This is a genomic window from Pseudomonas sp. TE12234, assembly GCF_054061835.1.
Genome location: NZ_JBSSEP010000018.1, coordinates 56,022 through 110,366, shown reverse-complemented (window position 1 = coordinate 110,366; position 54,345 = coordinate 56,022). Strand labels below are relative to the sequence as shown.

Here is a 54,345-nt window from a genome sequence, read left to right as displayed (position 1 = left end):
GTAGATATCGACCGCATCGGCCAGGGTGATGATCGCCACGCGTGGGCCCTTGGCGTCGGCGAATTCCACCAGGCCTTCGGATTCAAGGTGACGCAGGGCTTCGCGCACGGAGGTACGACTGACGCCCAGGCGATCGCACAGATCGCGTTCGACCAGACGGTCTCCCGGCAGAAGCTGGAAGTTCATGATGGCGCTTCGCAATTTATCCAGCACGATTTCGCGCAGGGTAACGGGATTGCGATTGACCTTGAAGTTGTCGTCGAGTGGCAGGCGTTTCATGGGGTCCGCTCTGATTGTGGCTGTCCATGCAAAAAAAGCACTTCGATTGCAGCAATCTCCGTGCTCGGTCGGATCAAACAGCCAAGGGGTTAACTGGAGGCCTCGGCATCGGCTTCGGCGAAGGCTTCACGGGCGAGCCGGAAACTGTCGACGGCAGCGGGAACACCGCAATATATGCCGACCTGAAGCAGAATTTCGCGTATTTGCTCACGACTCAAGCCGTTACGCAAGGCGCCGCGCACATGCAGCTTGAGTTCGTGCGGCCGGTTGAGGGCCGAGATCATCGCCAGGTTGATCATGCTGCGCTCCTTGAGCGACAGACCCTCGCGACCCCAGACGTGACCCCAGCAGTATTCGGTGACCATTTCCTGCAGGGGGCGGGTGAAGTCGTCGGCGTTCTCGATTGAGCGATTGACATAGGCTTCGCCCAGCACCTGAGTGCGGATCTGCAGGCCTTTTTCGTACTTCTCGTTGTTCATCTCAATTCTCTCCCGAGAGGTTCTGTCCTGTAGGAGCCGGCTCCTACAGGTTGATCAACATGACCTACAGCCCACCCATCAGGGTGTACTTGAGTTCAAGGTAGTCCTCGATGCCGTACCTGGAGCCTTCGCGGCCCAGGCCTGAGGATTTTATTCCGCCAAAGGGCGCGACTTCGGTGGAAATCAGCCCTTCGTTGATCCCGACCATGCCGTACTCCAGCGCTTCGCTCATGCGCCAGGCGCGCCCCAGATCGCGGGTGTAGCAGTAGGCGGCGAGGCCGAATTCGGTGTCGTTGGCCATGTGCACGGCCTCGGCTTCGCTATCGAAGCGGAACACCGCCGCCAGCGGGCCGAAGGTTTCCTCCCTGGCGACTTTCATCTGCGGGGTGACGCCGGCCAGTACCGTTGGCTGGAAGAACCCGTTGCCCAGCGCATGACGCTCGCCGCCGCACAGCAGGCGGGCGCCCTGGGCGAGTGCGTCCTGCACATGGTCTTCGACCTTGGCCACGGCGCGTTCATTGATCAATGGACCTTGAGTGATGCCCGCCTCGAAACCGCTGCCGACCTTGAGCTGCGATACCCGCTCGGCCAGCCGCGCGACAAAGGCGTCATGAATGCCGTCCTGCACCAGGAAACGGTTGACGCAGACGCAGGTCTGCCCGGCATTGCGGAACTTGGCAATCAGCGCGCCTTCCACGGCACGCTCCAGGTCGGCATCGTCGAAGACGATGAACGGTGCATTACCGCCCAGTTCCAGCGAAACCTTTTTCAGCGTCGGCGCGCATTGCGCCATGAGCAATTTGCCGATCGCCGTGGAGCCGGTGAACGACAGTTTGCGCACCAGCGGGCTGGCGGTCAGTTCGCCACCGATGGCGATGGCGTCGCCGGTGATCACGTTGAAGATGCCCGCAGGAATGCCCGCCTGTTCGGCCAGCGCGGCCATGGCCAGGGCCGAGAACGGCGTTTCCGGCGCCGGTTTGACGATGCACGGGCAGCCAGCGGCCAGTGCCGGGCCGGCCTTGCGGGTGATCATCGCCGCCGGGAAGTTCCACGGCGTGATGGCCGCGACCACGCCAATCGGTTCTTTGCTGACGACGATGCGTGCATCGCCCTTGTGGCTGGGAATGGTGTCGCCATAGATGCGCTTGGCCTCTTCGGCGAACCACTCGATAAAACTGGCGGCGTAGAGGATTTCACCCTTGGCTTCGGCCAATGGCTTGCCTTGTTCGAGGGTGAGGATCTCGGCCAGGGCGTCGGCGTTCTCCAGCATCAGCGCGTGCCAGCGCTTGAGCGTGTTGCTGCGCTCCTTGGCGGTCAAGCCGCGCCAGGCCGGCCAGGCTTTATTGGCAGCCTCGATGGCCAGGCGCGCATGCTCGGCGCCAAGGTTCGGCACGCGGCCGATGAGTTCACCGGTGGCCGGGTTGAAGATGTCCTGTTGCGTGCCGTCGGGTGCATCCAGCCATTGGCCGTTGATGTACGCCTGCTGGCGGAACAGTGATGAGGCTGCTGGGCTCATGCCGGCTCCTGAGTAAAGTGGTGGACCCTGTGGGAGCGAGCCTGCTCGCGAAAAACCCGAGAACGCCAGGGGCTGTCAGGCAGCACGCGATATCGTTCACGACCATCGTCGAGCACCGCCCGGAGCAGGCTCGCTCCTACAGGGACTGTGTCAGGCCAGGGTGGGCAGTGGGCCCAGCTTGCCTTTGTGGTAGATCATCGGCGTCACCGGTTGCTCGGGCAGAATCAGGTTCTTCACCGCGCCGACGATGATGGCGTGATCGCCGCCGTCGTATTCGCGCCACAGTTCGCACTCGATGATCGCCGTGGCCTTGGCCAGCAGCGGGTTGCCGAGTTCGCTCAGGTGCCAGTCGATGCCTTTGGCCTTGTCCTTGCCTTTGCCGGCAAAGGCATAGGCTTCGGCGGTCTGGTCGGCGGACAGCAGGTGAATCGCGAATTGCTTGCTGTCGCGCAGCACCGGGTAGGTGTCCGAGGCATAGTTGGGGCAGAACAGCACCAGGGCCGGATCAATCGACAGCGCACTGAAGGCGCTGGCAGTGATGCCGACGATGCCGCCGTCGGGGTCCAGGGTGGTGACCACCGTGACGCCGGACGGAAACGAACTCATGACGTCTTTGTAAATGCCGGGCTCGATCATTTCTCTGGACTCCTAGCGCATCACGAATGGATCAGGCATTGGCGCCTGGGAAAGGTTGATCCACACCGTTTTCAGCTCGGTGTAGGCCAGCACCGAATCGATGCCGCTCTCGCGTCCATAGCCGCTGTTCTTGAACCCGCCGATCGGCGCCATGGCCGAAACCGCGCGGTAGGTGTTGACCCAGATGATCCCCGAACGCACGTCACGGGCCAGGCGATGGGCACGGCCCAGGTCGCGGGTCCAGATGCCGGCGGCGAGGCCGAACTGCGAGTCGTTGGCGATCGCCAGGGCTTCGGCTTCGTCCTTGAAACGGATGACCGAAGCCACCGGGCCAAAGACTTCTTCCTGCATGATCTTCATCGAGTTGCGGTCGCATTCGAACAAGGTCGGCTCATAGAACCAGCCCTCGCCCAGATGCTGCGGACGCTTGCCCCCCAGGCGCAGGCGCGCGCCTTCGGCAATCGCATCGGCGACCAGGCCTTCAACCACCGCCAGTTGCTGGGCGGTGGCCATCGGGCCCATTTCGCTGCTGTCTTCCTGTGGGTTGCCGATGCGGATGCGCTGGGCGCGTTCCACCAGGCGACCGACGAATTCGTCGTAGATTTCGTCCTGCACCAACAGGCGCGAACCCGATACGCAGCTCTGCCCGGAGGCGGCATAGATCCCGGCGATGGCGCCGTTGATCGCGCTGTCGAGGTCGGCGTCGGCGAAAATGATGTTCGGTGATTTGCCGCCCAATTCCAGGGACAGCTTGGCGAAGTTCTCGGCGCTGCTGCGCACCACATGTCGCGCCGTGGCCGCACCGCCGGTGAAGGCGATTTTACGGACCAGCGGATGGCGGGTGAGGGCGGCGCCGGTGCTTGGGCCATAACCGGTGACGACGTTGACCACGCCCGGCGGAATGCCGGCTTCCAAAGCCAAACGGGCCAGTTCGAGAATGGTCGCCGACGCGTGTTCGGACGGCTTGATCACGATGGTGTTGCCCGCCGCCAGCGCCGGGGCGAGCTTGATCGCGGTCAGGTACAGCGGGCTGTTCCACGGAATGATCGCGGCGACCACGCCCATGGCTTCGTGCACGGTGTAGGCAAACAGGTCTGGCTTGTCCAGCGGCAGGGTGCCGCCTTCGAGCTTGTCGGCCAGGCCTGCGGTGTAGTGGAAAAACTCCGGCAGATAGCCGACCTGGCCGCGGGTTTCGCGAATCAGCTTGCCGTTGTCGCGGCTTTCCAGCTGCGCCAGTTGTTCCTTGTTTTCGGCGATCAAGTCGCCCAGGCGCCGCAGCAGTTTGCCGCGCGCGGTGGCGGTCAGGCCACGCCAGGCCGGGCTGTCGAAAGCCGTCTGCGCAGCCTGCACGGCGCGCTCGACATCGGCTTCGTCGGCATCGGGCAGTTCGGCCCAGGGTTCGGCCAGGGCCGGGTTCAGGCTTTCGAAGGTCTTGCCGGACAGGGCATCGACCCATTCACCGCCGATGCACATCTGGAAGCGTGCGAGTGTCATGCAACGATCCCCTTTATATGGTTTTGTCGGGAGTGCGCTTTATCGAGAAATTCCAGCAACAGCTGGTTGACCAGGCGCGGCGATTCTACGGGCATCATATGCCGCTGTTCGGCGAGGACGGCAACGGTCGCGCCGGGAATGCGTTCGGCCAGTTGCCGGGCCATCTCCGGGGTCGAGCCGGGGTCCAGTTCGCCGGTGGCGATCAGGGTCGGCACCTGGATGCCGGGCAGATCATCGGCGCGGTACATGTCCTGGGTCGCGAACAATTCATAGGTGGTCAGGTAACCCTGGGGGTCGTTGCCTGCCAGTGTCTGGCGAATCGCGGCGATCTGCGCCGGATTGGCCGCCTGGTATTCGCGGCTGAACCAGCGCGACAACGCCGCTTCGGCGTTGGCGTCCGGTCCATGCTCGGCGGCCTGGCTGGTGCGGGCGATCACACCGGCGCGCTGTTCGGCGCTGCGGTTGAACACACTGTTAAGCACCACCAGGCTTTGCAAGCGTTGCGGGTAATGCAGGGCGAAGGCCCGCGCCACCAGCCCGCCCATGGAGAAACCGATCACCGCCGCCTTGGGCAGTTGCAGGTGATCGAGCAGCTCCAGCAACTGGTCGGCATAGCCGAGCAGGGGCGTGCCGCTTTCCGGGCGCGGGCTGGCGCCATGACCGAGCATGTCGTAGGCGATAACCCGGTACTGGGAGGCCAGGCCAACGATCTGGCCGCCCCACATTTCTTTATTCAGGCCCACGCCGTGGATCAAGACCACGGGCTGGCCTTGGCCGGTCGCCAGGTAACTGGTTCCAGCCGGGGTGGTTTCAGCGGTGAGCCGAATCATGGAGCGCTCCTGCATACCTTCTTGTTGTCGTTATGCCGGCCGTCTTACTGGGCTTTCTCGGCCGCCAGTTCTTCAAGATCGATGTAGCGGTTGCCGATGCGTGGGTGCAGGCGGCCGCCATCGGCGCAACCCAGGACCACGACTATTTCGTCGGCACGCGGTGCGTCTTCGATCTGCATTTCCAGGGTGATGTAGTGCGAACGCAGGCCTTCATCGTCCTTGTGCATCATCGGGATCTGGATCGAGGTGCCCGGGCCGCCGCGCTTGTTGGTGAAGCTCAGGTAGCTCTTGGCTTTTACGGCTTCGCGGTAATGGTTGCCGAAGCGCAGGGTGTGGATCACGGCCGAGGCGTGCTCGATTTCGCCGTCGGCGCCGACCACGGCCGCCTTGCCGTAGGCTTCGATCTTCTCGGCACCGCCGATCAGGCCCACCAGGCGTTCAACCATCATGGCGCCGAGGTGGGAGCAGTTGGCGCGGATCTGTGGTTTCAGGTCTTCGACAAAGCCGTTGCCCACCCAAGGGTTTTTCATCACCACGGCCAGCCCGACCATGGTCACAGGCGTATCGCTGGCCTTGCCGCCTTCGATAAAGGTTTCTTCGATGTAGCTGACGATCTTGCGGATTTCGAAACTCATGAGCGGCTCCATTTCAGAGTGAAAAAGTGTCTGTGCGTCTGATGGTATACCATAATACCGTTAGTGCAAGACCCTGAATCGAGTTTCTGGTCGGAAGGTGCGCAAACCCGCGAGCCATTGATCGGATGGCGGTGTTGAATAGTTGAAAAAGGGAACTGCCGAGCGCCGGACATGCCTTTACCGTAGGGATCCAGCCAATCGGGCTCGACAAGGCATACAGGCAAGGTGCGCAATTGAACGCTCAGCGGTTTTACGTGGGCTGCGCCGGCTGGAGTCTGGGCCGCGAGCATCTTTTGGCGTTTCCCACCCAGGGCACGCACTTGCAACGCTATGCAGCGATTCTGGGCAGCGTTGAAATCAACAGCTCGTTTTATCGCCCCCATCGTCGGCAAACCTATGCTCGCTGGGCAGATTCGGTGCCCGCCGACTTTCGCTTTTGCGTGAAGATGCCGAAGCTGATTTCCCACGTCTGGCGTTTGCAACACTGCGAGCAGGAGCTCGATGATTTTTTGGGCCAATGCTTGGGGTTGGGGGACCGTCTGGGTTGCCTGTTGCTGCAACTGCCGCCGTCACTGGCGTTTGCAGAACCGCTTGCCGAGGCATTTTTTGTCGCTTTGAGGCAGCGGTTTTTCGGGGAGGTGGTATTGGAACCGCGTCATGAATCCTGGACCGATGCCGAGCCACTGCTGGTGCGCCATCGCATTGCCCAGGCGGTGGTGGATCCGTCGCGTATCAGCACCGATTCAACGCCGCGAGGGTGGCAGGGGTTCAAGTACTGGCGGTTGCATGGTTCGCCACGTATTTACTACAGCGCCTATGAGCAACATTGGCTGGAAAACCTCGCTCACAGGTTTAAGGCCACCGCCGAGGGGCAAGCCACCTGGTGCATGTTTGACAATACCGCCAGCGGCGCTGCGCTGGGCAATGCCTTGACGCTGGCGGCGTCTTTACACGGCGAAGCCTGAGCGCGGCGTCGAATGAGCCCGCGCTCAGGCTTCAAGGTCGTGCCGGTCAGGAATCAGGCCGCCATGCCGTCGCCCAGTGACTTCTTGTAAGAAGCCTTCATTGCCTCCATTTGTGCCCCCAGTTCGTCCAGTTGCGCTTTGCCCAACAGCTTTTTGGCCTGAGGAAACATCTCCGTTTCTTCTTCTTCGATGTGATGCTCAAGCAACTCCTTGACCACCTTGGCGCGCCCGGAAAATTCCACACTGGCCGGGTCGGTGGCCTTCAGGTCAGGCAGCACCAGGGAGTCGACCGTGCGGTGCTCTTCCTTGGCCTCGTAGTACATTTTTTCCTGTTCTTTACCGCCGGCTTTTTTGTAGGCCGGGTAGAGAATTTCTTCTTCAAGCCTGGTGTGGAGGGTGATCTCCATTTCCAGTTTGCCAATCAATTCGGCGCGTTTTTTTACCGCGCGCTCGGTTGAGTCGTTCAACTGGGTCAGGATGGCTTTTACTCGTTCATGGTCGGCTTTCAGGATGTCGATGGCGTTCATGGTTCAGCCTCTGCTGTCACGGGAAGTCAGGACCGGTCGTTGCCGGCAATCTCTGTGGTTGCCCCAGGACAGGAGCATCAGCTGTGCCAATCTGGTCGCGCCGCAACTGCCTCTGATATCAATGACTTGGCGGGGGCAGTGGCGCAAAGCCTCATGCAGCTTGCCCGAGCGCTGTCGTGCCGGCATTGCAAATCGCGGACAGGGGCACAGGCGCGAAGGTGTTGGCGCAGCACTCGGCATTGCCACCGGTCCATGGCCCGGGAAAACCGATGGGCGGATTGGCTTCGTCCCGACGCTTGGTGTCATCCGACTCGGCAGGGTTGAACAGGTCATCGTCGTTCATGGTGCTTTCCTCCAGTGTCTGCACACTGGAGGAGGTGCAATGGCAGGAGTTCGGTTTTTTTCCAAACGTGGGCACGCCGCTCGCAAGGCGTGGCGCATTGCGTGGACGACTCGATCTACTAATCTCTGCGTTCGGCCACAAGAGGACGGTCATCATCATGCAAAAGGGTAAAACCGCTGCACCACCAAAAGAGGGCGGCACTGCCTCCGAGCAGATAGACACGAAGATCAAGGAACTGGACGACTGGCGAGGCAAGACGCTTGCGCGGGTCCGGGCGCTGGTCAAGGAGGCCGACCCTGACGTGGTCGAGGAATTGAAATGGAGAGGGGTTCCGGTGTGGTCCCATGCCGGGATTATCTGCACCGGTGAAACCTACAAGAACGCGGTGAAGATGACCTTCGCCAAGGGGGCATCACTGGACGACCCTTCTGGGCTGTTCAATGCCAGCCTTGATGGCAATACCCGGCGTGCCATTGATATTCATGAAGGCGACGAGATCAATGAAACCGCGCTGAAGGCGCTCATACGAGCGGCTGTGGCGCTTAATACGTCGAAAGGGGCGTGAGTGGAAGCGGGGTTGGCTGAGTGACCCCTGCCGGTCAATAAGCCGCCTCGCGGGACGAGGCGGCCAGCACATCAATGCATCTTGCTGTGGTCCATCATGCTGCCGTGATCCATGGTGCCCAGCGCCTTGGCTTCAGCTTCGACGTTGATCGTCTCTTTCTCGCCCTTGGCGTTTTCCACGATCAGGGTCAGGGGCACTTTGCTGCCTTCCTTCACCTGGGCCGTCAGGTCCATCAACATGACGTGGTAGCCGCTGGGGTCGAGGCTCACCGGCTTGCCGGCCGGCAATGCGACGGATTCGACCTGACCCATCTTCATCACGTCGTCTTTCATGCTCATCTGGTGAATCTGCACGGTCTTGGCGACGGGCGACTGCACGCTCAGCAGTTGGCTGTCAGTGTCCGCCTGCAGGGTCATGAAGGCCCCGGTCGAAGGCTGGCCGGCCACGGTCGCGCGGACCCAGGCGTCGCTGACCTGGGTTTGCGCCGATACCTGCCAGGCCATGCCGATCAGGGACAGGCCCAGGGCCAGTTGTTTAACACGCTTTGCGCAGAACGAAGTCATCAGCAGACCTCCATGACGGTGAGCAGGTCTTCTGCGCACTCTTTTGCGGTAAGGGACGCGGACAGCCCCAGGCGCAAGTTGCCCCTGGAATCGAAGACGTAGCTGGTCGCGGTGTGGGAGAGGGTGTAGGTGTCGCCGCTCGGGACCTTTTCATAGAACACGCCGAACTCCTTGGCGGTGGCGGCGGTTTCTTCCAGGGTGCCGTACAACGCCTCGAAACTCGGGTCGAAGGCCTTGACGTATTTGTCGAGCATTTGCGGGGTATCGCGCTCGGGGTCGAGGGTGATGAAGATCACTTGCAGGCGTTCGCCGTCGCGGCCCATCAGCTTCTTGGCCTGGGCGGCGCGGGCCAGGGTCGTCGGGCAGACCGCGGGGCATTGGGTGAAGCCGAAGAAGATCATCGGCATCAGGCCACGGTAGCTGCCGAGCATCCGGGTCTCGCCCTGGGCGTCCTTGAGCTTGAAATTGCGCCCCATGATCTTGTCGCTCAGATCCTTGCCGTACTTGAACGACAGCTTGCTGCTGTCATCGCAGCCGGCGAGCAGGCCAAGGCTCAGCAGGCCCATGCCTTGCAGGACCGTGCGACGGGTATACAACGTACTCATGGAAAAAAGCTTCCTGTGTCACAACTGAAAAACCACAGTGCCTGACGCATCAGACGAAAAAAAGCGCGTGGATGTTAACAAACTGTTGCCCCATGACGCTTAATCGATCGCCCGCCGGTCATGCGCCAAATGGTCGCGGCTCAGCCGTACACAACCCGATAAATGGCGCTTTCGCCGCTGATCCGGTGCAGGAGCGAGCCGGCTCGCGATGGACCCGAGAGCGCCGCGGGGTGTCAGATGGACAGCGTTATCGTTAGCGCCCATCGCGAGCCAGCTCGCGCCTACAGACGCCTCCTCTGCACTTTTAGAGCGCGATGTCGGGCACCGTGCACCAGTGCGAAGCGGTTTCCTGAAGTCTCCCCGCCTGAGACATCCACCACCGACAAGCCTGCTTTTTCGCCAGAAACCTTGCTCGCAAGGGGGGGTGGCGCTCCTGTTTTCACCGCCATAAACAGGCGCCTTCACTCGACTGGCACAAAGGCTGCATTAGTCCCCTCAAGTCCCTCTGAACAAGAGGGCAGCCCTCTCGGTCAACGACGATCGACTGGCCGCACAGGTCGTGGGCTACATCGGTGGATCAGGCATAGCCGTCTGGTTTCAACACCGCAAAAGAACAGGCAAAGACGCCTGGAACCGTAAGGTTTCAGGCGTTTTTTTTTGCTTTTTTTTCCGTGATTGGCTTTGGGCAGGTGTCGTTTATGAATTCCAATGTAGCCACGTTGAACAAGCCGCAAACGCTGGTCGTGATCGGCAACGGCATGGTCGGACATCATTGTGTGGAGCAGTTGATCGAACGCGGCGCCCTTGACCGCTATCGCCTGCATGTCTTCAGCGAAGAGCCGATGCGCGCTTACGACCGTGTGCACCTTTCCGAATACTTCTCCGGCCGCGATGCGGAGTCGTTGGCGCTGAGCGATGCGTCGTTGTACCAGACGCCCGGCGTCACCTTGCACCTGGGCGTGCCGGTGCTGGAAATCGACCGCGCGCGGCGTCAGGTCATCACCGCGCAAGGGTGTGTCAGCTACGACAAACTGGTCCTGGCCACCGGTTCGTACCCCTTTGTGCCACCGATTGAAGGCGCCGCAGGCGATTCGCGGCTGGTCTATCGCACCCTCGAAGACCTCGATGCCATTCGAGCGGCGGCGGCCAATGCCCGGCGCGGCGTGGTGGTTGGCGGTGGCCTGCTCGGCCTGGAAGCGGCCAACGCGCTCAAGAGCCTGGGCCTTGAAGCCCATGTCGTGGAGTTCGCCCCGCGCCTGATGCCGGTGCAACTGGACGATCTGGGTGGCCTGGCGCTCAAGGCGCAAATCGAACGCCTGGGTGTCGGGGTGCATCTGTCCCGCGCCACGCAATCGATCAGCGCCGGCGAGGACTATCGCTATCGGATGAATTTTGCCAACGACGAATTCCTCGAAACCGACCTGGTAGTGTTCTCCGCCGGTATCCGTGCGCAAGACGCGCTGGCTCGCCAATGTGCGCTGGAGATCGGTCCGCGCGGTGGCGTGGTGATCGACGATACGTGCTTGAGCTGTGACCCGCACATCTATGCCATCGGCGAGTGCGCATCGTGGAATGGCAGCCTGTTCGGCCTGGTCGCGCCCGGCTACCAGATGGCACGCAGCGTCGCCGCGCGGCTGTGCGATGAGGTCGCCGAGCCGTTCCACGGGGCGGACATGTCGACCAAGCTCAAACTGCTGGGCGTCGACGTCGGCTCCATCGGCGATGCCCACGCCCATACGCCCGGTGCCCGCAGCTACCAATTCATCGACGAGACGAGCGCCAGCTACCGGCGCCTGGTGGTGGACGCCACCGGCAAGCGTGTACTTGGCGCGGTGCTGATCGGTGACAACAGCTACTACGACACCCTGCTGCAATACATGCAGAACGCGATTACCCTGCCGTCCGAACCGGCCGCGCTGATCCTGCCGTCGTCGGAAGGGGCCCCCACCCTCGGGCCGGGCGCCTTGCCGGAAGCGGCGACGGTCTGCTCCTGCCACAACGTGACCAAGGGCGCCATCTGCTCGGCCATCGACGGCGGCTGCACCGACCTCGGCCTGCTCAAGTCGCAGACCAAGGCCTGCACCGGTTGTGGCGGTTGTGCCGGTCTGCTCAAACAAGTCTTCGAGCATGAGTTGATCGCCCGTGGCGTCAGTGTCGACAAGAGCCTGTGCGAACACTTCGCCTTCACCCGCCAGGAGCTGTATGCCCTGGTGCGGGTAGAAGGAATCATCACTTTCGAGGAGCTGCTGGCCAAACATGGCCGGGGTCACACCGGTTGCGACGTGTGCAAGCCGGCCGTGGGCTCGATCCTCGCGTCGTGCTGGAACCAGCCGATCATGGACCCGTCGCTGGTGCCGTTGCAGGACACCAACGACACCTTCATGGCCAACATGCAGAAGAACGGCACGTACTCGGTGGTGCCGCGCATTCCCGGTGGCGAGATCACTGCCGATAAATTGATCGCCATAGGCGTCGTCGCGAAGAAATACGACCTCTACACCAAAATCACCGGTGGCCAGCGGATCGACCTGTTCGGCGCCCAGCTGCATCAGTTGCCGGACATCTGGGGCGAACTGATCGAAGCCGGCTTCGAAACCGGCCACGCCTACGGCAAATCGACCCGCACGGTGAAGTCTTGCGTCGGCAGCACCTGGTGCCGCTACGGCGTGCAGGACAGCGTGCAGATGGCCCTGACGATCGAGGACCGCTACAAGGGCCTGCGTTCGCCGCACAAGCTCAAGTTCGCGGTGTCCGGTTGCACCCGTGAGTGCGCCGAGGCGCAAAGCAAGGACGTCGGCGTGATCGCCACCGAGAAAGGCTGGAACCTCTACATCGCCGGCAACGGTGGCATGCGTCCGCGGCATGCCGAGCTGTTCGCCACCGACCTGGACGATGCCACCCTGATCCGCTACATCGACCGCTTCCTGATGTTCTACATCCGTACCGCCGACAAGCTGCAGCGCACCTCGGTCTGGCGCGAAAGCCTGGAGGGCGGTCTGGATTACCTCAAGGACGTGATCATCCACGACAGCCTGGGCCTGGGCGCCGAACTGGAGTCGCAGATGCAACTGGTGGTCAACCGCTATGAATGCGAATGGGCCAACGCCCTCAAGGACCCGGAAAAGCTGAAGCGCTTCCGTACCTTCGTCAACGACAAGCGCCCGGACCCGGACATCCATTTCGTCCAGGAGCGCGGTCAACGCCGCCCGATCATGGCCGCCGAACTGAACCTTATCCCTGTCACCGAGGAGCGTGTCTGATGAACCCGTCCAATACCCAACGCATCAACCGCGAAGAACAGTGCGCAATCTGGCAATCGGTGTGCAGCCAGCAGGATCTGGTGAACGACTCCGGTGTGGTGGTGTGGCTGGACGGCGCGCAGGTGGCGTTGTTCTACCTGCCGGGCATCGAGGGCAAGACGCTCTACGCCATCGATAACCACGATCCGCAATCGGGGGCCAATGTCATCGGTCGCGGCCTGGTGGGCAGCATCAAGGGCGATCTGGTGGTGGCGTCGCCGATCTACAAGCAGCATTTCCGCCTGGAAGACGGCTCCTGCCTGGAGTACCCGCAACAGCGTTTGCGGGTCTGGCCGGTGCGGTTGAACGATGGGGTCGTGGAGGTCGGGGTGGCCTGACGGTTCAGGCCATTCACATCAGGAGTCGGATATGAAGACAGCCGCACAGTTGCTCAAGCTCAAGGTCCTGGAAAACCAGCAGGTGCACAGCATCGCACCGGACGCGATGGTGCTCGAGGCCGTGAAGAAAATGGCCGAAAAGAACGTCGGTGCTCTGCCGGTGATCGAAAGGGGTGAAGTCGTCGGGGTGATCAGCGAGCGCGACTATGCAAGAAAAGTCGTTTTGCTGGGGCGCTCGTCAGTCGGCACGCCGGTCAGGGCGATCATGAGTTCGCCGGTGATCACGGCCGACAGCCAACAAAGCATCGAGCATTGCATGGCGGTCATGACGGACAGTCATTTACGCCACTTGCCCGTGGTCGAGAATGGCGAGCTGATGGGTTTGCTGTCGATTGGCGATCTGGTCAAGGAAGCGATTGTCGAGCAGGCCAACTTGATCCGCCAGTTCGAACACTATATCCGCGGGCATTGAAACCGGAGCTGGCTTGCCAGCTCCAACAGGGTCGGCGGCGCGGCTTTAGAGGTATTTGTCCGTGACAGCGCCTTCAGAGGCGCTGGACACGGTCTTCGCGTACTTGGCCAGTACCCCGCGTTTGTACTTCGATTCCGGACGCACCCAACGGCGCTTGCGCTCGGCCAGTTCGGCATCGGAGACATCGACCGTGATCTGCCGGGTTTCGGCATCAATGGTGATCCTGTCGCCGTTTTCGATCAGCGCAATCGGCCCGCCGTCATAGGCCTCGGGCGTGATATGCCCCACCACGAAGCCGTGGGAGCCGCCGGAGAAGCGGCCATCGGTGATCAGCGCCACGTCCTTGCCCAATCCCTTGCCCATCACCGCCGACGTCGGCGAGAGCATTTCGCGCATGCCCGGTCCGCCCTTGGGGCCTTCGTAGCGGATCACGATCACTTCGCCGGGTTGCACTTCACCGTTGAGGATGCCGGCCAGTGCGTCTTCTTCGCCGTGGTAGACCCGTGCCGAGCCTGCAAAGCGCAGGCCTTCCTTGCCGGTGATCTTGGCCACCGCGCCGCCGGGCGAGAGGTTGCCGCGCAGCACCACCAGGTGCGAGTCCTTTTTGATCGGTTGGTCGAAGGGCAGGATCACGTCTTGCCCGGCGGGGTAGTCGGGGACGTTCTCGAGGTTTTCCGCCAGGGTTTTGCCGGTGACGGTCAGCACATCGCCGTGCAGCATGCCGGCTGCCAGCATGCGTTTCATCAAGGGTTGAATGCCGCCGATGGCCACCAGTTCACTCATCATGTACTTGCCACTGGGGCGCAGGTCGGCGACCACGGGGGAGATCTTGCCCAGCTCAACGAAGTCATCGAGGGTCAGTTCGACGTCGACCGCGTGGGCCATGGCCAACAGATGCAGCACCGCATTGGTCGAGCCGGCGAGGGCGATCACCACGCGAATGGCATTTTCGAAAGCCTTGCGGGTCATGATGTCGCGGGGTTTGAGGTCGAGCTTGAGCAGTTCCATGACCTGCTGGCCGGCACGGAAACTGTCCGAAGCCTTGTCGCTGCCGATGGCATCCTGGGAACTGGAACCGGGCAGGCTCATGCCCAGCGCCTCGATGGCCGAGGCCATGGTGTTGGCGGTGTACATGCCGCCGCAGGAGCCGGGGCCGGGAATGGCCACTTCCTCGATCTGTTTGACCTGGATTTCGCTGATGTCCCCGCGCGCATGCTGACCCACAGCCTCGAACACGGAAATGATGTCGGTGTGCCCGGCACCGGGGCGGATGGTGCCGCCATAGACGAAGATCGACGGCCGGTTCAGCCGCGCCATGCCGATCAGGCAGCCCGGCATGTTCTTGTCGCATCCACCCACGGTCACCAGTCCGTCGAAGCCTTCGCAACCGACCACCACCTCGATGGAATCGGCAATCACCTCGCGGGACACCAGCGAATATTTCATGCCTTCGGTGCCGTTGGCGATGCCGTCGGAAATGGTGATGGTGTTGAAAATCACGCCCTTGGCACCGGCGGCATTCGCGCCTTTTTCGGCTTCGATCGTCAGTTTGTCGATGTGCATGTTGCAGGGCGTGACCATCGCCCAGGTGGAAGCAATGCCGATTTGCGGTTTCTTGAAATCTTCGTCGGTGAAGCCTACCGCCCGGAGCATGGCGCGGGCAGGTGCGGCCTCCACGCCGTCGATGACTTGAGAGGAGTATTTGCGCAAATCGTCTTTATCGCTCATGACCATGCACCCATTGAAACAAACAGCATCAGTATAGAAGTCCCACCGCGTGTATCCGGACTATCCAGTCGGCAACAGACGCGCGGGTTTGCCGTGTCGTGATATTCTTCGCGCCAACTTGGTTTGACCTATTCAGTTTTCCTGTTCTCGAAACAGGCGAACGGAATCACTGTCGCTCAAGTAGCTGAAGCCAAAAAAGATAAGAAGTCAGTTCAGAAGGGACATATAACTGGGGTCGATGCAGTTCGTCGGCCTTGTGTGCCCACCCTCCAATCCAGATGTGCCGTAACCCTTGACCTGCCGTTAAACGCGGGGCTGCGTGCGTGAGGATGTAAGGGCGGATGACGTTTTATCATTAGGTGCTACAGATGTTTAAGAAAGTGAACACGGCCCTGCTGGGGCTGGCTTTGTCGTTGGGGATGACGACGGCCCAGGCCGAAGAAGCCAAGAAAGTCGATGTGCTGCTGATTGGCGGCGGCATCATGAGCGCAACCCTCGGCGTCTGGCTCAATGAGCTGGAACCAGGCCTGTCGATGGAGATGGTCGAGCGCCTCGATGGCGTCGCCCAGGAGAGCTCCAACGGCTGGAACAACGCCGGTACCGGTCACTCTGCCCTGGCTGAGTTGAACTACACCCCCGAAGACGAGAATGGCAAGGTTCAGATCCCGAAAGCCGTTGAAATCAACGAAGCTTTCCAGATCTCCCGTCAGTTCTGGGCCTGGCAGGTTCAGCAAGGCGTGCTGAAAAACCCGCGCTCGTTCATCAATTCCACGCCACACATGAGCTTTGTGTGGGGCGATGACAACATCAAGTTCCTGAAGAAGCGCTACGAAGCCCTGCAAGCGAGCCCGCTGTTCGCCGGCATGCAGTACTCCGAAGACCCGGCCGTGATCAAGAAGTGGGTCCCGTTGATGATGGAAGGGCGTGACCCGAACCAGAAAGTCGCGGCCACCTGGACCCCCATCGGGACTGACGTGAACTTCGGCGAAATCACGCGCCAGTTCGTTGCCCACCTGCAAACCACGCCGAAATTCGACTTGAAGTTGTCCAGCGAAGTGCAGGACATCACCAAGAACGCCGACGGCAGCTGGCGTGTCAGCTACAAAAACCTGAAAGACGGCAGCAAGACCGAAACCGATGCCAGGTTCGTGTTCATCGGCGCCGGCGGCGGTGCCCTGCACCTGCTGCAGAAATCGGGCATTCCCGAAGCCAAGGAGTACGCGGGCTTCCCGGTAGGCGGCTCGTTCCTGGTGACCGAAAACCCGGCCATCGCCGAGCAACACCTGGCCAAGGCCTACGGCAAAGCGTCCGTTGGCGCACCGCCGATGTCGGTTCCCCACCTGGACACCCGCGTGCTGGACGGCAAGCGCGTGATCCTGTTTGGCCCGTTCGCGACCTTCTCGACCAAGTTCCTCAAGGAAGGCTCGTACCTGGACCTGCTGACCACCACCACCACGCACAACGTGTGGCCGATGACCAGGGTCGGCATCAAGGAATACCCGCTGGTCGAGTACCTGGCCGGTCAGTTGATGCTGTCGGATGAAGATCGCCTCAACGCCCTGAAGGAATACTTCCCGAACGCCAAAGCCGAAGACTGGCGCCTGTGGCAAGCGGGCCAGCGCGTGCAGATCATCAAGCGTGATGAAGCCGCCGGTGGCGTGCTGAAGCTGGGCACCGAGATCGTCGCTTCCCAGGACGGCACCATTGCCGGCCTGCTGGGCGCATCGCCAGGTGCTTCGACCGCTGCACCGATCATGCTGTCGGTACTGCAGAAAGTCTTCAAGGACAAGGTCGCGACCCCGGCCTGGCAAGAGAAGCTGCATCAGATCGTGCCGAGCTACGGTACCCAACTCAATGGCAGCCCTGAGAAAGTGGCGCAAGAGTGGGCCTACACCGCCAAGGTGCTGGAACTGACTCCTCCGCCGGCGATCGGTCAGGCTGCTGCTCCGGCTGTCGAGGCTGAAAAGCCGAAAGCGCCGAAAGAGAACGCCTCGGTTGATATGGCGTTGTGATCCGCGAGTCCCATCGTTATGAATGGGGCGCCTGGACAAGCTGATCCGCGATAGAGAAAGCCCGCTGAACCGGTGACGGTCAGCGGGCTTTTTTTTTTGAGATTTTCACGCAATCAATGAACGTATTCCCCCTGAGCGGCCGGCGCAGGCGGCCTCACGGCCGACCAATCACCTGCATCCTGTGGGAGCTGGCTGGCCAGCGATGGCGGCCCTGAGCGCGGCACAATATCCAGAGGCGTCATAGCCGGCAAGTTCCTGCTGGCGCTATTCTCCAGCCTGATCGATGACCGGAGCGGAGGCTGGGTTGGCATGAGGGCAGGGCAGGTGGATGTCGATGTGGACAGCGTGGTGGTTGGCGCCGGAGTGGTTGGCCTGGCGGTGGCCAGGGCGCTGGCCATGAGCGGGCGCGAAGTGGTCCTGGTCGAGGCCGGCGCAGGCATCGGTGTGGGTATCAGTTCGCGCAATTCCGAAGTGATCCACGCCGGCATTTACTACCCCGGCGGCAGCCTCAAGGCGCAGTTGTGTGTGGAGGGCAAGCAACGTTTGTATGCCTTCTGCGATGAGCGCGGCGTGCGCTATCAGCGCCTGGGCAAGCTGATCGTGGCCAGCGATGATGCGCAACGGCTGGCCTTGCAGGCACTGCTTGGGCAGGGTCGGCGCAATGGTGTCGATGACCTGCAATGGCTGGACGCCGATCAAGCGCGGGAGCTGGAACCGGCGTTGTCCTGCGTCGCTGCGCTGTGGTCGCCGTCCACCGGCATTGTCGACGCCCATGGGCTGATGCTGGCGTTGCAGGCCGATGCCGAAGCCCGGGGCGCGTCCCTGGCGTTTCAAACGCCGTTGCTGTCTGCGCGCTGCATCGAACAGGGCTTCGAACTGCACATGGGCGGCGCCGAGCCCATGACGTTGAGTTGCCGTGAGCTGATCAATTGCGCCGGGTTGTCCGCGGCGCAGGTGGCCAGTCAGATTGAAGGGCTGTCCTCGCAGCACGTTCCCGTGGCGCATTTGTGCAAGGGCAGTTATTTCAGTTTCAGCGGCCGGGCGCCGTTCCGGCATCTGGTTTATCCGGCGCCGGAGAGTGCCGGCTTGGGCGTGCACATGACCCTCGACCTCGGCGGTCAGGCGCGTTTCGGGCCGGACGTGGAATGGGTCGACGAAGTCGACTACCGCGTGGCCCCCCATCGCGCCGATGGTTTTTATCAGGCGATTCGACGTTACTGGCCAGGGTTGCCCGATCACAGCCTGCAACCGGCCTACAGCGGTATTCGCCCGAAAATCAGCGGGCCGAATGACCCCGCCGCCGACTTCCGCATCAGCGGCTCGACCGAGCATGGGGTGCCGGGATTGGTGAACCTGTTCGGCATCGAATCGCCAGGCCTGACCAGTTGCCTGGCGCTGGCGGGGCACGTACTGAAGCAGCTGGCCTGACGCCCTGTAGGAGCGAGCTCACTCCTACAGGATCAGGATCGGTTTGATGACCGGTAATCAGCGTCTGCGCCGCCTCCCTCGGATAGCGCTATCCTTGGAAGATGTGCTCTTCGCCATCGGAGAAGTCTGATGATCAACGTACGCACTGCCCGCATGCTTGCCGATTACAAACAATGGGCCAATCAGCGCCTCTTCGATAATCTGGCGCAACTGCCGCCGGGCGAAGTCGAAAAAGAGCGCGCTTCAGTGTTCAAAACCATGATCGGCACGCTGAACCACATCTATGTGGTGGACTGCATCTGGCAGGCTCACCTCGAAGGCCGAGGGCACGGCTTCAAGACCTCCCACGAATTGGTGCATCCGAACCTGATCGACCTGCGTCTGGCGCAGCAGGACATCGATCACTGGTACAGCGACTGGACCGCCCGGCAAACCGATGCCTCCCTGGATAAACCCGTCAGGTTTACGTTCGTTTCCGGTGAAAGCGGCACCATGAGCGCCGGGGCGATACTGATGCACGTGGTCAATCACGGCAGTTATCACCGTGGCTGGGTGATCCAGATGTATTTCGAGATCCCGGCCATGCCGCCGATGACGGACCTGCCGATCTACTTGCGCGAGACCGATCCGCACTTCAATTCGCTCAATGCCCCGACAGTGGAGCCGACATGTGCGCCACAATTTTCGAGCGCAACCAACGTTCTGCCGGATCGTTATCGTTGACACCGTTCCAGACCATGGACAGTTCGGACAGCTTGATGTCGAACGGCGCATCGTCGGCACGCAGCTGGCTGCTGCCTTCGATCAGCGCGCTCGCCGCGTAATCCGGCACCGTCGCCAGCATGTCGGTGCCCGCCAGCAACGCGCGCAAGCCGGCAAACTGCGGCACCGCCAGCACCACCCGGCGCGAACGGCCGATGCGTGCAAGGTCGGTATCGATCGCCCCGGTCAAATCCCCGGAAAACGACACCAGCGCATGGGGACGTTCGCAGAATTCATCCAGGGTCAGGGGGCCGGGCCGGTTATCGCCACGCAGGATCTTGACGCTCAAGTCCCGCAGTTTCTTGCGTTTGGCATTGGCCGGCAATTCCGTGGTGTAGCTGATTCCGACGGTAATCTCGCCGGTGGCGAGCATCGACGACATCAGCAGGAAATTCACCCGCCGTACGACAACCACGACGTTCTGCGCCTCTTCACGGATCTGCTTGAGCAACGGCGGAAACAGACCGAGTTCAGCGTCATCGGACAGGCCGATGCGAAACACGTCACGGCTGGTGGACGGGTCGAAATCCTTGGCCCGGCTGACCGCGCCGGAAATGGTGTCCATCGCCGGCTGCAATTCCTTGAGAATCACCAACGCGCGCGGTGTCGGCTCCAGGCTCCGGCCGTTGCGCACCAGCAACGGATCGTCGAACAAATCCCGCAACCGCGCCAGCGCCGCACTGACGGCTGGCTGGCCGAGAAACAGTTTCTCTCCAGCGCGGGTCAGGTTTTTCTCGAACATCAGGGTTTCGAAAATCACCAACAGGTTCATGTCCACGCGGCGCAGGTCGTTGCGGTTCATGGGGAGCGACTCGTTGGGCTTTGGAGTCTTTTGAGTAAAGCAGCGAACCCGGCCTGTGCTTCGCGATCATCCAGCTATGGTGAGCTTGCTGGTGCCTATTCAATGGGTAGATCTACTAGCGTCCCACCAGGTTCAAATGTCGTTGTCTGTATATGACCTCACGATTCCTGAAAAATTTCGCCAACCTCAATACTTCAAAAATCTCTTTAGCTGACATGTTTGGAGCGGTGTAAACTCCGAGACTGCGTATAATCTCTTTGTGGTTTTTACTATAAGCGGTCAAGTTTTCTGCCCAGTCGGCACCGCCCTGAAGTTGGTTTGTTGCGGCTAATTTAAGTAATACGTTGTTTGGTTCTGATTCAAAAAGTCTTGCTGCGATTTTTTGGCCTTCCGCGTTGTTGAGTTTTTCCACTCTTAGAGATATCGGTGCGGCTATTTCATTTAAACTCGATCCGATACCTCTTTTGTTGATGGCTTTTAGACTTTCTTGTACTAATGAGGGTGGCTGGTACAAAGGTTCAGGGGCGAGCGTCGTTTGATTGGCTATTGGATGAGATGAACCCAGAGCATTCAGATTAGAGGCAGGCTGAACGCTGCTTGATGATCCAAGACTTCGCGCGAAAGAAACGCTAATACGATCTCTTGCTCTGTGTAGCCACGTCGATAGCATTTTGTTTATCGCTGCTGAAAAGTGCCCTGTTGGATCATTCTTGTTGGCTGGATCACCTAAACAATACGCATACGTATTCAACCCACCCTTCCCAAACGGACTCAAACTGTCCGGACTGTTAAACCGCATCAGCACCGGATTAAACGCCCGATAGCCATTGCCCAACAGATAATGCCCGGTCAGCGGATCAGGTCGTTCGCCATTGAATCCCATCAAACTCAGCCATCCACTGATAAATCGGCGATGACCATAGGGCGCATAGGCGATGGGTTGTGCCTGATTGGTTTTGAGTGTGTGCAATACCGAGCGTTGTTGATCCGTCGCCAGCAGCGCGGTGTCGTACTCGACGCCCTGTTGCGTTTGTTGCGCCAGTAACCAATCACCTTGCTGGAAGAGGGTTTGCCGCAACGCGCCCTGAATCTCGGTGGTCAGGCGGCTTTTGCAGTAGAAGCGCTGGAGAGGGGGCGCGTTAGTCAGCCCTTGGCCGGTCAAGCGGTCGAGGGCGTCGTAGCGATAGTGGCAGAGCAGTGTTGCGCGGGTTGCTGGCATGGTGGGCGCTCCCGAAGGCTGGCGTGGTGAGCAGTATTGGGGGATTCGGAACGGGCGGGAACTATCAGAACTGTTAGGTTTGATGGGCATTGAAGTCCTCCAGTCCTGATGGCGAATAGTTGTCGCATTTACTGGGGTGGGCGCGATGCGATCCAACATCCGGTTCAAACCAGCTTGCCCGGCATGAGGACTTGCGTGACGTCCAGCAGGGTATTGCGACTTGTCCCTTCCAGACTCGCTTTCACTTGGAAACTAATCAGTAAGGTCTAAAACCCGCCACGTTCATCGCTACCGTCCAACCCAGGATGAGAAGCGCTGGTACCGTTCAATTAGCTAAGGCACGTATTCTGTGTCCGCTCAGGATCACATCTCGTTGTCTGGCTATGGCCGTAAAATTTGCTATAAATCTTGTCAACTTGATTCCTGAAAAAATAACGTGTACTGGTAAGTCTGGGTCCGCGATCATTTTGAGGTCATGTAGCATATTGATGTGAAATTTACTGTGGGCGGGCAAGTTTTTTGCCCAATCGACTCCGCCCTGAAGTTGGTTTGTTGCGGCTAATTTAAGTAATACGTTGTTTGGTTCTGATTCAAAAAGTCTTGCTGCGATTTTTTGGCCTTCCGCGTTGTTGAGTTTTTCCACTCTTAGAGATATCGGTGCGGCTATTTCATTTGAACTCGATCCGATACCTCTTTTGTTGATGGCTTTTAGACTTTCTTGTACTAATGAGGGTGGCTGGTACAAAGGTTCAGGGGCGAGCGTCGTTTGATTGGCTATTGGATGAGATGAACCCAGAGCATTCAGATTAGAGGCAGGCTGAACGCTGCTTGATGATCCAAGACTTCGCGCGAAAGAAACGCTAATACGATCTCTTGCTCTGTGTAGCCACGTCGATAGCATTTTGTTTATCGCTGCTGAAAAGTGCCCTGTTGGATCATTCTTGTTGGCTGGATCACCTAAACAATACGCATACGCATTCAACCCACCCTTCCCGAACGGACTCCAACTGTCCGGACTGTTAAACCGCATCAGCACCGGATTAAACGCCCTGTAGCCATTGCCCAACAGATAATGCCCGGTCAGCGACTCAGGTCGTTCGCCATTGAATCCCATCAAACTCAGCCATCCACTGATAAATCGGCGATGACCATAGGGCGCATAGGCGATGGGTTGTGCCTGGTGGTTGGGTTTGAGCGTGTGCAATACCGAGCGTTGCAGATCCGTCGCCAGCAGCGCGGTGTCGTGCTCGACGCCCTGTTGCGTTTGTTGCGCCAGTAACCAATCACCTTGCTGGAAGAGGGTTTGCCGCAACGCGCCCTGAATCTCGGTGGTCAGGCGGCTTTTGCAGTAGAAGCGCTGGAGAGGGGGCGTGTCAGTCAGCCCTTGGCCGGTCAAGCGGTCGAGGGCGTCGTAGCGATAGTGGCAGAGCAGTGTTGCGCGGGTTGCTGACATGGTGGGCGCTCCCGAAAGGTTGGCGTGGTGAGCAGTATTGGGGGATTCGGAACGGGCGGGAACTATCAGAACTGTTAGGGTTGCTGGGGGCTGGTCTGGTTCAGAGCCGAAGTGCTGCGTCTTAGCGTTGGGCTGTGCAGCAGACGCAAGTCCTGAATGTGCGGTCTGTCTGAAAGACTGCGCTCATAGGGGTTGGGGCCGCTGCGCGGCCCAGCGGGAGCAAGCTCCCTCGCCACAGGGGGTGGTGTTTATTCGGGTGGGTCGAGGCGGTCCAGTGCGCGGTTGACTGCCAGTTCGCCGAGCATGATCACTTGCGCGATGCCCAGCAGGGTGTTGCGACCCGTTCCTTCCGTACGGTCCGCCAGGTCCAGGGTCATGACGTTGGCCGACGCCAGGGATTCGCAGGCGTGGGCCAGCAGGGATTCGGTGTCGAGCTCGGGGTCGACGATGAACATGCGGCAGGGTTTACGCGGGGTGGCGCGGATGTCGGCGGCGGAGGGGATGCGGTCGGTGGGTTCCGGGTGGTTTTCTGGATCAGGGGTTTCGAAGTGAAAAGTGGGGGCGGTGTCTGGTGGGTTGGGCGTAGTTTTCAACATGGATGCAGCTCCTCGTGAACTGAAGGAACCATCACCCTCGCTACCAAACGAAGGGTGGTGGCCATACGGAGGTTGGTAGACCGGCACACAAGGAAAAACCGGCGCACCCGAAGGTGCCCTGCGCATGGCCACCATTAATGCAGGTGTGAAAAAACCGCAAAAGGTGACGCTATGCGCCTTGTGTAGGGTCGGGCTACCAAACCCGATCACTGTTCTTTTCAGCGACCGACAAACGATAAAACCCGACCCCAAGGCGCACAAGCCGGCGGATTCTGGCGTACCCGTAGGCAACGACGCAAGGCGCTGTAGCTTTCACGAAGTAACGCCGACAGCCATTAAACAAATGCCAACGGCGGTGGCCATCGCGAGCCGCTCTCGCTTATTTCTTGTGCAGACCCGAAGCCGGCGTGATCCGGGGCCGGGGCCGGGGCCTATGGCCAAGGTCGGGCCGGATGAATTGACCCTTGATCCGGGCGAAGCGCAGCCAGAGGGTAATTTTCTGACGGGTCGCTACACTCTTTCCGTTCATGACCGCGTGATTCCCGCAACCTTCTGGCAGGCGCTGCGTGAGCCAAGACTGGTATCCGAACGCGCACCGTTGCCGATCATTGGAGCTTGAGCATGAAAATCGATCTGAGTGGAAAACTGGCGATTGTCAGCGGCAGCACGGCGGGCATTGGCCTGGGCATCAGCAAGGCGTTGGCCGAGTCCGGCGCCACGGTGGTGGTGATCGGTCGCGATACGGCCAAGGTCGAACAGGCCTTGGCGAGCATTCGCCAGCAGGTGCCGGGCGCTCAATTGCGCGGGCTGGCTGCCGATCTCGGAACGGCCGAGGGCGCGGAAAAACTGTTCGCCGCCGAACCACGGGCCGACATCCTGGTGAACAACCTGGGGATCTACGAAGCGGTGGATTTCTTTGACACCCCCGACAGCGAGTGGACGCGCTTTTATGAGGTCAACGTGATCTCAGGGGTGCGCCTGTCGCGGCATTACGTGCCGGACATGGTCAAGCAGGGCTGGGGGCGGGTGATTTTCCTGTCTTCGGAATCCGGGATCGCGATCCCGGCCGACATGCTCAACTATGGCGTGACCAAAAGCGCCAACCTGGCGGTGTCCCATGGACTGGCCAAGCGGCTGGCGGGCACCGGGGTGACGGTCAACGCAATCCTGCCGGGCCCGACCTTGACCGATGGCGTGGAGAAGATGCTCAAGGATGCGATTGCGCAATCCGGTCGCAGCCTGCAGGAGGAAGCCGACGACTTCGTGCGCAAGGCCCGGCCCACTTCGATCATCCAGCGCGTGGCCCATGTCGAGGAAGTCGCGAATCTGGTGGCCTACATCGCTTCACCGTTATCCTCGGCCACCACGGGCGCCGCCCTGCGGGTCGACGGCGGTGTCGTCGACAGCCTGGCCATCTGACCCTTACTGATCAAGAGAGAACATTCCATGGCAACTGCATCAGCCTTCATCGACATCCCGGCTCCGGCCGATCAGGTCTGGCAATTGATCGGGGGTTTCAACTCGCTGCCGGACTGGCTGCCGTTCATTCCCAAGAGCGAACTCAGTGAAGGCGGGCGTGTGCGCAGTCTGCAAACCGCGGACGGCGCGGTGGTGATCGAGCGCCTGCAAGCGTTTGACAATGCCGGCAAGACCTACAGCTACTCGATTGTGCAGGCGCCGTTTCCGGCCACTGAGTACCTGGCGACGATCAAGGTCGAGAGCCAGGGCGAGGGCGCCCGGGTGACCTGGTCCGGCCGGTTTGAACCGGTGGGGGTCAGTGATGAGGAGGTGATGGCGTTATTCGCCGGGATTTACCAGGGTGGCCTGCAGGCGCTGCGGGCCAATTACCCCGCTTGAGTCAACGCAGAAGCCTGTGGGAGCCAGCTCCCACAGGTTCCGTGTCGATTCAGGAGATTTGAGTCAGGTCGGGGCAATCAAACTCTGGCGGCAATCGATCACCAGCCGCGCGCCCCCCAGTTCACTGCGTCCCACCTCCAGCGTAAAGCCGTGCAGGCTGACAATCGCCGCGACGATCGACAGCCCCAGGCCGAAACCGCTTTTCTGATTACCGGCTTCGGCGCGATAGAAGCGCTGGAACACAGCCTCGCGTTCGGCCTCCGGGATTCCGGGACCGGAATCGAGCACTTCGATGCGGGTATGCCCACCCTGATTGATTCCTCGCAAAATGACCGCGCCGCCGGGCGGGGTGAATTTGATCGAGTTGCTCAACAGGTTCGCAATCGCCTCGAACAGCAGCGCCCGGTCACCCATCAGCGGCGGCAATGACCCAGGCACGTGCAATTGAAAAACCAGGCCATCGTCTTCAGCCAGTGGCAGATAAAACTCATGCAGTTCCTGCAGCAACGACACCGGGTCGAGCTGCACGAAACCGGAACGGCGCTGGCGGTCTTCCAGTTCGGAGATCCGCAGCAGACCGCGAAAACGCGCCATCAGGGTGTCCGCTTCGCTCAGTACCGAATCCAGTTGCGCCGCTTCGGCAGAGCCTTCACCAGCCTGTTGCTGCATACGATAGAGCTGCGCGCGCAAGCGGGTCAGCGGCGTGCGCAGGTCGTGGGCGATGTTGTCGCACACGCCCTTGACCTCGTTCATCAAGCGTTCGATGCGTTCGAGCATGGCGTTGACGATGGCGGCGAGCATGTCCAGTTCATCGCGGCGATTGGACAGCGGCAGGCGCCTGGTCAGGTCACCGGCGACGATCGCCTCGGCACTGGCCTGAATCGCGCGAATTCGCCGCAGCGGGCGGCGGCGCAACAAGTGCCAGCCGACAATGCCCGGCAGAATGGTCAAGGTCACACCCCAGAACAACGCATGGAGAATGATGCGGGTGACGGCAAACAACGAACCGTTGTCCCGCACCAGCACCAGCCAGCGACCGTCGCGGGTCTGGGTCGCTACCGCGTCACAGCTGTCCGCGGGCAGGGTCGGGTCGTCGGAGTCGGTGCAGTCGCTGAGCATGTGGATCTTGCCGTCCAGCGGCAAGTCGAGCGGGATGGCGCGCAGGGCGCCACTGAGGTAACGCTGATGGCTGTCGAACAGGCCATAGGCGTCGAGGCCGCGAATGTCGAAGGTCATGCTGACGGCGAGGGCGTCCACCAGCTGTTCGCCCTGAAAGCGCGAGAACAGATGCTGACGTTGCATCAGCGAATGTTTGGCCAGGTTGTCCAGGTAGGCCGACACCTCGTAGTACATGACCCCCATGAGTATCGCGCTCCAGGTCACGAACAACGCACTGTAGAGCGCCAGCAGACGACTGCTGGAAGAACGCCAGCCTTTAGACGGGTTCGGCAATGACATAACCCGAGCCTCGCACGGTTCGAATCAGTGGAACATTGCCCGGTGGGTCGATTTTTTTGCGCAGGCGGCCAATGTGCACGTCGATCAGGTTGGTGCCCGGATCGAAGTGATAGCCCCAGACCTCTTCGAAAATCATCATTCGCGACAGGATCTGCCCGGTGTTGCGCATCAGGAATTCGAGCAGCTTGTATTCGGTGGGCAGCAGCGTCAGCAACTCGCCATTGCGGCTGGCTTCGTGGCTGATCAGGTTCAGTTCCAGATCCGCCACCCGCAACGTGGTGACGTGGGCCGTCACGTTGTTCTGGCGGCGCAACAGGACTTCGACGCGGGCGGCCATTTCATCGGTGGCGAAGGGCTTGGTCAGGTAATCGTCGCCGCCGGCGCGCAGGCCGCGCACGCGTTCGTCGACGTCGGAGAGGGCGCTGATCATCAGGATGGGAGTCGCCACACCCATGGTCCGCAGCGTGGTGACGATGGCCAGGCCATCCAGCTCGGGCAGCATGCGGTCAAGGGTGATCAGGTCATAGTTGCCGCTGACTGCGCGCTCCAGCCCTTCGCGACCATTGTCGACCCAGTCGACTTCGAGGCCGTGGCTGCTCAGTTCGGCGACAATTTCCCGGGCGGTCACGGCGTCGTCTTCGATGGTCAAAATACGGGTCATAGGCTGGCCTGATCAATCGGTTCAATTCTGAGTTCGAAGCATTTTGCCAAGAATTGCCCGTGACTTAATAAATTAACTTTCATGTGCTTACGGTGCGATAAGGGAACATTGATATCATTGGGCCATAATTTCAACGGGAAGCTGCAACGTGCGTACTTTGAAACCTGGCTGGATGCCGATATGCCTGTTGTTGCTGTGCGTTGTCTGCTCATCGTCGTGGGCTGCCAATACACCCTGTTCGGGAAAGAAGGGCGGTATTGCCCGTTGTGACGGTGAGCTGTTCCTGTGTAACGACGGCTCCATCAGTGCTTCGAAAAAAAGTTGTTCATCTATATATGGCAGCAAAAGCCAGGCCCGGCCACAAGCATTTGTGCGGGACGCCGAGGGTTGCGCCTGCGGAACCGGTTCGTTCTGTACGGGCCCCAGAGGCGGCGTCTACTGCCTCACGCCTGCGGGCAATAAAAGCTACAGGCGCAAATAGTTTTGGCAATGCAGAAAACCCGCCGGGCCTGGCCGTTTATTGCATATTGCATGACCTTTGGAAGTTCCATCTTTGTAACCCGCTGAAGTTTAACGACTTATCTAAATCTTGCGACTGGCACGGTCACTGCAATTGTTCATTCGAAGAGTTGTAACACCATCTTTCCTGCCTGGAGCGATACAACGATGAATAGATCCTCTGATGGTTTCTATCCTGCCGTAGATGAATCGAGCACGCTCTCGGGCGTGTCTTGGGGGGCGATTTTCGCCGGGGCGGCAGCGGCAGCGGCGTTATCGCTGATTCTGGTGCTGCTGGGTTTTGGCCTTGGGTTTTCGGCGGTGTCGCCGTGGGCTAATGAAGGCGTGAGCGCCAAGGGCCTGGGCATTTCCACGATCGTCTGGCTGGCCGTCACCCAAATCATCGCTTCCGGGGCCGGTGGCTACATCGCCGGCCGGCTGCGGGTGAAGTGGGCGTATATGCACGGCGATGAAGTCTACTTCCGCGACACCGCCCATGGCTTCCTGGCCTGGTGCGTGGCGACGCTGGTCACGGCCACACTGGTGGCTGGATCGGTCAGCAGCCTGGTCAGCGGCGGGGTGCAGGCCGGGGCGCAGGTTGTGGGTGGCGCCGCCAGTGCCGTGACTCAAGCGGCCGGCACCGCAGCGGCCAATACCGACAGTGATCAATACGGTTACTTCGTCGACAGCCTGTTTCGCGATGATCGTCCGGCCGCCGTCAGCGATGACGCCGCCCGGGGCACCGTGACGCGCATCTTTGTCCGTTCCTTGAATGATGGGCAACTGGCTGCCGAGGATCGCACCTACCTGGCGCAATTGGTGGCGCAACGGACCAACCTCACCCAGGCAGATGCTGAACGCCGGGTCGATGAAGTGTATGGGCGTACTCAAAAAGCGGTGGCTGACGCCAAACTGAAGGCACAACAAGCGGCGGACACGGCCGCCAAAGTCGCTGCCTGGACCACGTTATGGATGTTCGTTGCGCTGTTGGCCGGTGCATTTTTCGCCAGTCTTGCCGCGACTTTTGGCGGTCGTCGTCGGGACGCCGTGGTGTATCTGGAAACCGACACTTACGTCACTACCACCACCGTTCGCTAACTCAGGAGAAACACCATGCGCTCATTACTGTTGTTCTTTCTTGGCGTACCGATCCCGATCATCATCCTGATCGCGCTGTTCATGCACTGATTCATTAAAGGAAAACAGCACAGCCTGTGACGGCCCTGCACGAATCTGTGCAGGAACTGTCGCAGGCTGCGCTGTTTTGATCCTGACTGTGTCAGTCGATCGGTGTGCTCACAAACGCCTCAAGCCCTTCGGCATAGGCAGTAAATGCCGCGATGCGCGGAAACTGGTCCGCAGCGACCTGATCCGGCACCACCAGACGGGTGAAGCTCCAGGCCACGGCGAGAGTGATGCCAGCCTGGTCGATCGAACCGTCGGTGTTCAGCGGTTGCTTGTCCAGCTCGCGCTCCAGCGCGACATAGGCTGCCGCCAGTTGCCCTTCGACCCGTTCAACCCAGGGTTGGTATTGGATGTCCGCCGGGCGCAGGTTGCGCTCGTAATAGAGCTGCACTGACTTTTCGCAAGCCGCCAATGCCAGCCCTGTCAGGCGCAATGAATGCGCGCGCTGTTTAATGCCAGCGGGCATCAGGCTGCGGCCCGGTGCGGCCAGGGCCTCCAGGTAGTCGATGATCAGTGTCGAATCCATCAACACCTCGCCGTCATCGAGTACCAGCGTGGGCGCCTTGACCACCGGGTTGATTTGCCGGAACTGCTCGAAGTGCCTGAACACCGACACCGATTCATGCTCCAGCGCAATGCCCAAGCATTTGGCAGAAATGGCGACGCGTCGTACGTAGGGCGAATCCAGCATGCCGATCAGCTTCATTTAACCGCTCCTTGAAGTAGCCATTTCGGGAGGGACAACCTTAGCTGAGCCTGGCGGCTGTGCAAATGAGGCGGTATTGGATAGCCGTTTGTCTTCTATATACCTCCGCTGCATGGAATTTCTTGCTATAAACGCACTCCGATGACCGCCTGAATGCCTGCCATAGAGCATTTTCGAGGCTTTGCCGGACAAATTCGCTGTCTTTTCAGTTGCTGAGGCCTCAAGTCGGCCTTAGACTGCCGCCCCTCGTAAATTGAGTGCCGGGTGGCGCTTGGAACAAACGGCGCCTTTCCGATGGCCTGACCAGGTCTGCCGGAACGCTCCCTTATTCGCCTTAATGCACGTTTTTTTATAGAGATATCAATGACAAAGGACAAGTTGCTGGCCATGCCGGCGGATGACTACATGAATGCCGAGCAACATGCTTTTTTCGCCGAGCTGTTGCAAAACATGAAAGTCGAAACCCATGAGCGCATCGAACAGAACCGCATCGCCATCGAGAGCCTGGACACCCCGGCCGATCCGGCTGACGCGGCTTCCGTCGAAGAAGAGCGCACCTGGCTGGTGAATGCGATCGATCGCGACCAGCGCATGCTGCCTCAGTTGGAACAAGCCCTGGAACGCATCAAGGAAGACAGCTTCGGCTGGTGCGACGACAGCGGTGAGCCAATCGGCCTGAAACGCCTGTTGATCAGCCCGACGACCAAGTACTGCATCGAAGCTCAAGAGCGTCACGAGCAAATCGACAAGCACCAGCGTCAGGCGTGATTCTGCCAGGCAGCCCGCTCAGCCCGGGCTGTCTGTGAAAAGATCGCAGCCTTCGCCAGCGTCTGCCGCCGATTCGGCAGCCGTTGTCGACGGCTGCGATCTTTGCTTTTCGACGTCTACGGAAATCCCCGCACTTCTATTGATCTGCTGCAACGACCACGACTAAAGGCCCATGGATAATGGCTTTGTGCCGGCGTTTAATGCGATGACAACAATTAGAAGATGGCGGGGTGATAACGATGACGAGAGATGGATCTCTGGTTGCGGCAGTGCCTGCACCAGAACTTTTGCCGAAAAACCGCTGGTTGACGCCGACGTTGCAGAGCATCGCCCTGATGCTGTTGCTGTGCGGCATGACGCTGGGTGGCTGGTCGCTTTACCTGGGCCTGCCGTTGGCGGTGCTGATTGTCTGGCTGCCTCGTCTGCGTTCGCGTGCGACGCCTGAAGTGGCTCCTGCCGATATGCCCAGCGCCCTCTCGGCGTTGACTCGCGACCTTTCCTACACCACCAGTCATAACGCCCTGTCAGCGGCGGGCGTGGCCTTTTCGGTCAAGCAACTGGCGGACAAGCTGCAATCGCAGCTCGGTGCGGCGGCGCAGATCGTCAGCAACGCCGAAGTCATGATTGTCACCGAACAAGCCACGTCGACGCTCAGTCGTGCGGCCCTGAGTGCTGCCAGCGAGGCGCATCAGAGCGGCGCGGCGGGGCGTGGCGAGTTGATCGAATCGATTGCGCGCATGCATCAGCTCAGTCAGCGGGCCAATAGCAGCCGTGAACTGATTGAAGCCCTGAGTCTGCGCAGCGATGACATCCAGCGCGTCACCCTGGTGATCCAGTCCATCGCCAGCCAGACCAACCTGCTGGCGTTGAACGCGGCCATCGAGGCGGCGCGCGCCGGCGAGCACGGACGCGGCTTTGCGGTGGTGGCCGACGAGGTTCGTGGCCTCGCCGCGCGTACCGCCACGGCGACCGGTGAAGTCGGGGAGATGGTGGCCGATATCCAGCAACGCACCACGCAAGTGGTGGAGCAGATCCGGCAACTGTCCAGCGACCTCGACACTGGCGTGCGGCAGGTCGAGCACACGGGACAACATCTGGAAAACATCGCGCGCCTGGCGGCCAGCGTCGAAAGCCAGGTCGGTGAAATTGCCCGAGGCGCCGAGACCAACCGCGAACAACTCGATAGCCTGTTCCATGCCATCGAACAGATGCGCAGCGACCTGGCCATCAGCGACCAGCAAACCCAACGGCTGGCCCAGGCCGCCATTCAAATGGAAGGTCAGGCCGAAACCATCAGCGAACGCCTGGCGGAAGTCGGACTGGATGACTATCACCAGCGGATCTACGACCTGGCCCGCGAAGGGGCGAGCCAGATTGCCGCGCGCTTCGAAGCCGACATCGACGCCGGCCGAATCAGCCTCGATGACTTGTTCGACCGTCATTACCAGGCAATTCCCGACACCAGCCCGCCCAAGTATCAGACCCGCTTCGATCGCTACACCGATCAAGTCTTGCCGGCGATCCAGGAACCGCTGCTGCCGCGCCATGAAGGCCTGGTGTTCGCGATTGCCTGCACCCAGCAAGGCTACGTGCCGACCCACAACAAAGCCTTCAGCCAGCCGCTGACCGGCGATGTCCAGGTCGATACCGCGCAAAACCGCACCAAGCGCAAGTTTGCCGACCGTACCGGCATCCGTTGTGGCAGCCATCAGCAGCCGGTACTGCTGCAAACGTACACCCGAGACACGGGAGAATTGATGCACGACCTGTCGGTGCCGATCCTGATAAAGGGACGGCATTGGGGTGGTTTGCGTCTGGGCTACAAGCCGGAAAAGCCTCGCTAGCGCGATTGGATTTTCGTGGGGGTCCGCAGAGTGCCTTCGCTCGGAAGCCAGCGCCAGGGGATGGTGGACACCTGTAGGCGCTGCCGCAGGCTGCGATCTTTTCCTTTCATTGACGCCGAAACGACAAAGGGCGCCTTTCGGCGCCCTTTGGTTTCGGACAAGCCCCTAACCGAACCCATTACTTGAAATGCCTTCACCGCTCTCTCGGACGCTTTGGCGAGCAAGCTTCCTCGCCACAGGTTACTTGTCGCTCGGTCTCTCGCGTAACTGAATAGCAATTCGATCAGAAACGCGGTTTAAAGCCAGGCAGGCCGTTGGCTTCGCGCCACTCTTTGACAGTCTTGGTAATGCCCTCAGCGGAGGTGTCCGCCCCCGGCTCAGGGTGGTAAATCAAGTCCGCACCGCTGGGGTGACCTGTGACTTTCCTGAAATGAAATAAAAGGGTGTCAGCACGTACACTTGTCGGCGCAACATCCTCTTTAAATAGCTCTTCCAAGAATTTAATGAACTCATGTTCGGTGTAGTCAGAGAGGCTATTTTTGATAAAAGGATCGCTCATATTTGCACCTTAGTCTTGATGTACTTCAACGTGATTTTTTGGGGTGTTAACCCTTAAATTATCCACGTCGTAGACCTGTCCGCCTTCAGAAATCAACTCAACGTGATGAATCTCATGGGACTGTCTCATGCCCACCATATCAGCCTCATTGGCACGTGGAGCGTTTCCTGCGCTCATACGAGCAAGGTCTCTCGATGAAAACTGCGAACTAAGTTTAGGCTCTCTCGAAACAGCCACCCAGAACGCCCGCCTAAACGAGCCAAAACTCGAAAACTCCCGCCCCCTAAGCTGATCCGCAATGCTTGTCGGGATCGGCGCCCCAAGTTCTGAGCGCGCGTGATCGAGCCATATTCCAGACACGTCTTGACCAACACCTGTAACCACACCCGGCGCACCACGTACGTTGAGCGAGATATAGACCGGCAGGATTTGTGGCTGACCCGGAAACCAGATAATGGCATCCCGGAAGTCTTCCGGGTTTGCTGGATGCTCATAGCGTTGCTCGGCCTGTTCGGCCAAGGGAAAGACAAACGCGGCCGGTAATTTCGGGGCACCTTCCAGCGCTGGAATGCCCAGCACCCTGCTGGTATCGACGGAAGGAGTCCAGATCAACTCCACGCCGTCACCAAGATCCGCGACGAGTTGATCACCGCGCGCAGTGGCGGCAATCACCGGGACACTTCGCCACGCGGAGTTGTTACCGGTGTACACCCCGAAAGCGCTGACCGATTCTCCGGGCAAGTGTTTGACGTTGATCCGTACACCGATGTTGGCCATGGTCAGATTGGCGAATTCTTCGGTGCTGTAAAACGCGGTGTCAGACGCAAAGTTATTGGGCCAGAGCATGGCGACGGTGCCCGCAATACCGCCTGCCACAACGCCTGCACTGAGGGCCCAAGCCGACAGGCTCAGCGACAACGAGCCACCGACTCGCGCGGCCAGGGTCAATGCCGTGGCTGAGCCGCCAATCAGTTGGAGCGGTGTACCTGCCGAGGTGATGGCCTCTCGGGTGCTCAGCACTGCGTAGGTGCCGTATTTGTTCAGGCCCTCAAATGGTGCCGTGCCATTCGGATGGCAGACCTGCCCCTTGGCCACGCTGGTTGATTTGGCGAATGTGCAGTCCTGGACGGGAGGTGATTTCAGTCGCTCGGCTTTTTCACGCTCGTCACATAGGCGAAGGCATTCATCTTGTCGAGCACGCTCGGCTTTTTGAAGCGCTTCGTATCGACGTGTCTCTTCCTTTTGTTCCTGCTCACGCGCTAAGGCGGTTTTTACTTTAGTGGGCCTGAATGGCTTGGTTTCACGTGGTAAAACACTAATGACATAGGGCCATGTTTTAGACCGTATCAACCCTCGGCGCTTGAGCGATTCATCACTTTCCTCAGATACCTTCCGGGACATTTCGGCACTCTATCCAAGTCAGAATCCATTTCTGAAGGCCGAAGAGCAGCCGCAGAAAGCCGGTGGTCAGGTGCCTGTTGATAGCCATTTTTATTAAATGAATTAGATAACCGCAAAGAGAAGCGCTGCTCTGCCACGCTCATAAAGTTGTTCGTTGCTGGGGTGATCTTTGAAACACTGGACCATGGTTGGCGGCCTGCTTATCAGGGGTTCCCTGAACCTTAACAGCCGTAGATGCCGCTCGGATCACGCAGGCCAAAAATCAGAAGTTGTTGGCAGACGAGACGTTCCGAGCGTGAGGAAATTGCTTTGAGGCAGGTAGGGTATTTCCTCAAATCTGCGCGGCTGGTTTTAGCAGATGAGCAACCGGTACGTGATGAACAACAATTTTGCGTTTGGCGGGGTGAATACTTCGTTGAATTTCAAGCGCTGGGCGTAAGCAAAATCAAAAGATCGCAGCCTGCGGTCGCATGGCGCACCGTATTGTTACGTTTTTGGAAACGCTGATATGCAGCGTCTCTGCTGTTTCCCCTCGAATCGACTGATTAACATGCCTACATAGTTAGGTTGCTAACGGATTTAGAGAGGTCAGCATGCTCAGTAAAGTTGATGTGGCGGTGATGATCGGCAGCGGTGTGCCCGCCAGTTTGCGGGCGTTGGGGCAGAGCGTCTGTTGGGTGGTGCTGCTCAACGGTGAACGCCGGGGGACGGCATTTTCCAGTCGCGATGAAGCGGAGGAGTGCAGGGCTGCCTGGCTGGCGCAATTGAAAAAAGAAACACCAGACAGCCTGCATTGAGCCTGGGGCTAGTGAATCTGATGCATGCGCAGGTTCAGGTCGTCGACCACCCGCGCCCAGTCGGCATCTTCACGCAGTTGTTCTTTCAGGAAACCGGCCTGTTGCGGGGTCCAGAACTCGGCATCGATGAGTTTCTTGTCGTCGGGCAACGGTGAATGGCTGGCAATGAAATCGTCGATGGCTTTTTGAGTGGAGTCCAGGCCGAGCTGGTCGAACAAACCTTTCAAGTCGTGTGTCGGTGATTCCATCTTCTTCTCCTTGCAGTGGGCGGTCGCGTCGAGGACGAGATCTGAGGTGCGGCTACATTGCATCTGAGGGAGCCGCGCGTCAGGAGTTCGAAAGCGATGTACAAATGCAGGAGTGAGCATAGACCGCAAACGCGATGATCAGGCTTTCAACGCACCGGCATCGACGGCAGCCTTCAGTTCTTTTGCCGATTCCTGGGCCGCGTTGGCAGCGACGTCCGAAGTTTTGAACCAGCGATCCTTTTCAACCTGATGGTAAGTCACGGTTCTCAGTGGCGGTTTGGCGCGCATGACTATGACAGCCTGGAACTCACCGTCGACTTCTCTGGCTTCGCCCCAAATAAAAAACTCGCCGATATCAAATTCCGTCACGTTGCTGCCTTCCCTTGGAAATATATTGTTATGTTTAACGCCGTCCACCTGGAGAGGCGGCGTTTGATTGGCCGGGCAGTATGGCAGTTGTTGCGGGCCGGCGGCTGAGATAAGTCGCCGGTGTGACGAAACGTCTATCGCAAGAAAGGAAACCAAACCGTCAAACACGTGATTCAAGTGAGCGGGCGAGGGCACAGGCTTCGTTGTGATCGCCGCGGAAACCTCTGACGTGCCCGGTGGAAATTTCCTTGATATGGAAGAAGGCATTGCCGGCCAATATCACTTGAAACCGGGGCTGACGGAGGGCTTGGGTGGCAAGTTCGGGGTGTTGCGACAGCATCAGGTGCGATGTTTGGGGATGAGCGAAGTGGGTCAGTGTGCACATATGAAGTCCTTTTCATTGTTTTGCCGACGTATGTACGTCGGTATGGGTGGTCTCAACGAGCATCGCTGCTCTAGAATCACCCTCACTGGGGGGATCGATGTTTATCTAAAGCAATTTCTGGCTGGCGATATGTCAGAAAAGTGCTTTTTTTTGAGAGAATTTTCCCCGAAGTTGATAGTCCGTATTTCTCTGGCCGTACGAAGGGCGTTTTCCTTCAACCTTTGACGAACGCCAGGCAAGACGATACGAGCGACATCCAGTAGTCTGCTCAAGCCTCGTGATGGATGAGCCCTCTGCTCATTTCAGGACTTCAACCCGGGTATCTGGCTTCACCTTCGGCATTGCCGCTTTTTTTGGCCGTGCGCCTTTTTCGCGTGCGGCGTCATTTTCAGATGTGGGGATGTTTCCTTGGCAGTAAGTAATCTCGATATGCATGCTTTGTTCGTGCTGGGTGATTTGCGCGCAAAGCTTGTTAAACAGTTTCAGTCACGTTTCGTTTACATCACCGAACAGAACGCTGAAGGCATTTACATTGCCGAAATCGACACCGAGTCAGCACTGGTGGTGGACGATAAGCCTGGGCTCAAACTCAAGGTAGGCGATCATTTCAGCGCCTCGGTATTGCCCAGTCGCGAAGGCGGCAAGCTGGAAATCAAATTCCGCGATATCAAACTGACGGTCTACGGCCTGGGCGACTACGCCTTTGTCACCACCGCAGACGGGCATGCCATCGTGTTCAAGGAAGGTCACAGCGTAGTGACCGTGTTCGCCGCCCACGAGCAGTTGCAGGAAGGCCTGACCAAGACCCTCAAGGCCGTGACCGCCAAGGCCGCCAAGTGGCGCAAGGGCGAACTGGTGACGTTCAAGGCCAGCGAGTAATGAGCCTGACCCGCGCCGACTTCCACGAGCAAAACCTCGCCAGTGCTCAAGCCGAGGCCCAACGGCTGTTCGGGCAGAAGGCTGTGCTGCAGGGAGCCTGGCTGAATTGGGTGGCCTCACAGATCTACGCGTTGCGCCCGGCAGCGTATGCCAGCATGGTCAGAAGAGAATTGGCGCGCTTGCAGGAAACTTCCTAAAACCAGGGCATGCTCCCTCGAAAGCAGGAACCTCTACTAAAGTCAGTTGACTGACTATTCAGAGGCTTCGCGGTCTTCTGCCAGGCCATCCTGCCATTGCTGTGAACAGCACGAGGTACAAAGAGCATGAAAGGTTTTCGACGCTTGCTGGCCGCTACCCTGGCCACTTTCGGATTGTTGGCGTCATCGGTGCCCGTATCGGCTGCCCAGGCACCGATCCACTTCGCCGACCTGAATTGGGAAAGTGGCAGCCTGATCACCGATATCCTGCGCATCATTGTCGAGAAGGGCTACGGGCTGCCGACCGATACATTGCCGGGCACCACCATCACCCTGGAAACCGCCCTGGCCAACAATGACATCCAGGTCATTGGCGAAGAGTGGGCCGGGCGCAGCCCCGTCTGGGTCAAGGCGGAGGCCGAAGGCAAGGTCGCGAGCCTGGGCGATACGGTCAAGGGCGCCACCGAAGGCTGGTGGGTGCCGGAGTATGTGATCAAGGGTGACCCGGCCAAGGGCATCAAGCCGCTGGCGCCGGACCTGCGCAATGTCAGCGACCTGCCGCGCTACAAGGATGTGTTCAAGGACCCGGAAGCCCCCACCAAGGGACGCTTCCTCAACAGCCCGATCGGCTGGACTTCGGAAGTGGTCAACAAACAGAAGCTCAAGGCGTATGGGCTGGAAGACAGCTATGTGAACTTCCGCAGTGGTTCCGGAGCGGCGCTGGACGCGGAGATCAGTTCGTCGATCCGTCGCGGCAAACCGGTGTTGTTCTATTACTGGTCGCCTACGCCGTTGCTCGGCCGATTCAAGTTGGTTCAACTGCAAGAGCCGCCATTCGACGCCGAAGCCTGGAAAACCCTGACCGACGCAGACAACCCCAATCCGCAGCCCACCCGTTCGCTGCCCTCGAAACTGTCCATTGGCGTGTCCACGCCGTTCCAGAAGCAGTACCCGCAGATAGCCGAGTTCTTCACCAGGGTCGATCTGCCCATCGATCCGCTGAACAAGGCCCTGGCCGAGATGAGCGAGAAACACACGGCGCCGCGCCAGGCCGCCGAGGCGTTCATGAAGGCGCACCCGGATGTGTGGAAAGCCTGGCTGCCCAAGGAGGTGGCGGACAAGGTTTCCGCCGGGCTCTAAGGCCGCCCCGGCGATAGCTGGCAGTGGCGTTGGTCGGGTTGGGCCGACAGGTCCGTGCAGTTCAGGAAATGCCAACTAGGATGATTGTTCGAATCCCTTTCAAGGATTTCTGACCATGACTCTGGTGTTGGCTCAATGGCTGGTGACGACTTTCGCCGCGATCAGCCTGATGCACGTCTACTGGGCATTGGGTGGCGAGTGGGCCGCTGTGGCGGCGGTGCCGCAAGTGCCGGTGGAGGGCGAGCCGAAGTTGCGTCCCGCCTTCAAACCGCGGGGCTGGATCACGCTGTTGGTGGCCGGGGCGTTGTTGTTGATTTCGTTGCTGGTGTGCTTGCGCGTGGGGTGGTGGTTGCCGGCGGTGTCCCATTGGTCGCTGCAATGGCTGATCAGTGCCATCGCGATCTTGATGTTCGCCAGGGCCATCGGTGATTCGGAACTGGTGGGTTTTTTCAAAGAGGTCAAGGGCTCGAAGTTTGCCCGGCTGGATACCTGGGTCTACTCACCTTTGTGTGTGGTGCTGGGGGCGGGGTTGTTGGCGGTGGCCTGGGTCTGAATCCAACGCCAGCCCAGCCCATACAAAACGCTGAACTAGCGGCCGTTTTCGCTGCGCCGACTGGAGACCTCCGCCGGCACATCGTCCCCCGCCATGCGCTTGCGAAACAGCGCCGCCCTGGCCAACAGCAAAGTGGTCACCGGCACGGTAATCGCCAGCAGAATCGGAATCAGCCAGGCGTGCAGCACCGGCGCGGACTTGAGTGCCGAAAAGTAGAGGATCGAGGCCAGTGCCACGCACCAGGCGCCCAGGGTCGAGGCCAGTGCCGGCGGGTGCATGCGCTGGAAGTAGTCTTTCATTCGTACCAGGCCGATGGCGCCGATCAACGCAAACAGACTGCTGAGCACCAGCAGGATCGCCACCAGGATTTCCACCCACACAGACAGTGGCGCGCTCATTCGATCACCTCGCCACGCAGCAGGAATTTCGCCAGGGCAAACGAGCCGACGAAGCCGAACAGCGCGATCAGCAGCGCGGCCTCGAAGTAGGTGTCACTGGCATAACGAATGCCCAATGCCAGCATCATCAGCATTGCGACGATGTACAGGTAGTCCAGTGCCAGGACCCGGTCCTGGGCTGACGGGCCCTTGAACAGGCGGACAAGGGTCAGAATCATCGCCACGGAAAACAGCAACAGGCTCAGCACAATCGCGTTCGATAGCAGGGCGCTCATTCGAAAATCTCCATCAACGGGCGCTCGTAGGTCGCCTTGAAGTGCTCAATGAACAGCGCTTCGTCCTCCAGGTCGAAGACATGCAACAACAGAATGCTGCGGTCCAGCGCCAGTTCCGACCAGACCGTACCGGGAACCACGGTGCAGATCATCGACAGCGTCGCCAGACCGTTGGCGTCGCGCAGGTCCAGCGGCACCTTGATGAAGCGCGAGCGCGGTGGCTTGCGACCGGCGTTCAGCACGCTCCAGGCCACCGCGAGGTTGGACACCACCACATCACGACCGACCATCAGGAACAGGCGCGCAATCACCCCCGGCCGGCGAATGCGGATCGGCAGCGGGCGCAGTTTGCGCATCATCAACGGTGCGCAGAACCCCAGCATTGCACCCAGCAACAAGTTGCCGGGACTCATCGACAGGTTCAGCACCAGCCACAACAGCCACAGCGCCAGCGACAGCCACGGTGCAGGAAACAGGCGCTTCATGGTTGCACCTCCAGGAGCGCTGTCTTGGCTTCCGGACTCGGCACTGCCCGGGTGCCGAGCACGGCCATCACATATTGCTGCGGATGGTTCAAGGCATCGGCCGCCGCCTGGGTGTAGCGCAGCAGCGGCTCGGCCTTGAAGGTCAACACAATGCTCAAGCCCAACAGCGCGAAGATCGGCGCGCACTCCAGACGCCGCAGTACCGGTGACGGCCGTTCTTGCGGCGTCCAGAAACGCTGGATGCCCAGGCGGGAAAAGGCCACCAGCGATGCCAGCCCGGAAAGAATCAGCAACGCCAGCAATCCCCACGCCGCGTTCGACACCGGCTCGTCACCGGCATTGCCCAGGCCCAGCGGGTTGAGCAGGGCGCTGAGCAGGCCGAGTTTGCCAATGAAGCCGGAGAGTGGCGGCATGCCGATGATCAACAGCGCGCAGGCAATGAAGCTCAAGCCGAGGAAGGCCATGGTCCAGGGAATCACCTGGCCGACCACGGCTTTGAGATCGTCGTCGAGGTTGATGCCCTTGACCGGCGCCGAAGCTTGCATCGGTCGCGGCAGCATTTCATTTTCATCTTCCAGCGGGATCTCGATGGCCGAGCGCGAACGTTCGATCAACTCGGCCAGCAGGAACAGCGCGCTCAGTGCCAGGGTCGAGCTGACCAGATAGAACAGCGCCGCGCCGATCAGGTTGGGTTGGGCGAAACCAATGGCCGACAGCAGAATGCCCGCCGACACCAGGATGCTCAGGCTGGCCATCCGCTCCAGCCGTTGCGCGGCGAGGATCGCGATGGCTGCGCCCATGATGGTCGCCATGCCGCCGTAGATCAGCCAGTCGCCACCGAAGTACGCCGACGCCCCGGCCTGGCCGGAGAACAACAGGGTCCACAGGCGCAGCAGGGTGTAGACGCCGACCTTGGTCATGATCGCGAACATCGCGGCCACCGGTGCGCTCGCCGAGGAATAGGCCGGCACCAGCCAGAAGTTCAGCGGCCACATCCCGGCCTTGGCCAGGAACGCCACCGCGAGAATGCCCGCGCCGGCATGCAGCAGGCCGCGATCGGCCTGCGACACCAGCGGGATTTTCAATGCCAGGTCGGCCATGTTCAGGGTGCCGGTGACGCCGTAGATCAGCGCCGCGCCGATCAGGAACAGGGTCGAGGCCAGCAGGTTGATCGAGATGTAATGCAGCCCCGCCGACACCCGCGCGCGTCCCGAGCCGTGCAGCATCAGGCCATAGGAGGCGGCCAGCAGCACTTCAAAGAACACGAACAGGTTGAACAGGTCCGCCGTGAGGAAGGCGCCATACAGGCCCATCAGCTGAATCTGGAACAGCGCATGGAAACTCGAACCGGCACTGTCCCAGCGCGCCATGGCGAACAGCAGCGCGCTGACGCCGATGATCCCGGTCAGCACCAGCATCAGCGCCGACAGGCGATCGACCACCAGCACCAGGCCGAACGGCGACTGCCAGTTGCCCGGCAGGTAGACGCCGATGGAGCCGGGCACGCCCGTGGTTTGCGTCCATTGCAGCAGCAGGACGGAAATGCCCAGGCCCAGCAGGCTGGAGAACAAATTGATTTTGGCTTTGAGCGGACGATGTTTCTCGCCGAGCATCAGCATGATGGCGGCGGTCAGCAGCGGCAGCAGAATCGGGGCCGCGATCAGGTGCGTCATTGCATTCATTCTTTAGGCTCCCGGCCATCCACATGGTCGGTGCCCGTCAGGCCCCGGGAGGCCAGCAAAACCACCAGGAACAGCGCGGTCATGGCGAAGCTGATCACGATCGCCGTGAGGACCAGCGCCTGCGGCAACGGGTCGGTGTAATGCAGCAGGTCCTGGGGCACGCCGTCCTTGATGATCGGCTCCTTGCCGATGAACAGGCTGCCCATGCTGAAGATGAACAGGTTGACGCCATAGGACAGCAGGCACAGGCCCATGACCACCTGGAATGTCCGTGGTCGCAGGATCAGCCAGACGCCGGACGCGGCCAGTACGCCAATGGCGATGGCAATGACTTCTTCCATCAGACGGTCTCCTTCATGGCGACGGGTTTGGGTTGCGCAGCCGTTTTGTGACCCCGCACCGATTGGTGGGCGAGGGCCGTGAGGATCAGCAGCGTCGAGCCCACCACCACGCCGTACACGCCGATGTCAAAGAACAGCGCGCTGGCCACATGAATGTCGCCCAGTACGGGCAGGTCCAGATGCCAGGTGTGAGTGGTCAGGAATGGATACCCGACTGCCATGGCGCCCAGGCCCGTCACGGTGGCGAACAGCAATCCGGTGCTCATCCAGCGCAGCGGTCGCAGGCTCATTTGCGCCTCGACCCACTGGGTACCGGCGACCATGTATTGCAGGATGAACGCCACCGACATCACCAGGCCCGCGACGAAACCGCCACCGGGCTGGTTGTGCCCGCGCATGAACAGGTAGAAGGACACCACCACGGCAATCGGCAGCAGCAAGCGCACCAGCACCGCCGGCACCATCATGAAACCCAGGGCGGTGTCGCTGGCGTGGCGCGGGTTGACCAGGTCGGTGACCACGTCGGGTGCCAGCAGGCGTTGTTGCGCCGGCAGTTGCAGGCTCTCTTTCGGTGGGCGGAAACGCCGCAGCAGCGCGTACACGGTCAGGGCGACGGCCACCAGCACGGTGATTTCGCCGAGGGTGTCGAAGCCGCGGAAGTCCACCAGCATCACGTTGACCACATTGCTGCCGCCGCCTTCGGGCAGGGCGCGACTGAGGTAGAACGAGGAAATGTCGTTCGGCGTTTGCCGGGTCAGCATCGCGTAGGCCAGCAACGCCATGCCGCCGCCGACCACGGTCGACAGCAGCAAATCGCGGATACGGCGGATACGCGCTTTGCGCAGGCTGCTCGGCAGGGGCGACACTTCTTCGATCCGTCGAGGCAACCAGCGCAGGCCCAGCAGGATCAGCACCGTGGTCACCACTTCGACCACCAGTTGGGTCAGGGCCAGGTCCGGTGCCGAGAACCAGACAAAGGTCACGCAGGTCATCAGGCCGCAGACGCTGACCATGGTCAGGGCGGCGAGACGGTGGTACTTGGCCTGCCAGGCGGCGCCCAGGGCGCAGGCAATCGCCAGCAGCCAGAGGATGACGAACACGATCGAGCCGGGAATCTTCGGCCGGTCGCCCCAGTGCAGGCTGCTGTGCAGCATCGGGATCAGGCCGGCCAGCACCGCGGCGAGCACCATCAGGAACAATTGGGCCTGCAGGCGCCTGGTACTGATGCGTCGCTCCAGGCGCCGGGCCAGGCGCATTTTGATCACCAGGATGCGTTCGAACAGGCGCTTGCCGTTGAACCGGCCAATCAGCGGCGGGTAGCGGAAACGCCCGCGCTTGAGCTGATTACGCAGCAGCAGGTACACCACGATGCCGCCGGACATGGCGATCAGGCTCATGATCATCGGCGCGTTCCAGCCGTGCCAGATCGCCAGGCTGTATTCCGGCAGGGTGCCGCCCACCACCGGCAACGCGGCGGCGGCGAGCAGCGGGCCCACCACCTGGGCCGGGAAAATGCCCACCACCAGGCAGGTGAACACCAGCAGCTCGACCGGCGCGCGCATCCAGCGTGGCGGTTCGTGCGGGGTGTGGGGCAGGTCGGTGGCGGTCGGGCCGAAAAACACGTCCACGGTGAAGCGCAAGGAGTAGGCGACGCTGAAGGTCCCGGCGATGGTCGCCACAATCGGCAGGGTCATTTCGACCCAGGCGGTCGCGTTGATGAACACGGTTTCGGCGAAGAACATCTCTTTCGAGAGGAAGCCGTTGAGCAACGGCACGCCGGCCATCGAGGCGCTGGCAACCATGGCCAGGGTGGCGGTGAACGGAATCAGTTTGAACAGGCCGTTGAGTTTGCGGATGTCACGGGTGCCGCTTTCGTGGTCGATGATCCCGGCGGCCATGAACAGCGAGGCCTTGAAGGTGGCGTGGTTGAGGATGTGAAACACCGCGGCCACGGCCGCCAGCGGACTGTTCAGGCCCAACAGCAGGGTGATCAGGCCCAGGTGGCTGATGGTCGAGTAGGCCAGCAGACCCTTGAGGTCGTTCTGGAACATCGCGCAATAGGCGCCGAGCAACAGGGTGCAGGCCCCGGCTCCGCTGACGATGTAGAACCATTGTTCGCTGCCCGACAGCGACGGCCACAGCCGTGCCAGCAGAAACACCCCGGCCTTGACCATGGTCGCCGAGTGCAGATAGGCCGACACCGGTGTCGGTGCGGCCATGGCGTGGGGCAGCCAGAAGTGGAAAGGGAATTGCGCGCTTTTGCTCAGTGCGCCGATCAGGATCAGGGGTAACAGAATGGGGTAGAGGGCATGTGCGCGAATCAGATCGCCGGCGGCCAGGACCTTGTCCAGGTCATAGCTGCCGACCACATGGCCAAGCAGCATGACCCCCGCCAGCAGGCACAGACCGCCAGCGCCGGTGACCATCAGCGCCATGTAGGCACCGCGCCGGGCATCGGCCCGGTGGTGCCAGTAGCCGATGAGCAGGAACGAAAAGAGGCTGGTCAGTTCCCAGAAAAACACGATCTGGATCAGGTTGCCGGAGATCACCAGCCCGAGCATGGCGCCCATGAACGCCAGGAAAAACGCAAAGAAGCGCGGCACCGGATCGTCCGGCGACATGTAATAACGGGCATACAAGGACACCAGTGTGCCGATGCCCATTACCAGTAACGAGAACAGCCAGGCGAAACCGTCCATGCGCAGGACGAAGTTCAGGCCCAGGCTGGGCAGCCAGAAGAACTCTTCACGGATCACGCCGCCATGGGCGATTTGCGGGTACAGGAGCGTGACCTGAAGGGTGCCGATCAAGGCCACCAGGCCAGCCAACAGGGATTCGGTGTTACGCGCGTTGTGTGGCAGCACCGCTGCCAGACAGCTGCCTATGAAAGGCAGAAGCAGTAGAACTATCAGGGACATAGGCTTCTAATCTGCGGAAGTTTGTGAAGCATCATACGTGCCAGCTCCCGGATCACCAAACGCCAAGCTGTCGCAGAATCCTACACGGTAGACGGAAAAAGCCTGTTTTTCATTGTTTCAGAGACAGGTGTCTGACCGGTCTGACGCCATCGCGAACAGGCACGCTCCCACCGTTGATCTTTGGTGACACAGATCGGTGGCCGTCCCGAAATCCCTGGGGGAGCGGGCTTGCCCGCGAAGAACGATAATGTGGTCAGCCCGCTTAATGGGCATCCGGCTTGGGCAGCAGAAAGGTAACGTCATAGCGCTCGCCGATTTCAACGATCCGTGGCAGGTCCTCGGGCACTTTGAACTGGTCCATCGCGGCAAAGAACTGTCCGCCACGCGGGTCGGACACCACGCCGATCATTTTCGCGGTAGGACTGATGTTCTTGTACGCATGGATCGAGCCGCCGGGGATATGCACATAGCCTCCGGCCGAGATAGTCGTGGCCTTGCCCTCCACCGTCACTTCGACCTGGCCATCGATGACCAGGAACGCTTCATCCCAAGGATGAAAGTGCGGGGGCGGGCCGCCACCTTGCACACCTTCCTGGATATGCACCTCAAAGGGTTTACTCAGGTCGCCGCCAGCGAGAATGGTGATCGTCTCGCCAACGACATTGACCGGCGCAGGTACGTTACCGGCGTCGATGACATGAACCGTGCGCATGATTGTTCTCCAGGAGTGAGACAGCACCGCTTGAGTATAAGCACTGGAGGGCACCCCCCGGCCTGGCTGCACGGGCCGTCTGTCCGGGCAAATACAATGTCGATGGAATTTTCGTACGCGCGGCCCGCTCTGCTGAGGGAGGGACGAGTCATTCGCGTCCTGTAGCGAGCAGCAGGTGAGCCATGAACAAGGACCTGGATGACTACAACCGCATGCGCGATTTTTCGGCGACGACGGAGCCGGTCGCAATCAAACGTTCGGGCAGAAAAAACGCCAAGGGCCATGCCTTGCAGTTCTGCATTCAGAAGCACGACGCTTCGCACCTGCATTACGATTTCCGCCTGGAACTCGACGGCGTGCTCAAGAGCTGGGCGGTGCCCAAGGGCCCGTCGCTGGACCCCAAGGTCAAGCGCCTGGCGGTGCACGTCGAAGATCACCCCATCGACTACGCCACCTTTGAAGGCCGCATTCCCGAGGGGCATTACGGCGCGGGGGAAGTGATTGTCTGGGACCGCGGCGTGTGGATACCCCAGGACGATCCGGCCCAGGCTTACGCCAAGGGCCGGCTCAAGTTCGAACTGCAAGGCGAGAAACTGGCCGGCCTGTGGAATCTGGTGCGCACGCACATGCCGGGCAAGCAGGAGCAATGGTTTCTGATCAAGCATCAGGACGGAGCGGCCAGACCGCAGAGCGACTATGACGTGGTGGCCGCCGAGCCCGACAGCGTACTCAGCGAACGCCGCATCGTGGCCAGGGCGTCCAACGCTGGCAAACCCGCCAAAACCAAAACAATCAGGAAACCGGCCAGCCCGGCACGCAAGGAAAAGTCCGGACAACTGACCGGCGCGCGCAAGGCCAGATTGCCGGAGCTGATCAAGCCGGAACTGGCGACGCTGGTGGAGAGGGCGCCGGATGGCCAGTGGCGTTACGAGGTCAAGTTTGACGGTTACCGGATCATGGCCCGCATCGACCACGGCGAGGTCAGGCTCTTCACCCGCAATGGCCACGACTGGACTCGCAAGCTGCCCGGCCAGGCCGAGGCATTGGCCGCCCTGCACCTCGAATCGGCATGGCTCGACGGCGAAATGGTGGTCATGGACGAGGAGGGCGTACCGGACTTCCAGGCCCTGCAAAATGCCTTCGAGGCCGGTCGCAGCGGCAACATCGTCTACTACCTGTTCGACCTGCCGTACCTCAACGGCGTGGACCTGCGTGAAGTGCCCGTGGAAGAACGCCGGGCCGCGCTGGCAACAGTGCTCAAGGCCAGTGATGACCCCTTGCTGCGCTTTTCCGACAGCTTTGATGAAGAGCCTCAGGCGCTGCTCAACAGCGCCTGCCAGATGCGCATGGAGGGTTTGATCGGCAAGCGCCTGGGGTCGCCTTATGTGTCCCGGCGCAGCAGCGACTGGATCAAGCTCAAGTGCAAGCATCGGCAGGAATTCGTCATCTTAGGCTTTACTAATCCCAAAGGTTCGCGCAGTGCATTTGGCGCGTTGCTGCTGGGCTTGCGTGACCGTGACAGCGGTGAGTTGCGCTACGCCGGCAAGGTCGGCACCGGGTTTACCGAGGCGACCCTCTCCAGCATCCACGATCAACTCAAACCCTTGAAGACGAAAAAACCGGCCGTGGTCAATCCGCCCGAGGGTGGCGAGTTCAAGACGGTGCACTGGCTCAAACCCCGGTTGCTCGCGGAAGTGGCCTTTGCCGACATCACCAAGGACGGCTCGGTGCGCCATGCCGTGTTCCATGGCCTGCGCGACGACAAGCCCGCCAAAGACATTACCGAGGAGCGTGCGACTGCCATGAAAACTGCCCCTGGGGAAAAAAACGCCGCCGTCAAACCTTCCACCGCGAAGAAGAAAGCCGAGCCTGCTCCGTCTCAGATCGGTCTTGACCAGGGCAAGGTCCGTATCACCCACCCGGACCGGATCATCGACGCCAGCAGTGGCACCACCAAGATGCAGCTGGCGCAATATTACGCCAGCGTTGCCGAGTGGATTTTGCCCGAGCTCAAGGACCGCCCCGTGGCGCTGGTGCGGGCACCGGACGGAATTGCCGGCGAATTGTTTTTCCAGAAAAACGCCGAACGCCTGGCCATTCCCGGCATCACCACCCTGGACCCGACACTCACCGGCCAGCCGATGATGGTCATCAATAGCGCCGAAGCGCTGATCGGTGCAGTGCAGATGAGCATGGTGGAGCTGCACACCTGGAACGCCACGTCGGACAACCTCGACAAGCCCGACCGCTTCGTGCTCGACCTCGACCCGGACCCGGCATTGCCGTGGAAACGCATGGTGGAGGCGACCCAGTTGACCCTTTCGGTACTCGATGAACTGGGACTCAAGGCGTTTCTCAAGACCAGCGGAGGCAAGGGCATTCACCTGGTGGTGCCGCTGACCCGCAAGCTGGGCTGGGATGAGGTCAAGGATTTCAGCCACGCGATTGTCAGCCACATGGCGAAATTGCTGCCGGAGCGGTTTTCCGCGGTGTCGGGGCCGAAGAATCGGGTCGGGCGGATTTTCATCGATTACCTGCGCAACGGTCTGGGTGCGACCACCATCTGCGCCTATGCCGCGCGTACCCGCGAAGGCTTGCCGGTGTCGGTGCCGATCTTTCGTGAAGAGGTCGAGTCGCTCAAGGGCGGCAATCAGTGGAACATTCATAACCTGCATGAACGCCTGGCCGAGGTGGGCGATGAACCGTGGGCGGATCTGAAGAAAACCAGGCAGTCGATCACCGCCGACATGCGTCGGCGGGTCGGCATGAAGCAGTAATCAGTTTGCTTGAGGTTTGCTGACAAAGGCCTGGAAGTCGGTGCCCAGCTTGTCGATGGCCGCTTTGAAATCCTTGGCGGTGATCTTCTGGCTCTCATTTTCCAGGGTGCTGCCGAACACTTTGCGCACAACCCTGGCCACGGTCTGGTTACTTTTCGCGTCGATAAACTCGGCTTCGATAAACAGGGTGGTGTTCTGGTCCCGGTGGCCGGTCGCGGCGCTGACACCACCGACAACGGCGGCCACCGGAACGACTTCATACCACTTCATGCCTTCGTTTTCGGCATTCACCCCGGTGATTGCCGCGCGCATGATCAACAGTTTCGAGCCCATGGGTGCGGAGGCCGGCGTGGTCACCACGCGGTATTTCTGACCCAGCGTGGCCTTGGCCTTGGTGGTCATGTAGTTCTGGATATCGCTGAGCGTCTGCTGGTTGACCCGCTCATTGGGTTTGGGCGCCGGATAGAGCTCCAGCTTGTTGAACGCTACCGTGTCGTAGGCATTGGGGTTCCACGACGGGCTTATCCAACGCATCGCCGTACCACCGCTGGGCGTTTCGACTTCTTGCAGGTTGTTGTAACTGGACAGGTAGCCGGAGTACTGCGTCTTTTCGGTGACTTTCGAGGTGCAACCGCCGAGCAGGAGGCCGGTCAGCGCGGCGCCGATAAGCAAGTTTCGGGACAAGTTCATAATGCTGTGTGCTCCTTGGATAAAGTCGTTTTTCGTCGTCAACAGAAATCAGAAACGCCAGGTCATGTTTCCGGTCACCGCTTGAATCCAGGCGCTGTCGAATTGACCGGAAATTCGACTGCCTGACACGGTTTTGGTCTGATCCACCGGCATGTCACCCAGCCAGACCATCGCCCAACTCACGTTAACGTCGGTGTCCTTGTTAAGAGCATAGGTGGCTCCTGTCGCAATGCGCCAGGATTCGGCCATCGGCACGGTGACCGTGCGATTGCTGTCCGATACGGCGCTGCTGTCGTAAGCCACGCCGACGTTCCATAACCACTGTTGGGTGGCCTGGTATTGCGCGCCGAGGGAGAGGTGCCAGGTGTCCTTGTAGTTGGCGTCGATTGTGGTTGATCGGGCATTGTCAGCCGTGGTGTCGACCTGTATCCCGACCTGGCCGAACTCCGACCAGTCTTGCCAGTTGACCGATGCCAGCAAGGCCCACTGCCGGTCCAGTTGCTGGAACAGGCTGAGGGTGACGGTTTGTGGCACCGTTGTGTCGATTTGGGTATTGGTGTTGTCCAGGCGTCGAAGTACCGGGCCGTCGCCCTTGACGTCCAGCTTGTCTTCGAAATTCAGATCAACCTTGCTGGTGTAGGTCAGGCCGAGGCGGGTGCCGGGTTGCGGGGCGTAGATCACCCCGATGTTGGCGCCAAACCCCCAATCGTTGTCTCTGTACTTGAACTGGCCGTCGCTGCGGTCGGTCAGGCCGAAAGGCGAGCGGTCAATGGCGGTGTCGGCCTTGAGCATGCCGTACATGGCTTTCACGCCAATGCCGACTGACCATTGGTCATTGAAGCGGTAGGCAACGCTCGGCACCATCGACACACCCAGCAGGCTGGCGTTTTGTGCGAAGTAGCGCCCGGACCAGTCGTTGTCGTAATTGAGCGCCAGACCGAAGTCGCCGTACTGGCCGAAGCCGACGCTCCAGTGATCGTCGAGCTGATGGGTGACGAAGAAGCTGCCGCCGGGGATCGGATCGAAGGCATTGCCGCTGCCGCTGCCCTGGACATTGGTGCCCGAGTCGCGATCGAAGCTCAAGTCGCCGTAGAGCACCTGCAGGCCAGCGGTGATTTGCGTACCCGGCAGGTAGCTCATGCCCGCCGGGTTACTGGCGATCGTCGAGGGCCCCTGGGCCCTGGCGGCGGCACCGGCATTGGCCAGGCCGGTATTATCGGTGCCGATTTCGTAGAGCATGATGCCGCCGGCCCAGGCTTGCTGGCAGCACAGGGCGAGTAGCGTGGCGGCAGGCAGGGCGGAGGTCTTTATCTGCATACGAATCCCTTTTAGCGTCGATAAACATCCGTCAGAGGCACGGATGACCAGCTTCGGTCACCCGTGAATTCGACTCCTTACTTGGCCATCTCCGCCCGAGCCGCGGCGATCTTGGCCTTGACCGAATCAAGGTTGAAGCTCGCGCCTTTTTGCATGGGCGGGAACTCGATCGCGGTTTCAGCCAGTTTGGCTACCTGTTGCTGCACGAACACGAAACGCCAGAACTGGTACTTGAACCAGTCGAAGTACTGTTGCGAACCCTGTGCCGATTGATCCTGCGGCCAACCCATACGCTCGAAAGGGTCGAGTCGCAGGTTGGTCAGGAACGGTACATCCACGGGAACTTTAGCTCCTAACCAGCCACCTGGCTGGTCAATGAAGCGATATTTGTAGTCATCAATGCGCACCGCACCGAGCGAGCTTTCACCAAAGTAGAAGATTTCATGGCGGTTCGACGGACCCTTGCCGGTGATCATCGGTGTTTGATCATAGCCGTCCAGGTGCACTTTGTAGGTGGTATCGCCCAGCTGCTTGCCTTTCAACAGTTCGGCCGTGATGTTCGGGTTGCCTGCCGCCGCGACGAGGGTCGGGAACCAGTCCAGGCCGGAGATGATGCCGTTGGCAACCTGATTGGCTGGTACCTTGCCCGGCCAGCGAATGATGGCCGGCACCCGGAAACCGCCTTCCATGACAGTACCCTTGCCCATGGCAAAGGGTGTGGTGCCGCCGTCCGGCCAGGTGAAGTTTTCCGCGCCGTTGTCCGTGGTGAAAATCACGATGGTGTTGTCATCCATGCCGTCTTTTTTCAGCTTGTCCATGACGTCACCGACGATATCGTCGAGCTGCGCCATGCCGGCTTCCTGTTCTGACCAGCCGTTTTGCGCATTACGCATGGCTTCGTATTTGTCGGACAGGTGCGTGACGATGTGCATGCGGGTCGGGTTGAGCCAGACGAAAAACGGTTTGTTGTCCTGTTTTGCCTTGTCGATGAAGGAAAAGGCCTTGTCGCGAATCTCCTCGTCGATGGTTTTCATGCGCTCCGGATAGAGCGTGCCGGCGTCTTCGATTTTCTGTTTGCCGACCTTGCCCCAGCGCGGCATGACGGTCGTGTCGTCGGTGGTGGTGGCCCAGCTGTGGACCATGTTGCGCGGGCCCACAGTGGCAAGCAGGTCTTGCGGATAGTTGGGGTGCGCCGGGTCTTCCATGGCGTCGAGGTGATAGAGGTAACCGAAAAACTCATCGAAGCCATGCACCGTGGGCAGGAACTCATTCAAGTCGCCCAGGTGATTCTTGCCAAACTGGCCGGTGGAGTAACCCATGGCCTTGAGGGTGGTGGCGATGGTCACGGCTTCGGCGGGAATGCCGATGGGCGACCCGGCCTGGCCGACCGTGGTCATGCCGGTGCGGATCGGCAGTTCACCGGTGATGAAGTTGGCACGCCCGGCGGTGCAACTGGCCTCGGCGTAATAGTCGGTGAAGCGCATGCCCTCATTGGCGAGCTGATCGAGATGGGGGGTTCGGCCGGCCATCATGCCCTGGTTGTAGACACCGATATTGGACCAGCCAATATCGTCACCCATGATGACCACGATGTTGGGCGCCGTTTTGTCGGCGGCTTGTGCAATGACGGGTAGAGCCATTGCAGACAGCAGTATCGGTAAAGCGAACAGTGAGGATAATGGTGTCCGGTTCATGTCGAGATCCTGTGTACTGACGTGAGTACTTTTGAGCAGTCCCCCGACCACCCTGAATTGGGATCCCCCGCGGATGAGCGTAGGTATGAATTGTGAAATATCCAGAAATAAATTGTGGTGTTTCAGGAGGCTTACACCGCTTTGAGAGGGGGTTCGTCGACGAATTTCCGGGAAACCCAATGAGGGCATCTTCGATTCAAAGTCCCGATCACGCCCCCCGCTTGATGGGGGGCGTGGCGGCGAGCAGGGCCCGCCGCTGGGATGGCGCTTTTATTTACCGACAGTAGCGGCCAGCAGCGGCGCCATCTGTTCGTCGGTCAACGCGGCGTGGACTTCCATGCTCATGAGGTCATTCCACTCCAGCACCCATTGCTGAATCGGCACCCCATCACTGGCTTCGGCAATGCCAAAGCCGGCCGAACCACCCACCGCATGCCAGCGTCCCTTCATGGTGACGCCCGCGGGTGGAGCGCCGCCGGTCTTGAGAAAACGCTCGATGGCGGCATTGCGGTTGTCGGGGCTGATCGACCAACTGACTATGAATAACATCGGCCACCTCCTGTTGCGGATTGGCACCGGTTTGCCGGGGTGGACCTGGTTGGCGCCGGGGACCAGGGTCGCACTGGGGGTTTCCAGTTCCGTCCTGGCTGGTGTGCAACGAGAACTCCCATGTGAAGGCATAGCAGTGGGCAGCGTTTCGCGTACGACCACTGATCCTGTTCCGTGGACTGTTCAAGGGCAGGGCTGAACGCCTGTTTCACCAACGAAACATGGGCAGCGGACGCCACGGAGAGCGGAAGAACTGGCGGGCAGAGCGCTTGATCAGCATCGCGTGAAACCCGTGATCGGGAAAGGTCGATTGCACGGTTTTGATGAACGCTCGTGGCAGGCCGAAACGGACCCGGCCGAGGGATACATCAATCAGGTCGGCCTTGCGGAAAGCCTCGACCGTTGTCGCATGCGCCGACCGATAGGGGCGCACCTTGTGGTGTTCGAGAATCAGCGCACTCACGTGTTCTTTCAGGTCTGAGCGTTGCGTGGTGTCCAGGTATTCACTGGCAAGGCGAATCGAGGGCGGCAGGTAATCGAGGGTGTTATCGGTCCAGATACCCAGGTCATGAAACGCCGCCGCGATCTGCACCGCGTCGCACGGCAGGCCTTGAAGGCCGCTGATCGCGCAATAGAAATTCAGTACCCGATAGACGTGATTGCGATAGCCCTGCAGGTCGGTGCCAATCGCCAGCGCGAACTCGGTGAGTATCTCGTCGGTGAGGGGGAATTCGAGAACGGGGTTCATCATGTGTCCCGCAACAGGTCATTGGCGTTGAGCAGCTCGTAGGCGATTTCCGGGCGTTTTTCCATGGCGCGGCGAATCGCCGTCGGGATTGAGGCGCGGGTCTTGCGGCACAGTCCCGGCAGTTCGCCAACCTGGATGCCGATACCGCGCATGGTGCGCACTTCGTTGAAACCCGGGGCGATGTCCACGCGAATGCCCAATTGCTCGAACATCCGTCGTTTCATGTGCTCAAGGTCGGTCAGGCTCTGCAGGTTTTCCAGGCGGTCGATCAGGCGTTTCTCTTCCGTGCGGGTCAGAAACAGGATGCGCAGGTCCGCTCCCGGTGTTTCCAGCAACGGGTCGCGCCCGCAGTCGCAGACGCCGGGCGGGCAGGGTTGGCGGATCGGAGCAGAGGTGGTCATGGGGCTCAATCATAGAGCGACCGGATCGGGTTTGCCCATAGGGTTCTGAACGGTTGCAGGGGGGGGCGTTCGCGTTGGCGAAAGGATCAATGTCACCGGCGACGCCCGGCCCGTCAGGGCGTCAGCGCGGTGCGTTGCAAAAAAGGCATTATGCTGGCCCCCAAGTGTTACGCCGGTCGCCAGAATCGCTTTATTTTCAGGCGGTTAGGTGGAGTGTAAATGCGCAATATTCGGATCGCGCTGATTTCGTTCGGCGTTGCAGGTCTTGCAGTGACTGCCCAGGCCAGGGAACTGATGCCCAATGATC

Annotated in this window: 59 protein-coding genes and 1 pseudogene (2 of these 60 running past the window's edge); 22 read left to right on the top strand and 38 right to left on the bottom strand. The window is 60.3% G+C overall.

The window, feature by feature from the left end; genetic code table 11:
• From ACVWYU_RS24120 to ACVWYU_RS24090, 7 genes are all read right to left on the bottom strand, one after another.
• Window positions 1-279, bottom strand: partial view of a GntR family transcriptional regulator gene (locus ACVWYU_RS24120; protein WP_248914195.1) — the 5' portion only. The gene continues 474 nt to the left of window position 1, outside the view; the window shows 279 of its 753 coding nt (coding positions 1-279); the start codon lies at window positions 277-279; its stop codon lies beyond the left edge, outside the window.
• A gap of 89 nt (window positions 280-368) precedes the next feature.
• Window positions 369-758 carry a carboxymuconolactone decarboxylase family protein gene (locus ACVWYU_RS24115; RefSeq protein ID WP_130210457.1) on the bottom strand — a complete coding sequence of 130 codons (390 nt, stop codon included), beginning with the start codon at window positions 756-758 and terminating at the stop codon, window positions 369-371.
• A gap of 64 nt (window positions 759-822) precedes the next feature.
• The gene (locus tag ACVWYU_RS24110) at window positions 823-2,274 is read right to left on the bottom strand and encodes an NAD-dependent succinate-semialdehyde dehydrogenase (RefSeq protein WP_457373837.1); all 1,452 of its coding nucleotides are present in this window, start codon (window positions 2,272-2,274) and stop codon (window positions 823-825) included.
• A 150-nt stretch (window positions 2,275-2,424) separates the two neighbouring features.
• Entirely contained in the window at window positions 2,425-2,910 is a 486-nt protein-coding gene (locus ACVWYU_RS24105) for a flavin reductase family protein (RefSeq protein ID WP_090319577.1), read from the bottom strand.
• 12 nt (window positions 2,911-2,922) lie between these two features.
• Window positions 2,923-4,404: an aldehyde dehydrogenase gene (locus ACVWYU_RS24100; protein ID WP_090319580.1), complete on the bottom strand. Its 1,482-nt coding sequence runs from the start codon at window positions 4,402-4,404 to the stop codon at window positions 2,923-2,925.
• Entirely contained in the window at window positions 4,401-5,234 is an 834-nt protein-coding gene (locus ACVWYU_RS24095; RefSeq protein ID WP_090319583.1) for an alpha/beta fold hydrolase, read from the bottom strand. Before ACVWYU_RS24095 ends, ACVWYU_RS24100 begins: the two co-directional genes overlap by 4 nt.
• 44 nt (window positions 5,235-5,278) lie before the next feature.
• Window positions 5,279-5,869: an amino acid synthesis family protein gene (locus tag ACVWYU_RS24090; RefSeq protein WP_457373836.1), complete on the bottom strand. Its 591-nt coding sequence runs from the start codon at window positions 5,867-5,869 to the stop codon at window positions 5,279-5,281.
• A 233-nt stretch (window positions 5,870-6,102) separates the two neighbouring features.
• On the opposite strand from ACVWYU_RS24090, the gene ACVWYU_RS24085 reads away from it, so the two are divergent.
• Entirely contained in the window at window positions 6,103-6,834 is a 732-nt protein-coding gene (locus ACVWYU_RS24085) for a DUF72 domain-containing protein (protein WP_457373835.1), read from the top strand.
• 53 nt (window positions 6,835-6,887) lie between these two features.
• On the opposite strand, the gene ACVWYU_RS24080 is transcribed toward ACVWYU_RS24085, so the two are convergent.
• A complete protein-coding gene (locus ACVWYU_RS24080; RefSeq protein WP_247255135.1) occupies window positions 6,888-7,361 on the bottom strand; it encodes a hemerythrin domain-containing protein in 474 nt (157 codons plus the stop codon).
• A gap of 151 nt (window positions 7,362-7,512) precedes the next feature.
• Entirely contained in the window at window positions 7,513-7,704 is a 192-nt protein-coding gene (locus ACVWYU_RS24075) for a hypothetical protein (RefSeq protein ID WP_457373834.1), read from the bottom strand.
• Between the two features lie 157 nt (window positions 7,705-7,861).
• Here ACVWYU_RS24075 and ACVWYU_RS24070 point away from each other — a divergent pair, with 157 nt between their 5' ends.
• Window positions 7,862-8,269 (top strand): DUF1801 domain-containing protein, encoded by a 408-nt coding sequence (locus ACVWYU_RS24070; RefSeq protein ID WP_457373858.1) that lies wholly within the window; start codon window positions 7,862-7,864, stop codon window positions 8,267-8,269.
• Between the two features lie 71 nt (window positions 8,270-8,340).
• On the opposite strand, the gene ACVWYU_RS24065 is transcribed toward ACVWYU_RS24070, so the two are convergent.
• Both ACVWYU_RS24065 and ACVWYU_RS24060 read right to left on the bottom strand, forming a co-directional pair.
• Window positions 8,341-8,832, bottom strand: coding sequence for a copper chaperone PCu(A)C (locus ACVWYU_RS24065; RefSeq protein ID WP_247255132.1), 492 nt, complete (start codon window positions 8,830-8,832; stop codon window positions 8,341-8,343).
• Window positions 8,832-9,437, bottom strand: coding sequence for an SCO family protein (locus ACVWYU_RS24060; protein WP_090319609.1), 606 nt, complete (start codon window positions 9,435-9,437; stop codon window positions 8,832-8,834). Before ACVWYU_RS24060 ends, ACVWYU_RS24065 begins: the two co-directional genes overlap by 1 nt.
• 698 nt (window positions 9,438-10,135) lie before the next feature.
• On the opposite strand from ACVWYU_RS24060, the gene nirB reads away from it, so the two are divergent.
• From nirB to ACVWYU_RS24045, 3 genes are read left to right on the top strand one after another with little or no spacing between them, the layout of a single operon-like run.
• Window positions 10,136-12,697, top strand: a complete 2,562-nt coding sequence (gene nirB, locus ACVWYU_RS24055; protein ID WP_457373833.1) for a nitrite reductase large subunit NirB — start codon at window positions 10,136-10,138, stop codon at window positions 12,695-12,697.
• The gene (nirD, locus tag ACVWYU_RS24050; protein WP_457373832.1) at window positions 12,697-13,074 is read left to right on the top strand and encodes a nitrite reductase small subunit NirD; all 378 of its coding nucleotides are present in this window, start codon (window positions 12,697-12,699) and stop codon (window positions 13,072-13,074) included. Before nirB ends, nirD begins: the two co-directional genes overlap by 1 nt.
• Before the next feature lie 31 nt (window positions 13,075-13,105).
• A complete protein-coding gene (locus tag ACVWYU_RS24045) occupies window positions 13,106-13,546 on the top strand; it encodes a CBS domain-containing protein (RefSeq protein WP_457373831.1) in 441 nt (146 codons plus the stop codon).
• Window positions 13,547-13,591: 45 nt separating this feature from the next.
• On the opposite strand, the gene ilvD is transcribed toward ACVWYU_RS24045, so the two are convergent.
• Window positions 13,592-15,274, bottom strand: a complete 1,683-nt coding sequence (gene ilvD, locus ACVWYU_RS24040) for a dihydroxy-acid dehydratase (RefSeq protein ID WP_457373830.1) — start codon at window positions 15,272-15,274, stop codon at window positions 13,592-13,594.
• Window positions 15,275-15,642: 368 nt separating this feature from the next.
• Between ilvD and mqo the strand changes: the two genes are divergently transcribed.
• From mqo to ACVWYU_RS24025, 3 genes are all read left to right on the top strand, one after another.
• On the top strand, window positions 15,643-17,286 hold the full coding sequence (gene mqo / locus ACVWYU_RS24035) for a malate dehydrogenase (quinone) (RefSeq protein ID WP_457373829.1): 1,644 nt from the start codon (window positions 15,643-15,645) through the stop codon (window positions 17,284-17,286).
• 309 nt (window positions 17,287-17,595) lie between these two features.
• Window positions 17,596-18,714 (top strand): NAD(P)/FAD-dependent oxidoreductase, encoded by a 1,119-nt coding sequence (locus ACVWYU_RS24030; RefSeq protein ID WP_457373828.1) that lies wholly within the window; start codon window positions 17,596-17,598, stop codon window positions 18,712-18,714.
• A 129-nt stretch (window positions 18,715-18,843) separates the two neighbouring features.
• Entirely contained in the window at window positions 18,844-19,437 is a 594-nt protein-coding gene (locus tag ACVWYU_RS24025) for a DinB family protein (RefSeq protein ID WP_457373827.1), read from the top strand.
• Here ACVWYU_RS24025 and ACVWYU_RS24020 read toward each other — a convergent pair.
• The 4 genes from ACVWYU_RS24020 to ACVWYU_RS24005 form a co-directional block, all read right to left on the bottom strand.
• Complete coding sequence (locus tag ACVWYU_RS24020) at window positions 19,358-20,278, bottom strand: LysR substrate-binding domain-containing protein (RefSeq protein ID WP_457373826.1); 921 nt, start codon at window positions 20,276-20,278, stop codon at window positions 19,358-19,360. The genes ACVWYU_RS24025 and ACVWYU_RS24020 overlap by 80 nt on opposite strands.
• Before the next feature lie 115 nt (window positions 20,279-20,393).
• Entirely contained in the window at window positions 20,394-21,497 is a 1,104-nt protein-coding gene (locus ACVWYU_RS24015) for an RHS repeat-associated core domain-containing protein (RefSeq protein WP_457373825.1), read from the bottom strand.
• A gap of 325 nt (window positions 21,498-21,822) precedes the next feature.
• Window positions 21,823-22,950 carry an RHS repeat-associated core domain-containing protein gene (locus tag ACVWYU_RS24010; RefSeq protein ID WP_457373824.1) on the bottom strand — a complete coding sequence of 376 codons (1,128 nt, stop codon included), beginning with the start codon at window positions 22,948-22,950 and terminating at the stop codon, window positions 21,823-21,825.
• Window positions 22,951-23,198: 248 nt separating this feature from the next.
• On the bottom strand, window positions 23,199-23,546 hold the full coding sequence (locus ACVWYU_RS24005; protein WP_457373823.1) for a DUF6124 family protein: 348 nt from the start codon (window positions 23,544-23,546) through the stop codon (window positions 23,199-23,201).
• 398 nt (window positions 23,547-23,944) lie between these two features.
• Here ACVWYU_RS24005 and ACVWYU_RS24000 point away from each other — a divergent pair.
• From ACVWYU_RS24000 to ACVWYU_RS23990, 3 genes and pseudogenes are all read left to right on the top strand, one after another.
• Window positions 23,945-24,165 (top strand): annotated as a pseudogene (locus tag ACVWYU_RS24000) (hypothetical protein); the annotation flags it as partial.
• Between the two features lie 2 nt (window positions 24,166-24,167).
• Window positions 24,168-24,965, top strand: a complete 798-nt coding sequence (locus ACVWYU_RS23995; RefSeq protein WP_090319639.1) for an SDR family NAD(P)-dependent oxidoreductase — start codon at window positions 24,168-24,170, stop codon at window positions 24,963-24,965.
• A gap of 27 nt (window positions 24,966-24,992) precedes the next feature.
• On the top strand, window positions 24,993-25,403 hold the full coding sequence (locus tag ACVWYU_RS23990; protein ID WP_247255124.1) for an SRPBCC family protein: 411 nt from the start codon (window positions 24,993-24,995) through the stop codon (window positions 25,401-25,403).
• A gap of 63 nt (window positions 25,404-25,466) precedes the next feature.
• Here the strand turns inward: ACVWYU_RS23990 and ACVWYU_RS23985 are convergent, their stop codons facing one another.
• The gene (locus ACVWYU_RS23985; protein ID WP_457373822.1) at window positions 25,467-26,861 is read right to left on the bottom strand and encodes a sensor histidine kinase; all 1,395 of its coding nucleotides are present in this window, start codon (window positions 26,859-26,861) and stop codon (window positions 25,467-25,469) included.
• Window positions 26,839-27,522 carry a response regulator transcription factor gene (locus ACVWYU_RS23980; RefSeq protein WP_090319648.1) on the bottom strand — a complete coding sequence of 228 codons (684 nt, stop codon included), beginning with the start codon at window positions 27,520-27,522 and terminating at the stop codon, window positions 26,839-26,841. Before ACVWYU_RS23980 ends, ACVWYU_RS23985 begins: the two co-directional genes overlap by 23 nt.
• Window positions 27,523-27,694: 172 nt before the next feature.
• Between ACVWYU_RS23980 and ACVWYU_RS23975 the strand changes: the two genes are divergently transcribed.
• Together ACVWYU_RS23975 and ACVWYU_RS23970 are read left to right on the top strand one after the other, a co-directional pair.
• Entirely contained in the window at window positions 27,695-28,003 is a 309-nt protein-coding gene (locus ACVWYU_RS23975) for a YdcA family protein (protein ID WP_457373857.1), read from the top strand.
• 185 nt (window positions 28,004-28,188) lie between these two features.
• The gene (locus ACVWYU_RS23970) at window positions 28,189-29,118 is read left to right on the top strand and encodes a hypothetical protein (protein ID WP_248914208.1); all 930 of its coding nucleotides are present in this window, start codon (window positions 28,189-28,191) and stop codon (window positions 29,116-29,118) included.
• Between the two features lie 181 nt (window positions 29,119-29,299).
• Here ACVWYU_RS23970 and ACVWYU_RS23965 read toward each other — a convergent pair whose 3' ends face one another.
• The gene (locus ACVWYU_RS23965) at window positions 29,300-29,911 is read right to left on the bottom strand and encodes a glutathione S-transferase (protein ID WP_457373821.1); all 612 of its coding nucleotides are present in this window, start codon (window positions 29,909-29,911) and stop codon (window positions 29,300-29,302) included.
• A 363-nt stretch (window positions 29,912-30,274) separates the two neighbouring features.
• Here ACVWYU_RS23965 and ACVWYU_RS23960 point away from each other — a divergent pair, with 363 nt between their 5' ends.
• Entirely contained in the window at window positions 30,275-30,679 is a 405-nt protein-coding gene (locus ACVWYU_RS23960) for a TraR/DksA family transcriptional regulator (RefSeq protein ID WP_047530036.1), read from the top strand.
• Between the two features lie 239 nt (window positions 30,680-30,918).
• Window positions 30,919-32,523, top strand: a complete 1,605-nt coding sequence (locus ACVWYU_RS23955) for a methyl-accepting chemotaxis protein (protein WP_248914209.1) — start codon at window positions 30,919-30,921, stop codon at window positions 32,521-32,523.
• A 283-nt stretch (window positions 32,524-32,806) separates the two neighbouring features.
• Here ACVWYU_RS23955 and ACVWYU_RS23950 read toward each other — a convergent pair whose 3' ends face one another.
• Complete coding sequence (locus tag ACVWYU_RS23950; protein ID WP_247255119.1) at window positions 32,807-33,082, bottom strand: bacteriocin immunity protein; 276 nt, start codon at window positions 33,080-33,082, stop codon at window positions 32,807-32,809.
• 9 nt (window positions 33,083-33,091) lie between these two features.
• Window positions 33,092-34,483 carry an S-type pyocin domain-containing protein gene (locus ACVWYU_RS23945; protein WP_457373820.1) on the bottom strand — a complete coding sequence of 464 codons (1,392 nt, stop codon included), beginning with the start codon at window positions 34,481-34,483 and terminating at the stop codon, window positions 33,092-33,094.
• Between the two features lie 593 nt (window positions 34,484-35,076).
• On the opposite strand from ACVWYU_RS23945, the gene ACVWYU_RS23940 reads away from it, so the two are divergent.
• Window positions 35,077-35,280, top strand: coding sequence for a hypothetical protein (locus ACVWYU_RS23940; RefSeq protein WP_247255117.1), 204 nt, complete (start codon window positions 35,077-35,079; stop codon window positions 35,278-35,280).
• An 8-nt stretch (window positions 35,281-35,288) separates the two neighbouring features.
• Here the strand turns inward: ACVWYU_RS23940 and ACVWYU_RS23935 are convergent, their stop codons facing one another.
• The 4 genes from ACVWYU_RS23935 to ACVWYU_RS23920 all read right to left on the bottom strand — a co-directional run bounded on the left by ACVWYU_RS23935 (window position 35,289) and on the right by ACVWYU_RS23920 (window position 36,717).
• Window positions 35,289-35,528, bottom strand: coding sequence for a DUF2789 domain-containing protein (locus tag ACVWYU_RS23935; RefSeq protein ID WP_047530030.1), 240 nt, complete (start codon window positions 35,526-35,528; stop codon window positions 35,289-35,291).
• 138 nt (window positions 35,529-35,666) lie between these two features.
• Window positions 35,667-35,897 (bottom strand): hypothetical protein, encoded by a 231-nt coding sequence (locus tag ACVWYU_RS23930; RefSeq protein WP_090319665.1) that lies wholly within the window; start codon window positions 35,895-35,897, stop codon window positions 35,667-35,669.
• Window positions 35,898-36,057: 160 nt separating this feature from the next.
• Window positions 36,058-36,282, bottom strand: a complete 225-nt coding sequence (locus ACVWYU_RS23925; protein ID WP_247255116.1) for a hypothetical protein — start codon at window positions 36,280-36,282, stop codon at window positions 36,058-36,060.
• A 297-nt stretch (window positions 36,283-36,579) separates the two neighbouring features.
• A complete protein-coding gene (locus tag ACVWYU_RS23920; RefSeq protein WP_162493929.1) occupies window positions 36,580-36,717 on the bottom strand; it encodes a hypothetical protein in 138 nt (45 codons plus the stop codon).
• Between ACVWYU_RS23920 and ACVWYU_RS23915 the strand changes: the two genes are divergently transcribed.
• From ACVWYU_RS23915 to ACVWYU_RS23900, 4 genes are all read left to right on the top strand, one after another.
• Complete coding sequence (locus ACVWYU_RS23915) at window positions 36,691-37,161, top strand: hypothetical protein (RefSeq protein WP_247255115.1); 471 nt, start codon at window positions 36,691-36,693, stop codon at window positions 37,159-37,161. The genes ACVWYU_RS23920 and ACVWYU_RS23915 overlap by 27 nt on opposite strands.
• A complete protein-coding gene (locus tag ACVWYU_RS23910) occupies window positions 37,161-37,358 on the top strand; it encodes a hypothetical protein (protein ID WP_090319673.1) in 198 nt (65 codons plus the stop codon). The genes ACVWYU_RS23915 and ACVWYU_RS23910 overlap by 1 nt, the downstream gene beginning before the upstream one ends.
• 126 nt (window positions 37,359-37,484) lie before the next feature.
• Window positions 37,485-38,498 (top strand): ABC transporter substrate-binding protein, encoded by a 1,014-nt coding sequence (locus tag ACVWYU_RS23905; RefSeq protein WP_457373819.1) that lies wholly within the window; start codon window positions 37,485-37,487, stop codon window positions 38,496-38,498.
• 115 nt (window positions 38,499-38,613) lie between these two features.
• A complete protein-coding gene (locus tag ACVWYU_RS23900) occupies window positions 38,614-39,051 on the top strand; it encodes a DUF3995 domain-containing protein (RefSeq protein WP_457373818.1) in 438 nt (145 codons plus the stop codon).
• Between the two features lie 35 nt (window positions 39,052-39,086).
• Here ACVWYU_RS23900 and ACVWYU_RS23895 read toward each other — a convergent pair whose 3' ends face one another.
• The 7 genes from ACVWYU_RS23895 to ACVWYU_RS23865 form a co-directional block, all read right to left on the bottom strand.
• Window positions 39,087-39,449, bottom strand: coding sequence for a Na+/H+ antiporter subunit G (locus ACVWYU_RS23895; RefSeq protein WP_247255111.1), 363 nt, complete (start codon window positions 39,447-39,449; stop codon window positions 39,087-39,089).
• Entirely contained in the window at window positions 39,446-39,724 is a 279-nt protein-coding gene (locus ACVWYU_RS23890) for a K+/H+ antiporter subunit F (protein ID WP_390955457.1), read from the bottom strand. Before ACVWYU_RS23890 ends, ACVWYU_RS23895 begins: the two co-directional genes overlap by 4 nt.
• On the bottom strand, window positions 39,721-40,209 hold the full coding sequence (locus ACVWYU_RS23885) for a Na+/H+ antiporter subunit E (protein WP_248914211.1): 489 nt from the start codon (window positions 40,207-40,209) through the stop codon (window positions 39,721-39,723). Before ACVWYU_RS23885 ends, ACVWYU_RS23890 begins: the two co-directional genes overlap by 4 nt.
• The gene (locus ACVWYU_RS23880) at window positions 40,206-41,891 is read right to left on the bottom strand and encodes a monovalent cation/H+ antiporter subunit D (protein ID WP_457373817.1); all 1,686 of its coding nucleotides are present in this window, start codon (window positions 41,889-41,891) and stop codon (window positions 40,206-40,208) included. Before ACVWYU_RS23880 ends, ACVWYU_RS23885 begins: the two co-directional genes overlap by 4 nt.
• The gene (locus tag ACVWYU_RS23875) at window positions 41,888-42,232 is read right to left on the bottom strand and encodes a Na+/H+ antiporter subunit C (protein ID WP_007986256.1); all 345 of its coding nucleotides are present in this window, start codon (window positions 42,230-42,232) and stop codon (window positions 41,888-41,890) included. Before ACVWYU_RS23875 ends, ACVWYU_RS23880 begins: the two co-directional genes overlap by 4 nt.
• Window positions 42,232-45,150, bottom strand: coding sequence for a monovalent cation/H+ antiporter subunit A (locus tag ACVWYU_RS23870; RefSeq protein ID WP_457373816.1), 2,919 nt, complete (start codon window positions 45,148-45,150; stop codon window positions 42,232-42,234). The genes ACVWYU_RS23875 and ACVWYU_RS23870 overlap by 1 nt, the downstream gene beginning before the upstream one ends.
• A gap of 262 nt (window positions 45,151-45,412) precedes the next feature.
• Complete coding sequence (locus ACVWYU_RS23865) at window positions 45,413-45,862, bottom strand: cupin domain-containing protein (protein WP_390955460.1); 450 nt, start codon at window positions 45,860-45,862, stop codon at window positions 45,413-45,415.
• A 182-nt stretch (window positions 45,863-46,044) separates the two neighbouring features.
• Here ACVWYU_RS23865 and ligD point away from each other — a divergent pair, with 182 nt between their 5' ends.
• Window positions 46,045-48,639 carry a DNA ligase D gene (gene ligD, locus ACVWYU_RS23860; RefSeq protein WP_457373815.1) on the top strand — a complete coding sequence of 865 codons (2,595 nt, stop codon included), beginning with the start codon at window positions 46,045-46,047 and terminating at the stop codon, window positions 48,637-48,639.
• Here the strand turns inward: ligD and ACVWYU_RS23855 are convergent, their stop codons facing one another.
• From ACVWYU_RS23855 to ACVWYU_RS23830, 6 genes are all read right to left on the bottom strand, one after another.
• The gene (locus ACVWYU_RS23855; protein WP_457373814.1) at window positions 48,640-49,329 is read right to left on the bottom strand and encodes a DUF3313 domain-containing protein; all 690 of its coding nucleotides are present in this window, start codon (window positions 49,327-49,329) and stop codon (window positions 48,640-48,642) included.
• Between the two features lie 48 nt (window positions 49,330-49,377).
• Complete coding sequence (locus tag ACVWYU_RS23850) at window positions 49,378-50,646, bottom strand: OmpP1/FadL family transporter (RefSeq protein ID WP_457373813.1); 1,269 nt, start codon at window positions 50,644-50,646, stop codon at window positions 49,378-49,380.
• Window positions 50,647-50,723: 77 nt separating this feature from the next.
• Window positions 50,724-52,340, bottom strand: coding sequence for an arylsulfatase (locus ACVWYU_RS23845; RefSeq protein ID WP_457373812.1), 1,617 nt, complete (start codon window positions 52,338-52,340; stop codon window positions 50,724-50,726).
• Window positions 52,341-52,610: 270 nt separating this feature from the next.
• Entirely contained in the window at window positions 52,611-52,889 is a 279-nt protein-coding gene (locus ACVWYU_RS23840) for a DUF3303 domain-containing protein (protein WP_090319716.1), read from the bottom strand.
• 208 nt (window positions 52,890-53,097) lie between these two features.
• A complete protein-coding gene (locus ACVWYU_RS23835; RefSeq protein ID WP_457373811.1) occupies window positions 53,098-53,637 on the bottom strand; it encodes a phosphohydrolase in 540 nt (179 codons plus the stop codon).
• Window positions 53,637-54,038 (bottom strand): hypothetical protein, encoded by a 402-nt coding sequence (locus ACVWYU_RS23830; protein WP_390955466.1) that lies wholly within the window; start codon window positions 54,036-54,038, stop codon window positions 53,637-53,639. The genes ACVWYU_RS23835 and ACVWYU_RS23830 overlap by 1 nt, the downstream gene beginning before the upstream one ends.
• A 219-nt stretch (window positions 54,039-54,257) precedes the next feature.
• On the opposite strand from ACVWYU_RS23830, the gene ACVWYU_RS23825 reads away from it, so the two are divergent.
• Window positions 54,258-54,345: the start of a hypothetical protein gene (locus tag ACVWYU_RS23825; RefSeq protein ID WP_090319728.1), read on the top strand. The gene runs 242 nt beyond the window's last position; only the first 88 of its 330 coding nucleotides appear in the window; the start codon lies at window positions 54,258-54,260; the stop codon falls past the right edge of the window.

Coding starts and splice junctions, on each gene's coding strand:
- ACVWYU_RS24010 (WP_457373824.1), bottom strand. CDS start 22,950: ATGTCAGCAACCCGCGCAACACTGCTCTGCCACTATCGCTACGACGCC.
- ACVWYU_RS24110 (WP_457373837.1), bottom strand. CDS start 2,274: ATGAGCCCAGCAGCCTCATCACTGTTCCGCCAGCAGGCGTACATCAAC.
- ACVWYU_RS23945 (WP_457373820.1), bottom strand. CDS start 34,483: ATGTCCCGGAAGGTATCTGAGGAAAGTGATGAATCGCTCAAGCGCCGA.
- ACVWYU_RS23845 (WP_457373812.1), bottom strand. CDS start 52,340: ATGAACCGGACACCATTATCCTCACTGTTCGCTTTACCGATACTGCTG.
- ACVWYU_RS23895 (WP_247255111.1), bottom strand. CDS start 39,449: ATGAGCGCGCCACTGTCTGTGTGGGTGGAAATCCTGGTGGCGATCCTG.
- ACVWYU_RS23900 (WP_457373818.1), top strand. CDS start 38,614: ATGACTCTGGTGTTGGCTCAATGGCTGGTGACGACTTTCGCCGCGATC.
- ilvD (WP_457373830.1), bottom strand. CDS start 15,274: ATGAGCGATAAAGACGATTTGCGCAAATACTCCTCTCAAGTCATCGAC.
- ACVWYU_RS23865 (WP_390955460.1), bottom strand. CDS start 45,862: ATGCGCACGGTTCATGTCATCGACGCCGGTAACGTACCTGCGCCGGTC.
- ACVWYU_RS24100 (WP_090319580.1), bottom strand. CDS start 4,404: ATGACACTCGCACGCTTCCAGATGTGCATCGGCGGTGAATGGGTCGAT.
- ACVWYU_RS23835 (WP_457373811.1), bottom strand. CDS start 53,637: ATGAACCCCGTTCTCGAATTCCCCCTCACCGACGAGATACTCACCGAG.
- ACVWYU_RS23875 (WP_007986256.1), bottom strand. CDS start 42,232: ATGGAAGAAGTCATTGCCATCGCCATTGGCGTACTGGCCGCGTCCGGC.
- ACVWYU_RS23870 (WP_457373816.1), bottom strand. CDS start 45,150: ATGTCCCTGATAGTTCTACTGCTTCTGCCTTTCATAGGCAGCTGTCTG.
- ACVWYU_RS23850 (WP_457373813.1), bottom strand. CDS start 50,646: ATGCAGATAAAGACCTCCGCCCTGCCTGCCGCCACGCTACTCGCCCTG.
- ACVWYU_RS24005 (WP_457373823.1), bottom strand. CDS start 23,546: ATGTTGAAAACTACGCCCAACCCACCAGACACCGCCCCCACTTTTCAC.
- ACVWYU_RS23910 (WP_090319673.1), top strand. CDS start 37,161: ATGAGCCTGACCCGCGCCGACTTCCACGAGCAAAACCTCGCCAGTGCT.
- ACVWYU_RS23880 (WP_457373817.1), bottom strand. CDS start 41,891: ATGAATGCAATGACGCACCTGATCGCGGCCCCGATTCTGCTGCCGCTG.
- ACVWYU_RS23965 (WP_457373821.1), bottom strand. CDS start 29,911: ATGAAGCTGATCGGCATGCTGGATTCGCCCTACGTACGACGCGTCGCC.
- ACVWYU_RS23990 (WP_247255124.1), top strand. CDS start 24,993: ATGGCAACTGCATCAGCCTTCATCGACATCCCGGCTCCGGCCGATCAG.
- ACVWYU_RS23935 (WP_047530030.1), bottom strand. CDS start 35,528: ATGGAATCACCGACACACGACTTGAAAGGTTTGTTCGACCAGCTCGGC.
- ACVWYU_RS24030 (WP_457373828.1), top strand. CDS start 17,596: ATGAGGGCAGGGCAGGTGGATGTCGATGTGGACAGCGTGGTGGTTGGC.
- ACVWYU_RS23855 (WP_457373814.1), bottom strand. CDS start 49,329: ATGAACTTGTCCCGAAACTTGCTTATCGGCGCCGCGCTGACCGGCCTC.
- ACVWYU_RS24090 (WP_457373836.1), bottom strand. CDS start 5,869: ATGAGTTTCGAAATCCGCAAGATCGTCAGCTACATCGAAGAAACCTTT.
- ACVWYU_RS24115 (WP_130210457.1), bottom strand. CDS start 758: ATGAACAACGAGAAGTACGAAAAAGGCCTGCAGATCCGCACTCAGGTG.
- ACVWYU_RS23830 (WP_390955466.1), bottom strand. CDS start 54,038: ATGACCACCTCTGCTCCGATCCGCCAACCCTGCCCGCCCGGCGTCTGC.
- ACVWYU_RS24065 (WP_247255132.1), bottom strand. CDS start 8,832: ATGACTTCGTTCTGCGCAAAGCGTGTTAAACAACTGGCCCTGGGCCTG.
- ACVWYU_RS23940 (WP_247255117.1), top strand. CDS start 35,077: ATGCTCAGTAAAGTTGATGTGGCGGTGATGATCGGCAGCGGTGTGCCC.
- ACVWYU_RS23905 (WP_457373819.1), top strand. CDS start 37,485: ATGAAAGGTTTTCGACGCTTGCTGGCCGCTACCCTGGCCACTTTCGGA.
- ACVWYU_RS23950 (WP_247255119.1), bottom strand. CDS start 33,082: ATGAGCGATCCTTTTATCAAAAATAGCCTCTCTGACTACACCGAACAT.
- ACVWYU_RS23995 (WP_090319639.1), top strand. CDS start 24,168: ATGAAAATCGATCTGAGTGGAAAACTGGCGATTGTCAGCGGCAGCACG.
- ACVWYU_RS24095 (WP_090319583.1), bottom strand. CDS start 5,234: ATGATTCGGCTCACCGCTGAAACCACCCCGGCTGGAACCAGTTACCTG.
- ACVWYU_RS23970 (WP_248914208.1), top strand. CDS start 28,189: ATGAATAGATCCTCTGATGGTTTCTATCCTGCCGTAGATGAATCGAGC.
- ACVWYU_RS24060 (WP_090319609.1), bottom strand. CDS start 9,437: ATGAGTACGTTGTATACCCGTCGCACGGTCCTGCAAGGCATGGGCCTG.
- ACVWYU_RS23920 (WP_162493929.1), bottom strand. CDS start 36,717: ATGCATATCGAGATTACTTACTGCCAAGGAAACATCCCCACATCTGAA.
- ACVWYU_RS23885 (WP_248914211.1), bottom strand. CDS start 40,209: ATGAAGCGCCTGTTTCCTGCACCGTGGCTGTCGCTGGCGCTGTGGCTG.
- ACVWYU_RS24105 (WP_090319577.1), bottom strand. CDS start 2,910: ATGATCGAGCCCGGCATTTACAAAGACGTCATGAGTTCGTTTCCGTCC.
- mqo (WP_457373829.1), top strand. CDS start 15,643: ATGTTTAAGAAAGTGAACACGGCCCTGCTGGGGCTGGCTTTGTCGTTG.
- ligD (WP_457373815.1), top strand. CDS start 46,045: ATGAACAAGGACCTGGATGACTACAACCGCATGCGCGATTTTTCGGCG.
- ACVWYU_RS24070 (WP_457373858.1), top strand. CDS start 7,862: ATGCAAAAGGGTAAAACCGCTGCACCACCAAAAGAGGGCGGCACTGCC.
- ACVWYU_RS23840 (WP_090319716.1), bottom strand. CDS start 52,889: ATGTTATTCATAGTCAGTTGGTCGATCAGCCCCGACAACCGCAATGCC.
- ACVWYU_RS23955 (WP_248914209.1), top strand. CDS start 30,919: ATGACGAGAGATGGATCTCTGGTTGCGGCAGTGCCTGCACCAGAACTT.
- nirD (WP_457373832.1), top strand. CDS start 12,697: ATGAACCCGTCCAATACCCAACGCATCAACCGCGAAGAACAGTGCGCA.
- ACVWYU_RS23890 (WP_390955457.1), bottom strand. CDS start 39,724: ATGAGCGCCCTGCTATCGAACGCGATTGTGCTGAGCCTGTTGCTGTTT.
- ACVWYU_RS23960 (WP_047530036.1), top strand. CDS start 30,275: ATGACAAAGGACAAGTTGCTGGCCATGCCGGCGGATGACTACATGAAT.
- ACVWYU_RS24080 (WP_247255135.1), bottom strand. CDS start 7,361: ATGAACGCCATCGACATCCTGAAAGCCGACCATGAACGAGTAAAAGCC.
- ACVWYU_RS24075 (WP_457373834.1), bottom strand. CDS start 7,704: ATGAACGACGATGACCTGTTCAACCCTGCCGAGTCGGATGACACCAAG.
- ACVWYU_RS24025 (WP_457373827.1), top strand. CDS start 18,844: ATGATCAACGTACGCACTGCCCGCATGCTTGCCGATTACAAACAATGG.
- ACVWYU_RS23925 (WP_247255116.1), bottom strand. CDS start 36,282: ATGTGCACACTGACCCACTTCGCTCATCCCCAAACATCGCACCTGATG.
- ACVWYU_RS23985 (WP_457373822.1), bottom strand. CDS start 26,861: ATGTCATTGCCGAACCCGTCTAAAGGCTGGCGTTCTTCCAGCAGTCGT.
- ACVWYU_RS24020 (WP_457373826.1), bottom strand. CDS start 20,278: ATGAACCGCAACGACCTGCGCCGCGTGGACATGAACCTGTTGGTGATT.
- nirB (WP_457373833.1), top strand. CDS start 10,136: ATGAATTCCAATGTAGCCACGTTGAACAAGCCGCAAACGCTGGTCGTG.
- ACVWYU_RS24045 (WP_457373831.1), top strand. CDS start 13,106: ATGAAGACAGCCGCACAGTTGCTCAAGCTCAAGGTCCTGGAAAACCAG.
- ACVWYU_RS23980 (WP_090319648.1), bottom strand. CDS start 27,522: ATGACCCGTATTTTGACCATCGAAGACGACGCCGTGACCGCCCGGGAA.
- ACVWYU_RS23975 (WP_457373857.1), top strand. CDS start 27,695: ATGCCGATATGCCTGTTGTTGCTGTGCGTTGTCTGCTCATCGTCGTGG.
- ACVWYU_RS24015 (WP_457373825.1), bottom strand. CDS start 21,497: ATGCCAGCAACCCGCGCAACACTGCTCTGCCACTATCGCTACGACGCC.